Source organism: Streptomyces sp. PT12 (assembly GCF_003311645.1).
Classification (GTDB): domain Bacteria; phylum Actinomycetota; class Actinomycetes; order Streptomycetales; family Streptomycetaceae; genus Streptomyces.
In genome coordinates this window covers 286,252-343,079 of the sequence record NZ_QEST01000184.1, presented here as the reverse complement: position 1 = coordinate 343,079, position 56,828 = coordinate 286,252, and the positions used below count along the sequence as shown (strand labels likewise).

At 73.8% G+C, this 56,828-nt stretch carries 48 protein-coding genes and 1 tRNA gene (2 of these 49 only partly in view); 18 read left to right on the top strand and 31 right to left on the bottom strand.

Features of this window, described 5'->3' with window-relative positions; genetic code table 11:
• Nucleotides 1–338, top strand: partial view of a TetR/AcrR family transcriptional regulator gene (locus DEH69_RS21885; RefSeq protein WP_113688681.1) — the 3' portion only. The gene continues 136 nt to the left of window position 1, outside the view; only the last 338 of its 474 coding nucleotides appear in the window; its start codon lies off the left edge, out of view; the stop codon is at nt 336–338.
• A 25-nt stretch (nt 339–363) separates the two neighbouring features.
• On the opposite strand, the gene rsgA is transcribed toward DEH69_RS21885, so the two are convergent.
• The 3 genes from rsgA to DEH69_RS21870 are packed head-to-tail and all read right to left on the bottom strand — an operon-like array spanning nt 364 to nt 3,476.
• Nucleotides 364–1,365: a ribosome small subunit-dependent GTPase A gene (gene rsgA / locus DEH69_RS21880; RefSeq protein WP_113688680.1), complete on the bottom strand. Its 1,002-nt coding sequence runs from the start codon at nt 1,363–1,365 to the stop codon at nt 364–366.
• A gap of 13 nt (nt 1,366–1,378) precedes the next feature.
• Nucleotides 1,379–2,722, bottom strand: a complete 1,344-nt coding sequence (gene aroA, locus DEH69_RS21875) for a 3-phosphoshikimate 1-carboxyvinyltransferase (protein ID WP_113688679.1) — start codon at nt 2,720–2,722, stop codon at nt 1,379–1,381.
• Nucleotides 2,723–2,762: 40 nt separating this feature from the next.
• The gene (locus DEH69_RS21870) at nt 2,763–3,476 is read right to left on the bottom strand and encodes a M50 family metallopeptidase (RefSeq protein WP_113688678.1); all 714 of its coding nucleotides are present in this window, start codon (nt 3,474–3,476) and stop codon (nt 2,763–2,765) included.
• Between the two features lie 147 nt (nt 3,477–3,623).
• On the opposite strand from DEH69_RS21870, the gene DEH69_RS21865 reads away from it, so the two are divergent.
• A complete protein-coding gene (locus tag DEH69_RS21865; protein ID WP_258534856.1) occupies nt 3,624–4,235 on the top strand; it encodes a DUF2637 domain-containing protein in 612 nt (203 codons plus the stop codon).
• A gap of 68 nt (nt 4,236–4,303) precedes the next feature.
• Here the strand turns inward: DEH69_RS21865 and DEH69_RS21860 are convergent, their stop codons facing one another.
• Entirely contained in the window at nt 4,304–5,269 is a 966-nt protein-coding gene (locus DEH69_RS21860; protein ID WP_113688676.1) for a peptidoglycan recognition family protein, read from the bottom strand.
• Between the two features lie 298 nt (nt 5,270–5,567).
• On the opposite strand from DEH69_RS21860, the gene DEH69_RS21855 reads away from it, so the two are divergent.
• Nucleotides 5,568–6,152, top strand: coding sequence for a hypothetical protein (locus DEH69_RS21855; protein ID WP_113688675.1), 585 nt, complete (start codon nt 5,568–5,570; stop codon nt 6,150–6,152).
• Nucleotides 6,153–6,281: 129 nt separating this feature from the next.
• On the top strand, nt 6,282–6,632 hold the full coding sequence (locus tag DEH69_RS21850) for a hypothetical protein (RefSeq protein ID WP_113688674.1): 351 nt from the start codon (nt 6,282–6,284) through the stop codon (nt 6,630–6,632).
• A gap of 88 nt (nt 6,633–6,720) precedes the next feature.
• Here the strand turns inward: DEH69_RS21850 and DEH69_RS21845 are convergent.
• The 3 genes from DEH69_RS21845 to DEH69_RS21835 form a co-directional block, all read right to left on the bottom strand.
• Nucleotides 6,721–6,796 (bottom strand) — tRNA-His (locus DEH69_RS21845).
• A gap of 91 nt (nt 6,797–6,887) precedes the next feature.
• The gene (gene orn / locus DEH69_RS21840; protein ID WP_113688673.1) at nt 6,888–7,484 is read right to left on the bottom strand and encodes an oligoribonuclease; all 597 of its coding nucleotides are present in this window, start codon (nt 7,482–7,484) and stop codon (nt 6,888–6,890) included.
• 47 nt (nt 7,485–7,531) lie between these two features.
• Entirely contained in the window at nt 7,532–8,638 is a 1,107-nt protein-coding gene (locus DEH69_RS21835) for a GlxA family transcriptional regulator (protein ID WP_113688672.1), read from the bottom strand.
• A gap of 741 nt (nt 8,639–9,379) precedes the next feature.
• On the opposite strand from DEH69_RS21835, the gene DEH69_RS21830 reads away from it, so the two are divergent.
• A complete protein-coding gene (locus DEH69_RS21830) occupies nt 9,380–9,901 on the top strand; it encodes a universal stress protein (RefSeq protein ID WP_113688671.1) in 522 nt (173 codons plus the stop codon).
• 296 nt (nt 9,902–10,197) lie between these two features.
• Here the strand turns inward: DEH69_RS21830 and glmS are convergent, their stop codons facing one another.
• The 6 genes from glmS to DEH69_RS21800 all read right to left on the bottom strand — a co-directional run bounded on the left by glmS (nt 10,198) and on the right by DEH69_RS21800 (nt 18,321).
• On the bottom strand, nt 10,198–12,018 hold the full coding sequence (gene glmS, locus DEH69_RS21825) for a glutamine--fructose-6-phosphate transaminase (isomerizing) (protein ID WP_113688670.1): 1,821 nt from the start codon (nt 12,016–12,018) through the stop codon (nt 10,198–10,200).
• Nucleotides 12,019–12,088: 70 nt separating this feature from the next.
• Nucleotides 12,089–12,364, bottom strand: coding sequence for a hypothetical protein (locus DEH69_RS21820; RefSeq protein ID WP_113688669.1), 276 nt, complete (start codon nt 12,362–12,364; stop codon nt 12,089–12,091).
• 135 nt (nt 12,365–12,499) lie between these two features.
• Complete coding sequence (locus tag DEH69_RS21815) at nt 12,500–13,657, bottom strand: acyl-CoA dehydrogenase family protein (protein WP_113688668.1); 1,158 nt, start codon at nt 13,655–13,657, stop codon at nt 12,500–12,502.
• Between the two features lie 2 nt (nt 13,658–13,659).
• Nucleotides 13,660–14,586, bottom strand: a complete 927-nt coding sequence (locus DEH69_RS21810) for a hydroxymethylglutaryl-CoA lyase (protein ID WP_113688667.1) — start codon at nt 14,584–14,586, stop codon at nt 13,660–13,662.
• Nucleotides 14,583–16,694: a biotin carboxylase N-terminal domain-containing protein gene (locus DEH69_RS21805; RefSeq protein WP_113688666.1), complete on the bottom strand. Its 2,112-nt coding sequence runs from the start codon at nt 16,692–16,694 to the stop codon at nt 14,583–14,585. Before DEH69_RS21805 ends, DEH69_RS21810 begins: the two co-directional genes overlap by 4 nt.
• Nucleotides 16,695–16,704: 10 nt before the next feature.
• A complete protein-coding gene (locus DEH69_RS21800; protein ID WP_113688665.1) occupies nt 16,705–18,321 on the bottom strand; it encodes a carboxyl transferase domain-containing protein in 1,617 nt (538 codons plus the stop codon).
• Between the two features lie 48 nt (nt 18,322–18,369).
• Here DEH69_RS21800 and DEH69_RS21795 point away from each other — a divergent pair, with 48 nt between their 5' ends.
• Nucleotides 18,370–18,963 (top strand): TetR/AcrR family transcriptional regulator, encoded by a 594-nt coding sequence (locus DEH69_RS21795; RefSeq protein ID WP_113688664.1) that lies wholly within the window; start codon nt 18,370–18,372, stop codon nt 18,961–18,963.
• An 855-nt stretch (nt 18,964–19,818) separates the two neighbouring features.
• Here DEH69_RS21795 and DEH69_RS21790 read toward each other — a convergent pair.
• Nucleotides 19,819–21,438, bottom strand: coding sequence for a tetratricopeptide repeat protein (locus DEH69_RS21790; protein ID WP_113688663.1), 1,620 nt, complete (start codon nt 21,436–21,438; stop codon nt 19,819–19,821).
• Nucleotides 21,439–21,897: 459 nt separating this feature from the next.
• The gene (locus DEH69_RS21785; protein WP_113688662.1) at nt 21,898–24,849 is read right to left on the bottom strand and encodes a UPF0182 family protein; all 2,952 of its coding nucleotides are present in this window, start codon (nt 24,847–24,849) and stop codon (nt 21,898–21,900) included.
• Nucleotides 24,850–24,986: 137 nt separating this feature from the next.
• Here DEH69_RS21785 and DEH69_RS21780 point away from each other — a divergent pair, with 137 nt between their 5' ends.
• Entirely contained in the window at nt 24,987–25,544 is a 558-nt protein-coding gene (locus tag DEH69_RS21780; protein ID WP_113688661.1) for a PPA1309 family protein, read from the top strand.
• Between the two features lie 55 nt (nt 25,545–25,599).
• On the opposite strand, the gene DEH69_RS21775 is transcribed toward DEH69_RS21780, so the two are convergent.
• The 4 genes from DEH69_RS21775 to DEH69_RS21765 form a co-directional block, all read right to left on the bottom strand.
• On the bottom strand, nt 25,600–26,691 hold the full coding sequence (locus DEH69_RS21775) for a PDZ domain-containing protein (protein WP_113688660.1): 1,092 nt from the start codon (nt 26,689–26,691) through the stop codon (nt 25,600–25,602).
• Nucleotides 26,692–26,716: 25 nt separating this feature from the next.
• A complete protein-coding gene (locus tag DEH69_RS31695; protein WP_181727541.1) occupies nt 26,717–26,890 on the bottom strand; it encodes a hypothetical protein in 174 nt (57 codons plus the stop codon).
• Between the two features lie 121 nt (nt 26,891–27,011).
• Nucleotides 27,012–27,455: a molybdenum cofactor biosynthesis protein MoaE gene (locus DEH69_RS21770; RefSeq protein ID WP_113688659.1), complete on the bottom strand. Its 444-nt coding sequence runs from the start codon at nt 27,453–27,455 to the stop codon at nt 27,012–27,014.
• Nucleotides 27,456–27,470: 15 nt separating this feature from the next.
• Nucleotides 27,471–28,631 carry an SDR family oxidoreductase gene (locus DEH69_RS21765; RefSeq protein WP_113688658.1) on the bottom strand — a complete coding sequence of 387 codons (1,161 nt, stop codon included), beginning with the start codon at nt 28,629–28,631 and terminating at the stop codon, nt 27,471–27,473.
• A 134-nt stretch (nt 28,632–28,765) separates the two neighbouring features.
• Here DEH69_RS21765 and DEH69_RS21760 point away from each other — a divergent pair, with 134 nt between their 5' ends.
• Complete coding sequence (locus DEH69_RS21760; RefSeq protein WP_113688657.1) at nt 28,766–30,289, top strand: zinc-dependent metalloprotease; 1,524 nt, start codon at nt 28,766–28,768, stop codon at nt 30,287–30,289.
• Entirely contained in the window at nt 30,286–30,822 is a 537-nt protein-coding gene (locus DEH69_RS21755; RefSeq protein WP_113688656.1) for an NUDIX hydrolase, read from the top strand. Before DEH69_RS21760 ends, DEH69_RS21755 begins: the two co-directional genes overlap by 4 nt.
• Before the next feature lie 52 nt (nt 30,823–30,874).
• Here the strand turns inward: DEH69_RS21755 and DEH69_RS21750 are convergent, their stop codons facing one another.
• From DEH69_RS21750 to DEH69_RS21735, 4 genes are all read right to left on the bottom strand, one after another.
• On the bottom strand, nt 30,875–31,624 hold the full coding sequence (locus DEH69_RS21750) for an AIM24 family protein (RefSeq protein WP_113688655.1): 750 nt from the start codon (nt 31,622–31,624) through the stop codon (nt 30,875–30,877).
• Nucleotides 31,625–31,639: 15 nt separating this feature from the next.
• A complete protein-coding gene (locus DEH69_RS21745) occupies nt 31,640–32,329 on the bottom strand; it encodes an AIM24 family protein (protein WP_113688654.1) in 690 nt (229 codons plus the stop codon).
• Between the two features lie 12 nt (nt 32,330–32,341).
• Entirely contained in the window at nt 32,342–34,087 is a 1,746-nt protein-coding gene (locus DEH69_RS21740) for a TerD family protein (RefSeq protein WP_113688653.1), read from the bottom strand.
• 126 nt (nt 34,088–34,213) lie between these two features.
• Nucleotides 34,214–34,816, bottom strand: a complete 603-nt coding sequence (locus DEH69_RS21735) for a M48 family metallopeptidase (protein ID WP_113688652.1) — start codon at nt 34,814–34,816, stop codon at nt 34,214–34,216.
• A 186-nt stretch (nt 34,817–35,002) separates the two neighbouring features.
• Here DEH69_RS21735 and DEH69_RS21730 point away from each other — a divergent pair, with 186 nt between their 5' ends.
• Both DEH69_RS21730 and DEH69_RS21725 read left to right on the top strand, forming a co-directional pair.
• A complete protein-coding gene (locus DEH69_RS21730; protein ID WP_113688651.1) occupies nt 35,003–36,109 on the top strand; it encodes a ThiF family adenylyltransferase in 1,107 nt (368 codons plus the stop codon).
• Between the two features lie 76 nt (nt 36,110–36,185).
• Nucleotides 36,186–37,610: an AarF/ABC1/UbiB kinase family protein gene (locus DEH69_RS21725; RefSeq protein ID WP_113688650.1), complete on the top strand. Its 1,425-nt coding sequence runs from the start codon at nt 36,186–36,188 to the stop codon at nt 37,608–37,610.
• 40 nt (nt 37,611–37,650) lie between these two features.
• Here DEH69_RS21725 and DEH69_RS21720 read toward each other — a convergent pair whose 3' ends face one another.
• The 4 genes from DEH69_RS21720 to DEH69_RS21705 form a co-directional block, all read right to left on the bottom strand.
• Complete coding sequence (locus tag DEH69_RS21720) at nt 37,651–37,971, bottom strand: hypothetical protein (RefSeq protein WP_113688649.1); 321 nt, start codon at nt 37,969–37,971, stop codon at nt 37,651–37,653.
• On the bottom strand, nt 37,968–38,318 hold the full coding sequence (locus DEH69_RS21715) for a WhiB family transcriptional regulator (RefSeq protein WP_113688648.1): 351 nt from the start codon (nt 38,316–38,318) through the stop codon (nt 37,968–37,970). The genes DEH69_RS21720 and DEH69_RS21715 overlap by 4 nt, the downstream gene beginning before the upstream one ends.
• Before the next feature lie 126 nt (nt 38,319–38,444).
• Nucleotides 38,445–38,765, bottom strand: coding sequence for a hypothetical protein (locus DEH69_RS21710; protein WP_113688647.1), 321 nt, complete (start codon nt 38,763–38,765; stop codon nt 38,445–38,447).
• 159 nt (nt 38,766–38,924) lie between these two features.
• Complete coding sequence (locus DEH69_RS21705; RefSeq protein WP_309302888.1) at nt 38,925–41,159, bottom strand: ATP-dependent DNA helicase UvrD2; 2,235 nt, start codon at nt 41,157–41,159, stop codon at nt 38,925–38,927.
• 152 nt (nt 41,160–41,311) lie between these two features.
• Between DEH69_RS21705 and DEH69_RS21700 the strand changes: the two genes are divergently transcribed.
• The gene (locus tag DEH69_RS21700; protein ID WP_113688645.1) at nt 41,312–41,569 is read left to right on the top strand and encodes a glutaredoxin domain-containing protein; all 258 of its coding nucleotides are present in this window, start codon (nt 41,312–41,314) and stop codon (nt 41,567–41,569) included.
• Nucleotides 41,570–41,633: 64 nt separating this feature from the next.
• Here DEH69_RS21700 and nudC read toward each other — a convergent pair whose 3' ends face one another.
• The 4 genes from nudC to DEH69_RS21680 form a co-directional block, all read right to left on the bottom strand.
• On the bottom strand, nt 41,634–42,572 hold the full coding sequence (nudC, locus tag DEH69_RS21695; RefSeq protein WP_113688644.1) for an NAD(+) diphosphatase: 939 nt from the start codon (nt 42,570–42,572) through the stop codon (nt 41,634–41,636).
• A gap of 9 nt (nt 42,573–42,581) precedes the next feature.
• A complete protein-coding gene (locus tag DEH69_RS21690; RefSeq protein ID WP_113688643.1) occupies nt 42,582–45,950 on the bottom strand; it encodes an ATP-dependent DNA helicase in 3,369 nt (1,122 codons plus the stop codon).
• Between the two features lie 113 nt (nt 45,951–46,063).
• The gene (locus DEH69_RS21685; RefSeq protein ID WP_113688642.1) at nt 46,064–49,345 is read right to left on the bottom strand and encodes an ATP-dependent DNA helicase; all 3,282 of its coding nucleotides are present in this window, start codon (nt 49,343–49,345) and stop codon (nt 46,064–46,066) included.
• A 113-nt stretch (nt 49,346–49,458) separates the two neighbouring features.
• Complete coding sequence (locus tag DEH69_RS21680) at nt 49,459–49,896, bottom strand: MGMT family protein (RefSeq protein ID WP_113688641.1); 438 nt, start codon at nt 49,894–49,896, stop codon at nt 49,459–49,461.
• A gap of 155 nt (nt 49,897–50,051) precedes the next feature.
• Here DEH69_RS21680 and DEH69_RS21675 point away from each other — a divergent pair, with 155 nt between their 5' ends.
• From DEH69_RS21675 to DEH69_RS21650, 6 genes are all read left to right on the top strand, one after another.
• Nucleotides 50,052–52,712, top strand: a complete 2,661-nt coding sequence (locus tag DEH69_RS21675; protein ID WP_258534855.1) for a lysylphosphatidylglycerol synthase transmembrane domain-containing protein — start codon at nt 50,052–50,054, stop codon at nt 52,710–52,712.
• 80 nt (nt 52,713–52,792) lie between these two features.
• A complete protein-coding gene (locus tag DEH69_RS21670) occupies nt 52,793–53,200 on the top strand; it encodes a molybdopterin-binding protein (RefSeq protein ID WP_113688640.1) in 408 nt (135 codons plus the stop codon).
• 14 nt (nt 53,201–53,214) lie between these two features.
• Nucleotides 53,215–54,015: a molybdate ABC transporter substrate-binding protein gene (modA, locus tag DEH69_RS21665; protein WP_113688639.1), complete on the top strand. Its 801-nt coding sequence runs from the start codon at nt 53,215–53,217 to the stop codon at nt 54,013–54,015.
• 52 nt (nt 54,016–54,067) lie between these two features.
• Nucleotides 54,068–54,862, top strand: a complete 795-nt coding sequence (locus DEH69_RS21660) for an ABC transporter permease (RefSeq protein ID WP_113688638.1) — start codon at nt 54,068–54,070, stop codon at nt 54,860–54,862.
• Between the two features lie 83 nt (nt 54,863–54,945).
• Nucleotides 54,946–56,568, top strand: a complete 1,623-nt coding sequence (locus DEH69_RS21655) for an alpha/beta hydrolase (protein WP_258534854.1) — start codon at nt 54,946–54,948, stop codon at nt 56,566–56,568.
• Nucleotides 56,569–56,701: 133 nt separating this feature from the next.
• Nucleotides 56,702–56,828: the beginning of an alpha/beta hydrolase gene (locus tag DEH69_RS21650; protein ID WP_113688636.1), read on the top strand. 1,475 nt of this gene lie beyond the right edge of the window; 127 of the gene's 1,602 nt are visible here — the first part of the coding sequence; its start codon is at nt 56,702–56,704; the stop codon falls past the right edge of the window.

Sequence of the window (56,828 nt, the reverse complement as noted above, 5' to 3'; positions counted from 1 at the left end):
ACAAGGCCGGGCTCGGCGCGGCGCTCGCCGAGCGGCAGACGACCGCGTTCCTCGACGGCTTCGCGGCGTTCTGCGCCGAGCGACGCGAGCGCCCGCCCGACGAGGCGCTGGCCTTGGCCGGGGAGTGGATCGTGCGGGCGGCCGGGGGCGACCGCGTGGTGCGCGCCGCGCTGACCGGCTGCCGCTGCGGCGGCCCGCCCTCCGCGGTCATCGGCCCCGGCGACCTGGTGGCCCGGCTGACCGAACGCGCCAGGCGCGCCCTGCCATCGGCCGGGCCCGCCCGCTGCGAGACGGCGATCCGCGTGGCGATCTCCCACCTGGTGGCCCCGCCCGGCTGAACGCGACGCCCCGCCCTCGGGCGCCTCAGTCGCCCTCGTGCCGCTCCCGCGTCGCCAGCAGGCGGCGCAGCGAGTACAGGCGCGCCGGGTCGGCGTGCCCCCCGGCCACCCAGTCGTCGAGCGCGCAGTCCGGCTCGTCGTGCCCGCACGCCCGCGGGCACCCCTCGGTGCCGGGCTCCAGGTCGGGAAAGGCGTGGATGACGCGCGAGGGGTCGATGTGGTGCAGCCCGAACGACCTGACGCCCGGGGTGTCGATCACCCACCCCGGCGTCCCCGGCAGCGGCAGCGCGAGGGCCGAGACCGTGGTGTGCCGCCCGCGCCCCGTCACGGCGTTGACCTCGCCCGTGGCGCGCTGCCGCTCCGGCACCAGCGCGTTGACCAGCGTCGTCTTGCCGACGCCGCTGTGCCCGACGAACGCGGTGACCCGCTCCGACAGCAGCTCCCGCACCCCCGCCACGGTGTCCTCGTCGAACTGCTCGCGCGTGGTGACCACATGGCGGATCCCCAGCGGCAGATAGGTCTCGAGCAGCGGCCCCGCGGGCGCCAGATCGGACTTGGTGAGGATCAGCAACGGGTCGAGCCCCGCGTCATACGCCGCCACCAGGCAGCGGTCGATCAGCCGGGGCCTGGGCTCGGGGTCGGCGAGCGCCGTGACGATGGCCAGCTGGTCGGCGTTGGCCACCACCACGCGTTCGAACGGGTCGTCGTCATCGGCCGTGCGCCGCAGCGCCGACGACCGCTCCTCGACCCTGACGATCCGCGCGAGCGTGTCCTTCTTCCCCGACAGGTCCCCGACCACCGCGACCCGGTCGCCGACCACCACGCTCTTGCGGCCCAGCTCCCTCGCCTTCATCGCGGTGACCACCCGCTCCCCCACCAGGCACGTCACCCGCCCGCGGTCCACCGTGACGACAAAGCCCTCCTCGGCGTCCTCGTGCGCCGGACGCCGGTGGGTGCGGGGCCTGCTGCGCCCACGGGCCCTGGTGCGGACGTCGTCCTCGTCGGGGTTCTTGCCGTAGCGGCGCATCGCGGCCCGCGCCCTACTCTCTCTCCCCGGCGAGCATCCGGTGCCACAGGTCGGGGAAGTCGGGCATGGTCTTGCCGGTCGTCGCGATGTTCTCGACCTCGACGTCCTTGACCACCAGGCCGAGCAGCGCGCCCGCGGTGGCGAGCCTGTGGTCCTCGTACGTGTGGAACACCCCGCCGCGCAGCGGCCTCGGCCGAATCCGCAGCCCGTCGTCGGTCTCGGTGACGTCGCCGCCCAGGGCGTTGATCTCCTTGGCGAGCGCGGCGAGCCGGTCCGTCTCGTGCAGCCGCAGGTGCGCGACGCCGCGCAGCACCGACTCCGAGTCGGCCAGCGCCGCGACCGCCGCGATCCCGGGCGTCAGCTCGCCCACCTCGCCCAGGTCCGCGTCGATCCCGCGCACCCGCCCACCGCCGGTGAGCGTCAGGCCGCGGTCGTCGAGGACACAGGTGCCGCCCATGTCCGTGAAGATGCGGCGCAGCGCGTCGCCAGGCTGCGTGGTGTGCGCGGGCCAGTCGGGGATGGTGACCGTGCCGCCCGTGACCAGCGCGGCGGCCAGGAACGGCTGCGCGTTCGACAGGTCGGGCTCGACCACGATGTCGCGGCCGAGCAGCGCGCCCGATGTGACCCGCCACACGTCGGGCTCGCCGCCCGAGTCGGGGGAGTCCACCTGAGCGCCCGCCTTGCGCAGCATGTCCACGGTCATCCTGATGTGCGGCATGGACGGCAGCCGCCGCCCCACGTGCCGGACCTCGACGCCCTGGTTGAACCGGGGCGCGGACAGCAGCAGCGCGCTGATGAACTGCGACGACGTCGACGCGTCCACCTCGACATGGCCGCCGTCGAGCGAGCCGACGCCGCGCACGGTGATCGGCAGGGCGCCGCGCCCCTCGTCGTCGATCCTGGCGCCCAGCGTGCGCAGCGCGCCGATGAGCCCGTCCAACGGCCGCTCGCGGGCCCGCGGATCGCCGTCGAAGCGGACCGGGCCGTCGGCGAGCGTGGCCAGCGGAGGCAGAAAGCGCATCACCGTCCCCGCGTTCCCCACGTCCACACCCGTGCCGCCCTGTGGCGCCCCCGGGATCACGCGCCAGGACTCGCCCCTGCCCTGTGGCATCCCCGAGACGGCGGAGCTCGACGAGACGGTCTCCTCGATCCCGATGCCGAGCGACCGCAGCGCGTCGGCCATCAGCAGGGTGTCGCGCGAGCGGAGGGGGCGGCGCAGCCAGCCGGGGTCCGCCGCGAGGGCGGCCAGGATGAGCGCTCGGTTGGTGACCGACTTGGAACCGGGCACCGTGACGATGGCGTCCACCGCGCCCGAGGCATACGGCGCGGGCCAAAGACTCTCGCTGTGGTCGGTCATGTTCTCACTCTAGTGCGCGCGACATGGCCAGGGCCCGCCCTCACAGGCCGAGCAGCATGGTGCCCGCGGCGAAGAGGGAGGTGAGCGTGACGGCGTGGAAGAAGAACAGCCACATCCACGCGGGAAGGCCCGTGAGCCGGGCCAGCTGGTCGGCGTCGGAGTCGCGGGCCGCGCCCACGCGCCGCTTGGCCTGGAGCTCGAAGACCGGCCTGACGCCGCCGAGTACGAGGAACCACACGACCAGATACGCGAACGCCGCCTGCACCTCGGGCTCGGTCAGCCAGGAGACCAGCAGAAAAGCGGCGCATGTGAGGACGACGGTGAGCATCCCGTAGGCGTTGCGCACCATCACGAGGAGGGCGAGCAGCAGCGCGGTGGCGCCCCACAGCAGGGCCGTGATGCGCCCGTCGGCCAGCAGCGCGGCGCCGCCGAGGCCGAGCAGGGAGGGGGCGATATAGCCGGCGGCGGCCGTCAGGACCATGCCGAGTCCGGTCGGCTTGCCGCGTGAGACGGTCAGGCCCGAGGTGTCGGAGTGCAGGCGTATGCCCTCAAGGCTGCGGCCTGTCAGCAGCGCCACCAGGCCGTGGCCGCCCTCGTGGGCGATCGTGATGGTGTTCCGCGCCAGGCGCCACACTCCGTACGGCGCGACCGCCGCCAGGGCGACGACGGCCGCGGCCACTATGAGCCACAGCTCGGGATCGGGCTGGGTGCCGGTCACCCGGTCCCACAGCTCCTCGAAGTCAGCGATATCCATGGTCCGCCCGATCCTACGAGTCCGGCCCCCGGCGAAGGGACGGTGTGAAGAAACGCTTTGTCAAGGTGCCGTGCCGGTCGCCACCCGTGCGACACCCATTCACTCAAATGCCGCACATCCCGCTCCGTCGCCCCTCGTTGGCGGAGCGTGACGTCTCTCAACGAGCAGATGCTGTACGACCCGACGGCGGGCACGCCGTTGTTCATCCCGCCTGAGCTGGTGATCGACGACACGGCCAGGATCCCGCGGCTGAACGACCCCCCAGGTCGGCGGCACCGCAGGGAGCGGCGCCGGATGCGCTGGCCCGGCAGCCCGGGGCCCTCGCTGTGGCTGCGCTGCGCGAGCCTGCTGATCGCCGGGGCCGCCGCGGCCCTGGTCGCCATGCTCAGCGTGCTCGGCGGCCTGGTCTCGTACGAGCCGCTGCGCGAGGCGGCCTCGTCCGGCGTTCCCGACAACCTCATCCCCTGGTGGCCGCTGCTGATCTACGGCCCCTGGCTCGTGGCCTCCCTGTCGATCCTGCGCGCGGCCCTGCACCAGCGCCAGGCCCTGCACTCGTGGGTCGTGGTCGTGATGTTCTGCGGGCTCGCCGTCGGGCTGTGCGTGGGCGAGGCGCCCAAGTCCGCGACGGGCGTCGCCGTCGCGGGGCTGCCCCCCGTGTCGGCGCTCGTGGCGTTCCACCAGATCGTGAGGCAGATCACCCTGATCCACCCGCCCCGCCACGCGCTTCCGCGCCAGCGGACGCCGCGCACGCGCCGCTGAGGGGGGCGCGGGGATGGGGCCGGGGGCGCGGGGGCGCACGACAGGGCGGGGCGGTGCCGCCGGTGCGCTCAATCCCCGCCGCTTGCGCTGGCGATCGCGCGTTCGATGCGCGCGACCAGGTCGTCCGCGTCCACCGAGTCGCTCCCCGCGGCGACCGCACTCGCCAGCTCCGCCACCGCGGCCCGCAGGGCGACCACCTCGGCGTGGGTGCGGCTGAGATACCCCCACGCGTCACGCTCGGCGCCCTCGGGCCTGAACTGCCACGTCGTGTGCGGGCTCGCCGCGTCGTCCCACATCTGCCTCGCGTCGCGGCGGTCGAGCCGTTCGTCCTTGTAGAGCGCAACCTGGCGCGCCGCGGCCACGGCCACCTTCCTGATGTCCTCGTCGCTCAGGGGCATGTCGTCCTCCTCGGGGTCCCAGTCGGCGGGGTGCCGCAGCCGCTCGGCCACGCGCCGTCGCACGTCGCTCATCGAAACGCCGGGCCCTCGCGGGTCGATCTTGCCCGGCTGCCACTCCAGGTGGCCGATCACGGAGGTCGTACCCTCCTTGCCCCAGCCGTGCGCGCGGCAGATGGCCGCCGATGCGCGCACGATCGCGTTCACCTGCTCAGGGGGCCAAGGGTCTTTGTTGTCCCCCATGTTGATGCACTCGAAGCCGTAGAAGTGGCGATTCCCGTCGGTGTCCGTCTCGTTATCGGAGGGAAGCGAGCGCTCGGCGATCACCGCGGCCAGGACGTCGCCGTCGCCCGCCCCCGCGTGGTTCGCCCGGCCGTGGCCCACCATGTACACCGTGCCGTCCTTGGCGATCACGCCGTGGCACAGCGGGCCCGGCAGTGACGCGTGCCCGTTGTAGCACAGCTCGACGGATGAGTCGGTGCCCCGGGTGACGGTGTGATGGATCATCACCCCGTGCACGGGGCCCCAGGATCCGGCGTGGTTCCTGTTGTGCGTGCGCCAGGAGCGGTGCTCGACGACGCGTACGCCCTCGGCCTTCAGCGCGCGCAGCAGCCGGTCCGCGGAGAGTGGAGATGCCATACCGGTACCCCTTCCCGAGAGTCGAGAGGCCATGACCGTCATCTACCGTCACCAGCGTGCCACGTTCCGTGCCCCGGGGTAAGCGCGGAACGCCAACTCCCGCCCCACCGGGAGCGCGTGCCCCTCCCCCGCACGCCCGCGCACGCCAGTCGCCAGCGGCGGGGAAGGGGGCAACGGGCCGCCGCGCGTGGGGCGTTCGGCCGCCCGTGTGCGGGGTCGGTCGCACCGCTGTCACGGGAGGGCCACAGCGGGTCGCCTGGGGCTGACCCGCCCCCGACGGGCGTGGCACGCTGCGTCCATGGCACCGTCCACGGGATCACGCACCCGCGTCAACCGCGCCCTGGCCGCGCTGCTCGCGGCCACGTTCCTCACCGTCACCGCGGCCGCGTGCGGCGACGGCAACGGCCGCAGGTCGGGCCGCGACGGCGGCGGAGGCGGCCACTCGGACGACGACTACGACGACTTTGACGACGATGACTTCGACGACGATGACTTCGACGACGACCGCTTCAACGGCTCGTCGGGCGGGGGCACTTCGAGCGGCGGCACGGGCTCGACGCCGACGGCCGACCCGGCGCAGCGCGCCGCGCTCGAAGAGGCCGTGGCCGCCTACGTCGCGGCCTCCTTCGTCCCCGCCCCCGACGACGCGGCCGGACTGCTGAGCCAGCGCTGCCGCGACCTTCTCGATCTCCAGGCGTTCACCGTGGAGTTGCTCGGGGCCGTCGACGAGCACGGCGCGGGGCTCGCGGCCAGGGACATTAGGCCGGTCATCACCGGGCACACCGCGACGGTCTCGTACGGCGTCGCCGACATCCCCGCGCTCGCCGTCGAGGGCGAGCCCTGGATCCGCGAGAACGGCGAGTGGTTCAACGACGGCTGCTGAGCCGCCCGTCGCGCGCCGCAAGGGGACCGGGGGACGCGCGGGGCACGGGGCGCCTCGCGTTCCGGACACGCGCGACCCCGCTCGGGGAAGGGCCCGCTACGAGCCCTCGTCCGAGGGAAGGCTTCGGGTATGCCGGATCTGCCACGAGTATGGTCCCCCCCACGGCACGAGGACAAGGAACACGAGGACAAGGAACACGAGGACAGGGGAACGGAACGCGACCCGACGAACGCCCCACCGCGGCCCGTCGGGTCGCCGGGAAACTCACCGGGGCACCGGCTCGGACACTGGCTGCGCAACGGGGTGGCCGAGCTGGTCCTGGTCCTCGCGGCCATCGCGGCCCTGATCGCGTTCGACGCCGCGACCGACGCGGAGCACCACCGCCCGCCGCGCGACCCGCCGCTCGTCCCTGTGGCGGGGTACACCGACCCCGCGCCCCCGCCCGCGAACCCCTGGCAGCCCCCGATGACCGGCAACTGACCGGCGCCGACCGGCCCTTGACCGACGCCACAGGGCCGGGACGACACGAAGGCCCGACCCCGCGTCCGCGGGCCGGGCCTCGATCGATTGGGGTGAGCGACGGGACTTGAACCCGCGGCCACCTGGACCACAACCAGGTGCTCTACCAGCTGAGCTACGCCCACCATGGGCCGGTCGTACCGGCCGAGTAAGAGTGTACAGGGTCCCCGGAGCCCGTCGCGCCAGGGTTTCCGGGCGCGCGGGGCGGCCGTCGGCTCAGCGCAGGACGTGCTGGGCCGCGATGCGCTTGGCGGCGTCGGAGTCGGGCCCCGGCAGCGGCACGAAGATCGCCTCGCGGTAGTAGCGCAGCTCGGCGATGGACTCCCTGATGTCGGCGAGCGCGCGGTGATTCCCGCTCTTCTGGGGGCTGTTGAAGTACACCCTGGGGTACCAGCGGCGGACCAGCTCCTTGAGCGACGAGACGTCGATCACGCGGTAGTGGAGGTGCGACTCCAGGCTGGGCATGTCCCGGGCGAGAAAGCCGCGGTCGGTGCCGATCGAGTTCCCGCAGAGCGGGGTCTTGCCCGCCTCGGGGGCGTGCTCCCTGACGTAGTCGAGAACCAGCCGCTCGGCCTCGGCCAGCGTGGTGCCCCCAGCCAGCTCCTCCAGGAGACCGGAGGCGGTGTGCATGCTCCGCACCACCTCCGGCATCGACGCGAGCGCCGCGTCCGGGGGGCGGATCACGATGTCCACCCCCTCCCCGAGGACGTTCAGCTCGGAGTCGGTCACCAGCGCGGCGACCTCGATGAGCGCGTCGTCGGCCAGCGAGAGACCGGTCATCTCGCAGTCGATCCACACCATGCGATCGTTCATGCGAACAACCTTACGTCGCTCAGCGCGACGGCCATGCGCGCCGTCGCTCACTGCCCGGGGCGGCTCCGCTGGCCGGGAACGCGCGGCGTGAAGCCGTCCCCCGCCGGCTTCCCCCGGTCGGGAGCGTCCTGTTGCCTGGCCCGGTACGCGGCCCGGTAGGCGGCGGGCGACGCGCCCAGCTGCCGCCTGAAGTGACCACGCAGCGCCACGGGCGAGCGGAAGCCACAGCGCCCCGCGACCTCGTCCACCGAGTAGTCCGAGACCTCGAGCAGCCGCTGCGCCTGGAGGACGCGCTGGGTGATGAGCCACTGGAGGGGAGCGCTGCCCGTGAGCGCCCTGAAGCGGCGGTCGAACGTCCGCCGGCTCATGTAGGCGCGGGCCGCGAGGGTCTCCACGTCGAACTGCTCGTGCAGGTGCTCCAGCGCCCAGGCCACCACCTCGGCGAGCGGATCGGCCCCGATGTCCTCGGGTAAAGACCGGTCGAGGTGCCGGTGCTGCGCGGCGTCGGCCCCGTTCCCCCTGCGCGGGGGCAGCACCAGGCGGCGGGCCAGCGCCGCTGCCGCCTCGGGGCCGTGGTCCTGGCGGACGATGTGCAGGCACAGGTCGATCCCGGCCGCGGTGCCCGCCGAGGTCAGGATGTCGCCGTCGTCGACGAACAGCTCCCTGGGGTCCACATGGACCGATGGATACCGCTTGGCGAGCGTCGGCGCGTACATCCAGTGCGTCGTGGCGGGCCGCCCGTCGAGCAGCCCCGCGGCCCCCAGGGCGAACGCCCCGGTGCACAGGCCGACGATCCTGGCGCCCTCGCTGTGCGCGCGCCGCAGCGCGGCCAGCGCGGCGGCGGGCGGTGGCCCCGTGATCGACCGCCACGCGGGAACGATCACGGTGCCCGCGCGCGCCACGGCGCCCAGGCCGTAGGGCGCGCGCAACTCGAGGCCGCCCGTGGTGCGCAGCGGCCCGTCCTCCCCCGCGCAGGCGAGCAGTCGGTAACGCGGCGCCCCGGCATCCTGGCGATCCACGCCGAAGACGGACAGCGGGATGGAGCTCTCGAACATCGGACTGCCACTGAACAGCAGCACCGCGACGACTTCGCGGCGGCGTCGGGCAGCCAGCCTGACGGCGGGCTCGGGGCCGTGCGTTGGGTCCTGGCTCATGCTCCTCAGTTCCCTCGGTCGTCGCATCCTCTCGGTCCTGCACTGTCCCCCGACGTGATTGCCAAGATCGAATCTACTGCGTCGGGTGAGGTGGACGAGACCAGTTCCTCACCCGGCGCTATATCGACATGACAACGTGGCGTGAAGCAGTCGATCAGGAAGCGTTACACGTAGGAGCAGTTGGGGGAAGTACGCCTCGCCCCGCCGCTCGCCCGTCGCGCCCCCGAAGGGGAGCCGTGGCTCATCTTCCCGGTATACAGGAGGTGTTGGCGAGACGGATGAGCAACGCGGTTCTGCTGAGGTGAAGTTGGCCGAAAATAAGAGCCGTCGTCACGGCCGTGACGCCGAGCCGGGGGCGTGCGCCCCGGGCGCGCGGCCTTCCGCGCGCGGTGATGCGCCGCGCACGGCCAGCGATCACCCGCTGCTCGTCGGCCACAGCGGGCGGCGCCAAGAAGGAAACGGACGGCGCCCCGGCGCGCGGTCACTCAGCGCCAGCACCTGTGTCGCAATGTGTCCGAAAGCATTGCGCTGCCCGTTCCGGGTAGGGCATGCTGCACGGCCACGGCGCCAGCGGATGGTTTCAGGGGTTGTACACACCGTCTCTGGGAACCAGCCCCTTGACGCCGTACCCTGGAGGTGGAGCCAGGAGAAGCACGAGAAACCTCCCCTGCTCCTCCACGCGCCACCCCCATCTTCGACACACTCACGAGGTTTCCTCACTGACCCACCGCTGAGGCACCGATGGCTGGATACGAGCTCCCCGAACCAGCGGATCGCCGGCGCGTCGCCGATCCCTCGTCCACGCCCGACCCGGCGGATGACGCGCGCGCGTCGCGTGATCCGGCGTTCCAGCACGGAGTGGTGGTCGGCTTCGACGGCTCCACGTCGAGCGAGCGTGCCCTGGCGTATGCCGTCGGCATGGCCCGCCGCTCCGGCTCGGGACTGATCATCGTCCATGTGGCCAACCGCCTGCCGACCACCGTCTGGGCCGGTTGCGAGCCGCCCGCGCTGGTCGACATCCCCGACCACCGCACCGAGGTGCTTGGCCTTGAGCTGGCCTGCGCCGAGCACCTCACCGACGTCCCCTGGGTGCTCCTCGAACGCGGCGGCGACATCTGCCACGAGCTGGAGGAGGTCGGCAGGGAGTACGAGGCGGACGCCATCGTCGTCGGCACGACCCACGGCCTGCTCGGCCGCGTCTTCGGCTCCGTCTCGGGGCGCCTGGCCCGCCGCGCGCAGCGCCCCGTCGTCGTCATCCCCTGAGGCGGCCCCGCGGCGTTCCCCCGGGGCCCGATCCCCGTGTCCCTCACCGAGCATTCACCAAATTCGTCGCCGGGGAAGGGTGGATTGTGCGTTTGTGATGGGCATAAAGGGGACATCGACACAGGCCAGGGTCGTTCGTCGGGAGGTGACGGACTCGACGGCGGCTTCTCCCGCCGGCGTAATGGGCGACGCCGGCGCATATGGCTGCCCCCGGGCGTGCGTTTGGTGGCACGCACCCCCGGGGGCCGCCGTGCGCCTCCCGGCGCTTCCATGCCCTCTCGGCTACTCGGCCGCGCTCACTCGACCGTGACGGACTTCGCGAGGTTCCGCGGCTTGTCGATGTCCCGGCCGAGCGCCAGCGCCGTGTGGTACGCCAGCAGCTGGAGCGGGATCCCCATGAGCACCGGGTCGAGCTCGGGCTCGTTGCGCGGGACCACGATCGTGTCGTCCGCCTTGGGCTGCTCCTCGTGCGCCACCGCCAGGATCCGGCCGCTGCGGGCCTTGATCTCCTCGAGCGTGGCACGGTTCTTGTCGAGCAGCTCGTCCGTCGGGACGATCGCGACCGTCGGCACCGCGGGCTCGATGAGCGCGAGCGGGCCGTGCTTCAGCTCGGAGGCCGGATACGCCTCGGCGTGGATGTAGGAGACCTCCTTGAGCTTGAGTGACGCCTCCCTCGCCACGGGGAAGCCGCGCACCCTGCCCACGAACATCAGGCTCTTGGCCTCCGCGAACGCCTCGGCCACCTTGGCGATCCTGTCCTCGTCCCGCAGGATCTCGCCGATCTGCTCGGGCAGCTTGCGCAGCCCCTCGATGATCCGCCTGCCGTCGGCGACCGAGAGGTCCCTGATGCGGCCGAGGTGCAGCGCGAGCAGCGCGAACGCGACCGCGGTGTTGGTGAAGCACTTGGTGGACACGACGCACACCTCGGGCCCGGCGTGCACATAGATCCCGCCGTCGGTCTCGCGCGCGATGGCCGAGCCGACGACGTTGACGACGCCCAGGACCATGGCGCCCTTGCGCTTGAGCTCCTGCACGGCGGCCAGGGTGTCGTAGGTCTCGCCGGACTGGCTCGTGGCGATGTACAGCGTGTCGGGGTCCACCACGGCGTTGCGGTAGCGGAACTCGCTCGCCGGCTCCGCGTCCGCCGGGATGCGCGCCAGCTCCTCGATCATCTGGGCGCCGATCAGGCCCGCGTGGTACGCCGAGCCGCAGCCGAGGATCTTGACGCGGCGCACGCCGCGCGCGGCCCTGGCGTCCAGGTTGAGGCCGCCGAGGCGGACGGTGGCGAAACGGTCGTCGATCCGGCCGCGCAGCACCCGGTCCACCGCGTCGGGCTGCTCGGCGATCTCCTTGTGCATGTACGTGTCGTGGCCGCCCATGTCGTAGCTCTCGGCCTCCCAGTCCACGGTGGTGGGGGAGGCCGCGGTGCGGCTGCCGTCGGTGGTGTACGTGCGGTAGTCGTCGGCCTTGATGGTGGCCATCTCGCCGTCGTCCAGGGTGATCACCTGGCGCGTGTGGCTGATGAGGGCGGCCACATCGGAGGCGACGAACATCTCCTTCTCGCCGATCCCCAGCACCACGGGCGAGCCGTTGCGGGCGACGACGATGCGGTCGGGGAAGTCCGCGTGCAGGACGGCGATCCCATAGGTGCCCTCGATGTACCGCAGGGCCTCGCGCACCTTCTCCTCCAGCGTCTCGGGCTGGGCGCGCGCGATCAGGTGGGCCAGCACCTCGGTGTCGGTGTCCGAGGCCAGCTCGACGCCGTCCGCGGCGAGCTTGGCGCGGAGGTCGGCGGAGTTGTCGATGATGCCGTTGTGCACGACGGCGACGCGGCCGAGGGCGTCCAGATGGGGGTGCGCGTTGGTGTCGTTGGGCGCGCCGTGCGTGGCCCAGCGGGTGTGGGCGATACCGCCGGTCCCGGCGAAACGGGCGGGCACCTTGCCCTCGAGGTCGCGGACCCGCCCGGCGTTCTTCACCGTCTTGAGCCCGCCGCCCTTGCCACTGCTGTGGATGGCGATGCCCGCGGAGTCGTAGCCTCGGTACTCGAGGCGCTGAAGGCCCTCGAGCAGGAGGGGCGCCACATCCCGTTTGCCGATATATCCGACGATTCCACACATAGACGTTCCTCCTGCTGGTCTCACACTTGCCGGGTCAGCCGCATCGGCCGTTTCGGCTGCATCAGCCGCGTCAGCCGTAGACGATCCGCCGCAGCTGCCGCAGGGACAGCTCGGGCGGCGCCACCGCGCGATGCGGCAGCTCGTCCGCGATCCGCTGGAAGATCGTCGCGTTGACCAGCCCCTGGGAGCGCAGCTCCCGGTGGCGCCTGCGGACGAACTCCTCGGCGGTCTCGTCGAAATATGCCAGCACGTCCATAATCACCCGGGCCGCCTCGCCTCGCGCGAGAGGAGTGCTGCGCACCAGGTGGTCCACGAGGTCGTCATGGGGCGTACGGCGTTCGAGCACCCTCCGATACTGCGGAGCGCGGTCGACTTTCGCAACAATCCTGCCCGATATCGGGCACGGGCGTGTCGAATCATGGCGCCCTGGCACCCGGCAAGGGGTGTGCCACCTAAAGGCCCTGCCCGGGCGCGCGGGTCGTTACCCCACGCCCAACGCGCGGGCGATCAGCATCCGTTGCACCTCGCTCGTGCCCTCGCCGATCTCCAGGATCTTGGCGTCGCGCCACATGCGGGCCACGGGGTACTCGTTCATGAAGCCGTAGCCGCCGTGGATCTGGGTGGCCTCGCGGGCGTTGGTCACGGCCACGTCGGACGAGTGCAGCTTGGCGATGGAGGCGGCCTTCTTGAACGGCTCGCCCGCCTGGAGCCTGGACGCCGCGTCGCGCCACGCGACGCGCGCGGTGTGGGCGCGGGCCTCCATGTCGGCGAGCTTGAACTGGATCGCCTGGTTGGCGCCGATCGGGCGGCCGAACGCCTCGCGCGTGCGCGCGTAGGCGACCGACTCGTCGACGCAGCCCTGCGCGAGACCCGTGGCCAGCGCGGAGATGGCGATGCGGCCCTCGTCGAGGATGCGCAGGAACTGGGCGTAGCCGCGGCCCTCGTCGCCCAGGAGGTTCGCGGCGGGGACGCGGACGTCGGCGAACGACAGCTCGCGCGTGTCGGAGGCGTTCCAGCCGACCTTGGAGTAGGGCGGGGCCACGGTGAGGCCGGGGGTGCGGGCGGGCACGATGATCGTGGAGATCCGCGGCGCCCCGTCGTCCTCGCGCCCGGTGACCGCCGTGACGGTGACGAGCCCGGTGATGTCGGTGCCCGAGTTGGTGATGAAGCTCTTGGTGCCGTTGATGACCCAGCTGTCGCCGTCCCGCACGGCCGTGGTGCGGGTGCCGCCCGCGTCCGAGCCGCAGCCGGGCTCGGTGAGGCCGAACGCGCCCAGGATCTCGCCCGAGCAGAGCCGGGGCAGCCAGTGGCGCTTCTGCTCCTCGGTGCCGAAGCGGTGGATCGGCATCGCGCCCAGCGAGACGCCCGCCTCCAGGGTGATCGCCACGGACGAGTCGACGCGCGCCAGCTCCTCAAGGGCCAGGCACAGCGCGAGGTAGTCGCCGCCCATGCCGCCGTACTCCTCGGGGAACGGCAGCCCGAACAGGCCCATGCGACCCATCTCGCGGACGATCTCGTAGGGGAACTCGTGGCGTTCGTAGAACGCGCCGATCTTGGGCGCCACCACGTCGTGCGCGAACGCCTCGACGGTGCGGCGCAGCTCCTCGTGCTCGGGGGTGAGGCGGTGGTCGAGTGGCATCGTCAGGACTCCTTCGGTGAAAGGGCGGAGACGGTGCGGGAGGGGCTCGGCCTGCCGAGGTGGGCGGCGAGCCACAGGCTGGTCTCGGTGAGCCGGTCGAGGTCGACGCCGGTCTCGATGCCGAGCCCCTGGAGCATCCAGAGCAGGTCCTCGGTGGCGAGGTTCCCGGTGGCGCTCTTCGCGAACGGGCAGCCGCCGAGGCCGCCCGCGCTGGCGTCGACGGTGGTGACGCCGTGGCGGAGCGCGGTCAGGGTGTTGGCCAACGCCTGGCCATAGGTGTCGTGGAAATGGACGGCGAGCCGCTCGGTGGGAATGCCCGCGGCGTTGAGCGCGGTGAGCAGGGCGGTCACCTGGCCAGGGGTGGCGACGCCGATCGTGTCGCCGAGGGACAGCTCGGCGCAGCCGAGGTCGATGAGGCGGCGGGCCACGCGCACCACCCGGTCGACGGGCACCTCGCCCTCCCAGGGGTCGCCGAAGCACATCGACAGATAGCCGCGCACGGGCACCTCGGCGTCGAGCGCGCGGGCGATCACCGGCGTGAACATGGCAAGCGACTCGTCGACCGTCCGGTTGAGGTTCGCGCGGGCGAACGACTCGGTGACGCTGGCGAACACGGCGACCTCGCGGGCGCCGAGGGCCAGCGCGCGGTCGAGGCCGCGCTCGTTGGGCACCAGGACGGGGAGGCGGACGCCGCCGAGGTCGCGCAGCAGCGGGAACAGCCGCTCGGCGTCAGCGAGTTGGGGGACCCACCTGGGGTGGACAAAGCTGGTGGCCTCGATCGTGGTGAGCCCGGCGGCGGCGAGGCGGTGGATGAACTCGGCCTTCACGTCGACCGGGACGAGCGCCTTCTCGTTCTGGAGGCCGTCGCGCGGGCCGACCTCGTGGACACGGACGCGGGCGGGCAGCCCCGGCTCGGGCGTGGGGCTCATGACGGCTCCCTCGGCGCCTCGGCGACGGGGGTGGCCCGCGTGATGGCGACCGTGGCCGGGGTGACCACGGCGAGGACCTGGTCCATGGCGACGGTGGCGCCGACCGACACGCCGAGCTCGGTGACGGTGCCGTCGTGCGGGGCCGCGATGACGTGCTCCATCTTCATGGCTTCCACCACGAGCAGGCTCTGGCCCGCCGTGACGGCGTCGCCCGCGGCGGCCTTGACGACGGTGACGGTGCCGGGCATGGGCGCGGTGAGGGCTTCGGCGCCCGGCGCCGCGGCGCCACCCGCGGCCGCGACCGGGTCGTACGCCTGGACATGCCACGCGTCGCCTTCGCGGCCCAGCCAGTGGGCGCCGGATGCCGGGGCGTTGGACGCGTTGGACGCGTTGGGCGTCAGGGGGTGGGCCGCCAGGGGGTGGGGCGCGTGCGCGAAGCGGTGCGCGACCCCGGCGTACTCGATCCGCAGCGCGCCGCCCCCGGGCCCTTCGAGCAGCCGCGCGGGCACGGGCCCGCCCTCATCGCCCACCCACGCCTCGCCTGGCCGCACCCTGACGGTCACGGGGTCGTGCCCGGGGACGCGCAGGCGGTGAACGGTCCACGCGGGCTCACCGCCCAGGCGCCACCCCGAGGGGACCGAGAACGGGTCGGTCCACTCCCCCGGCGCGGGCGCCGGGGCGAGCGCCGCCTGGCGCGCCAGCGCGACGGCGGCGTACACCTCGTCGGGCACACCGACGGGCAGCAGCCCGGGGGCCGCGCCGTCCACGAGACCCGTGTCCAACTCCCCCGAGACCACGGCGGGATGGGCCAGCAGGCGGCGCAGGAACCCGGTGTTGGTGTCGACGCCGAGCACGGTCGTGCGGGCCAGCGCGGCGCGCAGGCGCAGCAGCGCGGTCGCGCGGTCGGGGCCGTGGGCGACGACCTTGGCCAGCAGGGGGTCGTAGTCGGGCGAGACCTCGGTGCCCTCGGCGAGGCCCGAGTCGGTGCGCACGCCGTCGCCCTCGGGCTCGGCCAGCAGCAGCACGGTGCCCGCCGACGGCAGGAAGTCGACGCCCGCGCCGTCGGCCGCCCGCCTGGCCGTCTCGGCACACACGCGGGCCTCGACGGCGTGCCCCACCGTCGCGACGGCGTCCTGGCCGAACGGCAGCCGCTCGCCGCGCGCCACCCGCACCTGCCACTCCACCAGATCGAGCCCGGTGACCAGCTCGGTGACGGGGTGCTCGACCTGGAGGCGGGTGTTCATCTCCATGAAGTAGTGCGTGGCCTGGTCGTCGCCCGGCACGATGAACTCGACGGTTCCCGCGCCCACATACCCGCACGCGCGGGCCGCGCGCACCGCGGCCTCGCCCATCGCGGCGCGCGCGGCGGCGTCGAGGAACGGGCTTGGCGCCTCCTCGACGATCTTCTGGTGGCGGCGCTGGAGCGAGCACTCGCGCTCGCCGAGGTGGAGCACGGTGCCATGGCCGTCGGCGAGGATCTGGATCTCGATGTGCCGGGGGCGTTCGACCCAGCGCTCGGCCAGCAGCGTGCCGTCGCCGAACGCCGCGAGCGCCCCCCGCCGCGCCGCCTCGATCTCGTCGGCGAGCAGGGCGGCGTCGCGCACCAGGCGCATGCCCTTGCCGCCGCCGCCCGCCGATGGCTTGAGCAGCACCGGCAGGCCGAGCGCGCGGGCGGCGTCGGCCAGCTCGCCGTCGCCGTCCGCGTGCGCCCCCGGCACCACGGGAACGCCAGCGGCGGCGACCGTCTCCTTGGCGCGGATCTTGTCGCCCATGGCCTCGATGGCGTCGGCGGGCGGCCCGATGAACGTCAGGCCCGCGCCCGCGATCGCGCGCGCGAACCCGGCGTTCTCCGCGAGGAATCCATAGCCGGGGTGCACGGCGCCCGCGCCGGCGCGCGCGGCGGCGTCGAGCAACCGCTCGGCCGAGAGATAGCTCTTCGCGGCCTGCGCGGGGCCGAGGCGGACCGCCGCGTCGGCCTCGGCCACATGGCGCGCGCCCGCGTCCGCGTCGCTGTAGACGGCGACGGAGCGCAGGCCGAGGCGGCGCAGGGTGCGGATCACGCGAACGGCGATCTCGCCCCGGTTGGCGACCAGCACGGTGTCGAACATCGAGCCCCCCTCACATCCGGAAGACGCCATAGGCGGTGTCGGGCAGCGGCGCGTTGGCGCACGCGGTCAGCGCGAGACCCAGGACCGTGCGCGTCTGGAGCGGGTCGATCACGCCGTCGTCCCACAGCCGCGCGGTCGCGTAGTACGCGCTGCCCTGCGCCTCGTACCGCGCGCGGATGGGCGCCCTGAACGCCTCCTCCTCCGCCGCGCCCCACTCCTCGCCCGCGGCGGCCAGCTGGTCGCGCTTGACGGTGGCCAGCACGGCCGCGGCCTGCTCGCCGCCCATCACGGAGATCTTGGCGTTGGGCCACATCCACAGGAAGCGCGGCGAGTACGCGCGGCCGCACATCGAGTAGTTCCCGGCGCCGTAGGAGCCGCCGATGACCACGGTCAGCTTGGGAACGCGGGCGCAGGCCACGGCCGTCACCATCTTGGCGCCGTGCTTGGCGATGCCGCCCGCCTCGTAGTCGCGGCCGACCATGAAGCCCGAGACATTCTGGAGGAAGAGCAGCGGGATGCCGCGCTGGTCGCACAGCTCGACGAAGTGGGCGCCCTTCTGGGCGGACTCGGAGAACAGGATGCCGTTGTTGGCGACGATGCCCACCGGGTGGCCATGGATCCGCGCGAAGCCCGTGACCAGGGTCGCGCCGAACTCCGCCTTGAACTCCTGGAACCGCGACCCGTCCACCACCCGCGCGATCACCTCGCGCACGTCGTACGCCGTCCGCGAGTCCACCGGCACCACGCCGTAGAGCCCGCCCGGGTCGACGGCGGGCTCCTCGGGCGCCTCGACCGACCAGGGCAGCGGGCCGCGTTCGGGCAGGGTCGCCACGATGGACCGCACGATGCGCAGCGCGTGCGCGTCGTCGTCGGCGAGGTGGTCGGTGACCCCGGAGACCCGCGCGTGCACCTCGCCGCCGCCCAGCTCCTCGGCGGTCACCACCTCGCCCGTGGCGGCCTTCACCAGCGGCGGCCCGCCGAGGAAGATCGTGCCCTGGCCGCGCACGATGACCGCCTCGTCGCTCATCGCGGGGACATACGCGCCCCCCGCCGTGCACGAGCCGAGGACGGCGGCGATCTGGGGGATGCGGGCGGCGGAGAGCCTGGCCTGGTTGTAGAAGATTCGGCCGAAGTGGTCGCGGTCGGGGAAGACCTCGTCCTGCATCGGCAGGAACGCGCCCCCCGAGTCCACCAGGTAGAGGCAGGGCAGGCGGTTCTCCAGGGCGACTTCCTGGGCGCGCAGGTGCTTCTTGACGGTCATGGGGTAGTACGTGCCGCCCTTGACCGTCGCGTCGTTCGCCACGATGACGGCCTCCCGGCCGCTGACCCTGCCGATCCCGGCGATCACGCCCGCGGCCGGGGCGTCCCCGCCGTACAGGCCCTCGGCGGCCAGGGGCGCCAGCTCAAGGAACGGCGAGCCGGGGTCGAGCAGGGTGTCCACCCGGTCGCGCGGCAGCAGCTTGCCACGCGCGGTGTGCCGCGCGCGGGCGCGCTCGCCGCCGCCCACGCGGGCGGCGGCCAGCCGCTCGCGCAGCTCGGCGGCCAGCTCGCGGTGCGCCGCCTCGTTCGCCCGGTACGCGTCGGATGCCGGATCGGCGGTGCTGGTCAGCGTCGGTGCGTGGCCCATGACGGCAGGTTAACGCTCGCTAACCTCCGTTGTCTACAATGGGTTCTCATGACCACGCATGCCACGCCCCGCACCCGCCGCGAGCAGATCCTGCGCGAAGCGTCGCGGCTCTTCGCCGAGCGCGGCTTCCACGGGGTGGGCGTCGACGAGATAGGCGCCGCGGTGGGCATCAGCGGGCCCGCGCTGTACCGGCACTTCGCGGGGAAGGACGCGATGCTGACGGAGCTGCTCGTGGGGATCAGCAGCAGGCTGCGGGACGGGGGGCGTCGGCGCGTGGCGGAGGCGCGGGCGGCGGGGCGCGCGCCGTCGGAGGCGCTCGAGTCGTTGATCGCCGGGCACATCGACTTCGCCCTCGACGACCGGGCGCTCATCACCCTGCACGACCGGGAGCTCGACCGGCTGCCCGAGGCGGACCGCAAGCGGGTGCGGCAGTTGCAGCGGCAGTATGTGGAGCTGTGGGTCGAGGTGGTGCGCGAGACATACCCCCGGCTCCCGGAGGACGAGGCGAGGGCGGCGGTGCACGCGGTGTTCGGCCTGCTGAACTCGACGCCCCACCTCTCCCGCCCGAGCGCCCTCCCCGACCGCGCGACAACGGCGGCCCTGCTCCACCGCCAGGCGGTCGCGGCACTGGCCGCGGCGTGACGCTGGGCGCTGTGCCTGACCCGTTGTGGTACCGGTGGGCTGCCATGGCGCGGCACGGCACGCGGCTCCCGCCGAGGGCGCCGCTCCGCGGCGGGGCCGCGCCGGAGTACCGGCCCCCGTGTGGTGCGGCGCACCGGGACACGGCTCCCGCCAAAGGCACGGCTGCGCGGCGGGGCCGCGTCCGGGCACCGCGAGACGGCACCCCCGAACCCGGCCCCCGCCAAGGGGCGCCGCCGCGCGGCAAGGCCGCGCCGGAGCGCGGGGCCATGGCAGGACGCGGCGAAACGCTCCACACCACAACGCCGCCGAGCCGCACCGCACGCAGGACCCGGGCTCCCGCCAAGGGGCGCCGCCGCGCGGCGGTGAGCCCGACGTCTTGCACGGCCCCCTCCGCCGCAGGCACGCCCCCCGGGAGGTGATCCCTGAAGGGCCGGGCCCCTGCGCCATGGGCGCGCCCCGCGCAGAAAGGGGCCCCTGCGCCGAGACTGATCCTCTCCCGGGGACGGGCAACCACGCCCGGGGCGGCGGTCTTCCGCCACGGACACATCCCCCCGTCAACGGCGAGCACCGCAGGCAGGGCGCGACCCCGGGGCGCGTTCCCCCGACGGAGGTGCGACCCCACGCTGAAGCAGGCCCCGCGCCGGAGGCGCACACCAGCCGGAGGCAGGCCCCGCGCCGGAGGCGCGCGGCGGGGCACCGCCAAGGTGCGTACTCCCGGGGCGCGTTCACCCACCGAAGGCGCAACCCCCCGCCGACGCGCGCCCCGCGCCGGGAGGCGCAGACCGCGCCGGGAGGCGGGCTGCCGCTGGGGGGCGCGGTCCGTCGGGGGCTGGTGTCCCACAGCGGGAGCGTCCCTCAGGCCGTCAGCTCCTGCCGCAGCGCGTCGCGCAGACGGGCCGCCCGCGCCGTGACCTCCGGAGGACCAAGCTCCATCGCCCGCGTGCACCACGTGCCGCCGCCCGCCAGGTCGCCCCGGCGGGACGCGAGCAGGGCGAGGCGCAGCGCCGCCCTGCCGTGGCCCGCCTCGGCCGCGCGCGTCCACCACAGCGCCGCCTCGGGCTCGCTGCCCTCGCGGGCCAGGAGCAGGCCGAGGTTGAACGCGCCGTTCCTGCTGCCCGCCTCGGCCGCCGTGCGGTACCAGTGCGCCGCCTCGACCACGTCGCCGCGCCCCGCCGCCCGCGTGCCCAGGCGGACCTGCGCCCGCAGGTGCCCCTGCTCGGCCGCGCGCGTGAACCACTCCTCGGCCTCCGCCGCCTCGCCGCGCCGCTCGACCAGCACCGCGAGCCGGAAGGCGCCCTCGACGCTGCCGCCGTCGGCCGCCTGCCGCAGCTGCCCCTCGGCGCGGCCCTCGTCGCCCGAGCGCAGCAGCTCAACGGCGATCTGGAGCGCCGCCTCCGCGTGCCCCGCGGCCGCGGCCTGCTCGTACCAGCGCCTGGCCTGGGCCATTTCGCCGCGGCTCGCGTGCAGGATGCCGAGGTTGAACGCCGCGTCCACGCTGCCCGACTCGGCCGCCTTGGAGAACCACGGCTCGGCGCCGTCCGCGTCGCCGCGCTGCAACAGCAGCACGGCCAGCGCGTTCGCCGCGTCGCGGTGACCGGCGTAGGCCGCGCGGCGGTACCACTGCTCGGCCTCGGCCGTGCGGCCCTGACCCGTGCACAGCAGCGCGAGGTTGAACGCGCCGTTGATGTCCCCGGCCTCCAGGGCCGCGCGATACCAGCGCTGCGCCTCCTGCCGCTCGCCGCGCTCGGCGTGCAGGGCGCCAAGGGCGTTCGCCGCGGGCCCGTCGCCGTCCCTGGCCGCGCGCCGCCACCAGCGCTCGGCCGCGGGCCCGTCGCCCGCGTCGCGCAGCAGGAAGCCGAGCGCGCTCGCCGCGCGCGGCTCGCCCGCCTCGGCCGCCACCAGGTACCAGCGGCCCGCTTCCCGCGCCTCGCCGCGCCGCTCAAGCAGCGCGCCGAGGCCCAGCGCCGCGCGCCGGTGGCCGCGCGCCGCGGCCTGCCGGAACCACGGCTCGGCCGCCTCGTCGCCCTCGGCCGCAACCAGGCACGCGTACCGGTACGACGCCTCGCGGTGGCCGCGCTCGGCCGCCGTGCGGAACCACTCGTCCGCGCCCGGCGCGCCCCTGTGGTCGAGCAGGTCGGCCAGGGCGAAGGCGCCCGAGGCGTGGCCCGACTCGGCCGCCTGGCGCAGCCAGTACTCCGCCCCGGCCTCGTCCCCGCGCTCACGGCAGAAACGGCCAAGGGCGTGCGCCGCGGGCGCGGAACCTGCCACGGCCGCGATCCGCCACCACTCGGCGGCCTCGGCCCCCCGGCCCGACTGGTGCAGCAGGACCCCCAGATTGTTCGCCGCGGACCTCTCACCCTCGGCGGCGGCCGCCCGCAGCGGCGCCTCCGCCCGGTGCAGGTCACCGGCGCGCAGCAGTCGCGCGCCCTCCTCCGCGGCCGCGCGGCTCGTCTCGAACCTCGCTTTGTCCCCCATAAGGTCCATAGTCGCACCACCTGAAACCTGCGTACACCTGGTATACCGCAGCCAGTGAAGTCACTTCAGCGGTTTGTCGACTTCCCGATATGGATACACCCAAACACGTTGCGGCGGAGGGACTTTCCCCGATCCGACACGCAGTATGACGCCGCCCACGTCTCAGCAGGTCAGCGGGGCGCGCCGTCGGCCGCCGAACAACTGCCCAGGGCTAGCGGGCGGCGATCGATGTTTACGAGACCGTGACCTGCCCAACTCCCCCGCGCGCAGGGCACCGAGGGGTGCGGAGGGGCGCCGGGCGACCTCGGCGGGGCGACCTCGGCGAGGCACCCGCGAGACACCCGGCGCCGAACGCGAGGGGCCCGCGGGTCGGATCGTTCTCGACTCGCGGGCCCCTCGCCCGGGTGACACGGTGACGCCGGTGACGCCGGTGACGCGCCGCTTACCGCGCGGCGCGCGCTACGCGCCCGGGTCCTCCTGCCCCTGGTCGGGCGGCGTCTCCTCCTGCTCGTTGCGGCCTTCCTCCAGCTCGGCCAGCCGGTCGAGCGCCTCTTCGAGGCGGGCCTGGGCCTCGCCATAGGCGGTCCAGTCGCCCTCGGCCAGCGCGTCCTGCCCGGCCTCCCAGGCGTCCTGCGCCTCCTGGACGGCCTCCTCGGCGGTCGCCTCCTCGCCATCGGGTGGCGGCTCCTCGCCGCTGTCCGGCGGCGGTGGCGTCTCCTCGCCCGGGTCCTCGCCCTCTTCGGTGACCCCGAAGACCACGTCGAGGGCTCTGTCGAGCGACTCCTCGAAGACGATCTCCTCGCCGTACGCCACCAACACCCGTTGCAGCAGTGGGTAGTTCTGACCCGCGCCGCGGACGTACACCGGCTCGACGTAGAGCAGGCCGCCTTCGAGGGGCACGGTCAGGAGGTTGCCGTACTCCACCTCGGAGTCACCGCGTCTGAGGAGGTTGATCCGCTCGGCGATGTCCGGATCGGAGTTGAACCGGCTCTGCACCTGCTGTGGGCCCCAGACCGTGGTCGTGGACGGCAGCGTGAGGATTCTCATCGTGCCGTAGTCCTCGCTTCTGGCGTCCGCCTCGACCGCCATGTAGGCGGCGAGCGTATCCCTGTTCAACGGCGTGAACGTCGTCGTCAGCGAGAAGACCTGCTCGTCCTGGTCGGGCATCTTCATGCTGAGGTAGTACGGCGGGACGACCTCGTTCTCGTGCGTCGGGTCGTCCGGCACCTCCCAGCGCTCCGAACCCGAGTAGAACTGCCCGGCGTTCTGCACGTGGTAGCGCTGGAGCAGGTCGCGCTGGACCTTGAACAGGTCCTGCGGGTACCTGAGGTGGTCCATCAGCTCTTCGCTGATCTCGTCCCGGTCGGCGACGACGCCGGGGAACGCCTTGCGCCATGTCTCGAGCACCGGGTCGTTCTCGTCCCACTCGTACAGCTCGACCTCGCCGCTGTACGCGTCGACGGTCGCCTTCACGGAGTTGCGGATGTAGTTGACCCGGTTCTCCTGGGCGATGACCTCGCCCTGGTTCTCCGTGAGGGACGTCTCGGTCACATCGCCGAGCGTGGTGCGCGCCGAGTACGGATAGCCGCTGCTCGTGGTGTACGCGTCCACGATCCACTGGATCCTGCCGTCCACCACCGCCGGATACGGGTCGCCGTCGATCGTCAGCCACGGGGCGACGGCCTCGACGCGCTCCTTGGGCGTGCGATTGTACAGGATCTGGGAGTTCCCGTCGATCGCGCCCGAGTACAAGATCTGCGGCTCGCCCATGGTCAGGGCGTAGGCGGCGCGTTTGAACCAGTTGTCGAGCCCGACGCCCGCGTCGCCCGTGTAGCTGTACTCGACCTCGCCGTCCTCGCCCGCGTAGTCGATCTCCTGCTGGGGGCCGCCGACGATCGAGTACTGCGTGGTGTACTCGCCGAAGTAGATCCGCGGCTCGTAGTCGGGCAGCTCGCCCTCGGGCGGGAGGTTCTCCTCCGTGAACGCGGGCTCCCCGTCGTCGGTGACGCCCGTGCCGCTTGCCGCGACGATGCCGAAGCCGTGCGTGTAACGGAAGTGCTCGTTGATCCAGTTCCGCTCGGGGATCTCGTTGACGTTCATCTCGCGGAGGCCGATGACCGTGTCCTGGTCGCCGTTCTCCGTGGGGTAGCGGTCCACGTCGAGCGTCGCGGGGAACTGGTAGTACCCGCGGACCTGCTGGATCTGCTGGAACGCCGGGGAGACCACGCTCGGGTCGAGCAGCCGGATCGACGCGGTGTCGCCCACGGCGTTCCGCAGGGTCTCCGGCTCTGCCTCGCTCGTGCCCGGATAATCCTCGATCTGCGCATCCGCGATGCCATAGGCGTCCTTCGTGGACTCCATGTGCCGCTGGATGTACTCGGCCTCCCTGGCCTGCTCGTTGGGCCGCACCTGGAACTGCTGGACCAGCGCGGGGTAGACGCCACCGATCAGCACGGCGGAGAGCACCATCAGGCCGAGGCCGATCACCGGCAGCTGCCAGCCGCGCCGCCACAGCGTCGCGAAGAACAGCACGGCGCAGATCGCGGCGATGATCGTCAGGATCGTCTTGGCGGGGAGGTACGCGTTGGCGTCCACATAGCGAAGGCCCGTCCAGCCGTCGGCGTTCCTGAAGTCGCCGCTCTTGAGCGCGAGTCCGTAGCGGTCGAGCCAGTACGCCACGGCCTTGAGCGCGACGAAGAGGCCAAGCAGCACGGACAGGTGGCCGGTGGCGGCCGGGGTGATGCGGCTGCCGGGCGTGGTCAGCCTGACGCCGCCGTAGAGGTAGTGCGTCAGCGCGGCGGCCAGCGTCGAGAGCACCACGACGGCGAAGCCGAAGCCCAGCAGGAAGCGGTAGAACGGGTAGTCGAACGCGTAGAACCCCACGTCCATGCCGAACTGCGGGTCCGTCTCGCCGAACGACGTGCCGTTGACCCACTGGAGCCAGGTGCGCCACTGGCCCGAGGCCGAACCGCCCGCGATCAGGCCGATCACCACGGAGACGCCGAGCAGCACCCACCGCTTGTAGGGGGCGATCGACATCCGGTAACGATCGAGGTTCTGCTGCTCCATCGACATCGCGCTCAACGGCGGGCGCAGGCGGTGCGCGAGCCACACGTTGAACCCGACGGCGAGCGCCATCACCAGGCCGAAGACGGCGAACATGGTGACCCGGGTCAGCAACTGGGTCCGGTACACGCTCGTATAGTCAACCGAGCTGTACCAGAGCCAATCCGTCCAAAACCCGGCGAACATGGCGAAGAGGATGCCAAGTCCGGCCAGAATGGCCGCCGTGATCAACAGCGTCCTGGCCCCCCGCGACGGGCGGCCGACACTGAATCGTGGTCCGCCCGGACCTCGGGGACCTCTGGGCCCGTTCGGACCGTTGGGGCCACGCGAGCCCCGGTCCGGCATTTGGAAAGCCAACGCGCGCACCTCGACGATTCGCAGGGTTCGGAGCCAGGCCCTCCATGACAGAGGCCCCACAGGACTAACTTACTCAAGCTTTACTCGGTTCCCGTTTCCGGGGTGGAAGACGGCACGATAGGCCCATGGACAACACTCCGCCCCCCGGCCCCTCCTCCACCCGCCCCTCTGTGACGCCACTCACCTCGGCCGTCCTGGAGATCGACGCCTATGTGGCGGGGCTCGGCTGGGACCGGCCCGCCCAGCTGTTCGCGCTGGTCGACACCGAGCGGCTGCGCGCCGAAGAGCCCGAGCTCGCCGAGCGGCTCGACATCGACGCGGGCAGCGGGCTGACCCCGGTGGAACAGGACGAACTGCCCGCGGGGCAGGCCCTCGACGAGTTCCTGGCGACGATCGCCTGGCCCGAGGCGGTCGCGGGCTGCGCGCTCACGATCGAGCGGCTGATGCTGCCGCCTTCGGCCGAGGACTCGGTGCCCGATGGGCTGCCCGGCGCCGAGCTGACGCGCTGGGTGGCCGAGCACCCCGAGCGCCAGGAGGTGCGCATGACGGTGGCGGTGCTGAGGGACGGGGCGCGCGAGTCGGCGATCAGGCTGCGCGAGAAGGACGCGGAGACGGAGGTGCTGACCGGGCCCGACCTGGTGCCTGGGCTCGCCGACGCGCTGGCGGCGACGTTCGCGGAGTGAGGCCCCAGGCGCACCCCGCGTGCCCCGCGGTGCCAGGGCCCGCCGGGGGCGGCCCTCAGGGGGCCTCGCAGGCGGGGAGGTCGTCGGTGTCGCCCGCCCTGATGTCGGCCAGCGCGTCCAGGGCGTCGTCGAGCGTGCCGACCCTGACCAGGGTGAGCCCGCCCGGCACGTCCTCGGCGGCCACCGAGCAGTTCTCCTCGGGGGTCAGGAAGAACTCGGCGCCCGCGTCCCGCGCGGCGATGGTCTTCTGCGAGACGCCGCCGATCGGGCCCACGGTCCCCTCGGTGTCGATCGTGCCGGTGCCCGCGACGAACGCCCCGCCGGTCAGGTCGTCCTCGGTGAGCCGGTCGATGAGGCCGAGCGCGAACATCAGCCCCGCGCTCGGCCCGCCGACGTCGGCCAGCTCGATCTCTATCTCGAACGGGAAGCTGTGGCTGACGCCCGCCGTGATCCCGACGATGGCCCGCTGGTCGTCGGGCGCGGCCACGGTGGACACCGTGACCTCCTCGGTCTCCGCGGGCAGCTCGTCCCCCGCTTCGATGGCGGCCTGCGCCCGCTCGGCGGGCACCACGGTGAAGACCACGTCATCGCCCGCCTCGCGCCGGGTGACCAGGTCGGCCACCTCGCCCGGCTCGCCGATCTCCTCGCCGTCCACCGCCACGATCGCGTCCCCCGCGTGCAGCTCCCCCTGGGCCGGGCTGTCCTCGGCGACCGCGGCCACGATCGTCTGGGACCCCACGTCGTAGCCCAGCTCCTCGAGGGCCGCGACCTTGGCGCTCTCCTGGGAGGCGGTGAACTCCTCGGCGTTCTGCTCCTGGACCTGGTCGGCGGACAGGTCCTCGGGGTAGATCGACTCATACGGCACCACGGCGCTGTCGTCGGAGAGCCAGCCGCTGACCGCCTCCAGGAGGTTCATCCGGTAGTTGACACCGGTGACGCGGACCGTCGTCATGTTCAGGTGGCCGGAGGACTCGAACGTCTCCTCGCCGCTGATGTTCAGCACGGGCTCGCCGTCGTGCTCGCCCAGGGTGTTCACCGTGGGGCCCGGGGACATCTCCGCGTAGGGCACCCTGACCAGCACGGCGGCGCAGAGCAGACCTATGAGCAGCAGGGTCGACGTCAGCAGCGTCGCGGTGCGGCGTGGCATGCCTTGACAGTACGTGACGGGACTGTCAGCCGTCGGCCGGGGCCCGCTCCATCGCGGCCCTGAACGCCTCGTACCCCCGCACCCCCGCGGCGTCCTTGACCCCGCCCACCCCACTGCGGCGCCGCGTGGCCCACGTGCTCCACAGCCCGGCCACCACTGCCCCGGCGACGGGGATCAGCAGCCATACGAGGACCGCCATGACCTACCTCCCACCTCGGCGACGTAACACCAACGCTCTGACCTGGGAACGGGTTACGCAACCGGGGTGGTGCCCGCCACCGGATAACGATTGAGACAGCGCCCCGACTGCGGTGGCCGGGCTAGGTACCCGCTCCCACCCACTCGTTGGTGCCGTCCGTGAACGTTTGGTGTTTCCAGATGGGGACCTCGTGCTTCAGGTCGTCGATCAGGCGGCGGGAGGCGGCGAACGCCTCGCCTCGGTGGGCGCACGCGACCGCGACCACCACGGCCAGGTCGCCGATGGCGAGGTCGCCGACGCGGTGCACCGCGGCCAGCGCGCGGACGGGGAAGTCGGCGGCGACCCGCTCGGCGACGCGGCGCAGCTGGGCCTCGGCGGTGGGATGGGCGGAGTAGGCCAGTGAGGTGACGGCCGCCCCCTCGGCGTGCCCGTCGTGGTCGCGGACTGTCCCGGCGAACAGGGCGGTGCCGCCCGCCGCGTCGTCTCCGATCGCGGCGAAGACCTCGTCGACGGACAGCGGCGTCTCCCTGATGGCGATGAGCCGGATGGGGTCACGTTCGTTCATGGGCCCCATCCTCCGTCACCGGCGCCTGGCCCTGCGCGCCCGGCGTACCAGTGCGGCCGTGCCGACCAGCGCGACCGTGGCGCCCGCGGCCCCCAGCGTGGTCGCGGCGTCCTTGCGGCCCAGCCTGCGCCCCGCGACGGTGTGCCGCCCCGCGACCTCGGTCAGCAGCTCGGCCAGCACCTCCTCGTTGCTCCAGGAAGGCCGCCAGCCCGCCTCGTAGAGCTTGCTGCCGCTGACGACCCAGGGGTACATCGTGTACGCGAGGTCACCGGCGGGGGACGGGGTCAGGCCGAGGCGGTGCAGGCGGGCGGCGGCGCCGAGGGCGACCGAGGGCGGCAGCTCCATGCGGCGGATGCCGGTGAGCTCCTCGACCTCCTCCTGTTCGAGCCAGCCGTCGCAGCCGACCGCGAGCTCGCCGTCGACGCGCTCGCGCGCGGCGAACTCCAGGGCGCTGACCAGGTCGTCGACGTGGCAGAACTGCCAGCGCGGCCTGGAGCCAGCGACCACGAGCAGCCGGGGCGACTCGAAGTAGCGCGTGAGGGCCGTGTCCGTGCCGCCGACGAGGATGGCGGGGCGCAGCACGGTGACGTTGAGCCCTGGGTGGGCGCGCGGGGCGCGCCGCGCGAGCCGTTCGATCTCCAGAAGGTCGCCCACGCACGTGGCGTCGGCGGTGGCGCGCAGCTCGGCGTCCTCGGCGAGGGGGACGTCGTTGTCGGGCAGGGCGCCGTAGACCATCGCGGACGTGCAGAGCACGACCCGGCGCACTCCGGCGGCCGCGGCGGCGGTCAGCACGGTCTGCGCGCCCCTGACGTTGAACGCCGTGCGGGCGGCCGGGTCGGCCTCCAGGTCGAGGTCGAGGGCGAGGTGGACGACCACGTCGACGGGCCCCTCGTGGTCGCGGTCGCGCTCGGAGTGGGCCGAGGCGTCGCGGGAGGCGCCCGACGTGCGCAGCAGGTCGGCGATGGCGGGGTCGCGGATGTCGAGCGTGTGCCACTCGGCGCCCTTGGCGTCGCCGACGCGCTCGTCGAGGGCGAGCACCCGCTTGACGTCGGCGGCGGCAAGCAGCCGCTCGGTGAGCAGTGCGCCGACCCCTGTCGCCGCGCCGGTGACCGCGACGGTCAGCGGGGTGGCGGGGCCGTTTCGCGCTGCGCGAACGGCTGGCTCCGGGGAACTCACAGGACCTCTCCAGCGGTTGTTTCGGTACGACGTGCGCACGCCCATCCTGCCTGAGTGGTGTCTAGGCTGGAGGCACAGACCAGCGAATCACAGGCACGTTGGTTCCGTCCGACGACACAGACCCGAGGATTCCCGTGAGTGACATTCCATTCGGATTCGGTCTCCCGGAGGAGCCGGACGACGGCGAATCCGGCAATAAGAAGAAGAGGGGCGACGGCGGGCAGGGACCGGCCGACAATCCGCTGGCTGCCATGTTCGGCTTCGGCGCGGGCGGCGGCCCGGGCGGCGGCCCGGGCGGCGGCCCGGGCGGCGGGATGAACCCCCAGGACCTGGGGGCGGCGTTCCAGCAGCTCGGGCAGATGCTGTCGTACGAGGGCGGCCCGGTGAACTGGGACCTGGCCAAGAGCGTCGCCCGGCAGACCGTGGCGCAGGGCGGCCCCGACGAGTCGAAGGACCGCAGCGTCGGCGCGCACGACAGGGGCCAGGTCGAGGAGGCCCTGCGCCTTGCGGACCTGTGGCTCGACGACGTCACGGCCCTGCCGTCAGGCGCGGCCACGACCGCGGCGTGGAGCAGGGCGGAGTGGGTCGAGGCGACGCTGCCGGTGTGGCGCGAGCTGGTCGACCCCGTGGCGGAACGGGTCGGCGCGGCCATGGGGAACGTCCTGCCCGAGGAGATGCAGGCCATGGCGGGCCCGCTGCTGGGGATGATGCGCTCGATGGGCGGCGCCATGTTCGGCACGCAGATCGGGCAGGCCGTGGGCGTGCTCGCCGGTGAGGTGGTGGGCTCGACCGACATCGGGCTGCCGCTCGGCCCCGCGGGCAAGGCCGCGCTCCTCCCGCAGAACGTCCTGGCGTTCGGCGAGGGCCTCGGCATCCCCGCGGACGAGGTGCGGCTCTACCTCGCGCTGCGTGAGGCGGCGCACCAGCGGCTGTTCAGCCATGTGCCGTGGCTGCGCTCGCACCTGTTCGGCGCGGTCGACGGGTATGCGCGGGGCATCCAGGTGGACACGGCCAAGCTGGAGGACCTGGTCGGGCAGCTGGACCCGACGCGGCCCGAGGAGCTTCAGGAGAAGCTTCAGCAGGGGCTGTTCCAGCCGGAGGACACGCCGCAGCAGAAGGCGGCGCTCGCCCGGCTCGAGACGGCGCTCGCGCTGGTCGAGGGCTGGGTGGACGCGGTGGTGCACGCGGCGGCGGCGCCGCACCTGCCGTCGGCTGGCGCGCTGCGCGAGACGCTGCGGCGGCGCCGGGCGTCGGGCGGGCCCGCTGAGCAGACGTTCGCGACGCTGATCGGCCTTGAGCTGCGGCCCAGGCGGCTGCGGGACGCGGCGCGCCTGTGGGCTTCGCTGACGCACGCCAAGGGCGGGCAGGCGCGTGACGCGCTGTGGTCGCACCCCGACATGCTGCCGACCGCGGAGGACCTGGACGACCCCGACGGCTTTGTGCATCGCGAGCAGCTTGACTTCTCGGAGCTCGACGCGATGCTCGGCGACGCCGCCGGGGGCGGCGAGGGCGGCGGCCCGTCGGGGCCGCGGCTCGACAAGCCGGGCGACGGCGGGGGCGGCAAGGGCGGCGACGAAGGCAAGGACGGCGAAGGCAAGGGCGACGAAGGCAAGGGCGGCGAAGGCAAGGGCGGCGGCGCGGGAGAGGGCCGGGCGTGAGCCTGCACGAGGACGCGGCCAGGGTGCTCGACGCCTGGTCGCCGCCCGACGCGGCGCAGGAAGGGCTGCGCAAGGAGTACGCCGCGCACCTGGCGGCGCACGCCGACGGCGTGTGGAAGGCGTGCGCCGCTGGCCATGTGACGGCGAGCGCGCTGGTCGTGGACCCCGTGGGCGGGCGGGCGTTGCTCACGCTGCACCGGAAGCTGGGCATGTGGCTCCAGACCGGCGGGCACTGCGAGCCAGGCGATGCCACGCTGGCGGGCGCGGCGCTGCGCGAGGCGACGGAGGAGTCGGGCATCGAGGGGCTGCGGCTGCTGCCAGCGCCCGTGGCGCTCGACCGCCACCGCACGCCGTGCGCGGTGCACCTGGATGTGCAGTACGTGGCCGTGGCACCGGCCGGGGCCACGGAGCGGCGGAGCGAGGAGTCGCTGGACCTGCGCTGGTTCGCCTACGACGAGGTCGCCGACGTCGCCGACGCGTCGGTGGCGCGCCTGCTTGAGCGCGGCGCCGCGCGGCTCGCGGTCGACGGCTGACGGCTGACGGCTGACGGCTGACGGGCAACGTTTCAGGCTGACGGTCAACGTTTCAGCGGGGGCCCCAGGCGCCTCCCTGGCCGAGGCCCGGGCCCTGGCCCTGGCCGAACGGCAGCTGCTCGCCGTGCGACGTGTGCTGCGGCGGCAGCAGCTCGCTCGGCTGGACGACCACATGTCCCTCGCCCATGAAGCTCAGCTCCCAGCCCTCCCCTGTGTTCCCCCTGCGGCGCCAGATCGGCCTGCTGCTGGTCTGGGCCTGCATCTGCACCCGCAGCGACGACGACCACGCCACCACGGCGTCCGCGTCGGCGCTGCAATAGCGGTCCGGGGTGACGCGCATGGCCAGGGGCTGGCCCGAGGTGGTGATGGCGACCTTGCCCTGGCCCGAGATCATGAGGTTGTACGCGCCGACGCCCGGGATGCCGTACTGGCTCTCCACCGAGACGACGTCCCAGTGCAGATGGGCGTCCAGGGCCAGGACATACGAGCTGTCGACGGTCAGGCCCTCGTGGTCGACGTCGAGGACGTGGACGTGCTGCGCCAGGTTCGCGAAGTACACCTGGCCCTGGCCCGAGCAGCGCATCAGGGGCAGCACCTCACCGGCGAACTGCTGCATGTGCTGCTGCCCAGGCGACTGGTACTCCCCGTCGAACTCGACCATGCCCTCGAACGCGACCATGCTGCCCGCGCGGGCCACCACACCCTCGCCGTGGCCGAGGGTGACCTTGAGCATCTGGGAGCCCTGGAGGGCGAACCGCTCCTGGGACTGGGTCACGGTGTGGTTGAAGATCGGGCTCTGCATCGCGAGACTCCCCCGTCAGTTGTGCTGCTGTGCGTTGAGCCGGTCGGTGCTGTCCTCGCTGGGCTGGACGACGACGAAGCCCTGGCCCGAGAAGGCCAGCTGGAACGCCTCGCCGCTGCCCCTGCCGAGGAGCGAGGACGCCTTGAAGCTGCGCTTCCCCTTCATCTCCAGGCCACTTGACCAGGCGACGAGGGCGTCGGGGTCCACACACGTCTCGCCCGACAGGCCGCAGTCCACCACCACGGGGATGCCGCGGCTGGTGATCGCGACCCAACCGGTGCCGGAGATGCCCAGGTTGAACAGGCCCTGCCCCGCGAACTTGGCGATGCCCTTCACCCGCTGCACGCCCCACTCCAGGTGGGCGTCGAACGCGAGGACGTTGGTGGCGTTGACCGACAGGCTCTCGTTCTGGAGGGGGACGCACACGACCTCGGCGCCGTAGTCCGCGAGGTAGAGCAGCCCGTCGCCCGTGCACTTCATCAGGGGCACGCTCTCGCCCGTGAGCCGCCCGGCGAACGCCTGGCGCAGGGCCGTGGGGTTCGACTCGTACTGGATGAACCCCTCGTACGCCACCATCGAGCCGGTCCTGGCGAACAGGTCGTTCCCCGACTGCATGGCGATCCTGGCCATCGTGGAGCCATGGTTCTCCATGCGGGCGGTCGGGGTGGCGGTGGGCGCGAAGCCCGCAATCATCCGCTGATCCATCACGGGCTCCCGTCAGATCTCGTAGGGCTGGACAATGGCGAAGTTCCCTGGGGCTCCCCTGAACTGGAGCTGTGTGGTCTCCCCGCTGTGCCCGGGGAACGCCTGGCGGCGCACCCGCACCTGGTTGGCCACCAGAACCTGCGCGGCGGCGGACCAGGCGATCACGGAGTTGGCGTCGGCGAACGTCATCGGGGTGACGGGCAGGACCAGCGGCTCGCCCTGCGTCTTGACCACCAGCGTGCCGTGCCCCGAGAACTGGAGGGCGAAGAGCGAGCCACCCGGCAGCCCGTGCCCGTCGATGCGGCGCACCTCGTACTCGAGGGACTCGTCGAACGCGAGCACGTGCTGGGAGGCCACGCAGATCGCGTCACCCTGCAACTCGACGGGGTGCAGGCGGCTGGCCTCCTCGGCGAGATACACCTGGCCCTCACCGGTGCAGCGCATCATCGAGGGAAGGCCCTCGCCCGTGGCCCACGTGGTGACGCGGCGCATGAGGCCGCCGCCCTTGAAGCCGAAGTCGACGTCGCCCTGGTACAGCACCATGCTGCCCTGCCGTGCCATCACCGGCTGGCCGTCGATGCCCAGGTCGGCGCGGACGAGCTGGGGGTTCTGGAGGGTCCAGCGGCGCCGTTCGGTGCTGCCCCGGTACTTGTCGAGCGCGGCCATGACGCCGCCCGCGGCACCGGCGCCCGTCGGGACGCCCATGGCGGGCATGGGCATGGTCGGGCCCGCGCCTTGGCCGCCGCCCTGGCCCGGGGGCGGGAACCCGCCCTGGCCCGGGGGGAATCCGGGCTGGCCCGGGGGGAATCCGGGCTGGCCCGGGGGGTAGCCGCCCTGGCCTGGCGGGGGGAACGCGCCGGGCGGGCCCGGGTGCGGCGGGCCGGGGGTCACGGGCGGGGCGCCGAAGCCCTGGCCGGGGTGCACGGGGTAGCCACCGCCGCCACCCGGTGGGACGGGCGCGCCGGGCGGGGGCGCGTATCCGCCGCCGGGCGCGGAGGGCGCGGGCGCGCCGGGCGGCGGCGTGAAGGAGGGCGCGGGCTGGGGCATCGGTGCGGGCGGGGGCGCGGGCTGAGAAACGGGCGCCGGGGCGGGCGCGCCCTGCGGCGGAACCGCCCCACCGGGCGGCGCCGCTCCGCCCGGTGGCGGGGCGAAGCCGGGCGCCACGGGCTGGCCGCCGCCTGGCGGCGCGAATCCCGGGGCGGCCGCGGGGGCGGGCGCGGGCGGCTCCTCCTCGGTGACCTCGCCACCGAAGTGCCGCAGCAGCGCGGCGAGTCCGCCGTCGAAGCCCTGGCCGACGGCGGCGAAGCGCCAGCCGTCCTTGCGGTAGAAGTCGCCCAGCATCACGGCCCGCTCGGTGGTGAACTCCGAGCCGTCGAAGGCGTAACGGGCCACCTCGTCGCCACCCGCCACGATCCGCAGATAGCCGGGGCCGACCTGGGACATCGTGCCGTCGCCGTCGATGCTGGCGGTGAAGGTCAGCCGGTCGATGCTCGCGGGCACGGAGTCGAGGGTCACGCGGAACGACTCGGTGTCACCGGCCTGTGCGCCGAGGAGCTGAAGGGACTCCTCGGGCGACTTGGGCTGGTTGTAGAAGATGAAGTACCGGTCGTCCGACAGCTGTTCGGCCTGGTCAAGCCCGAAGCAGCTGATGTCGAAGACCAGTCCGGGACCCGCTATCTGCACCCCCACGTACAGATCGGTACCGAGCGTCAGGTCGCTGAGGCGGGCCTTCCGGCCGCGCTGGAAGTGCGTCACCATACGTAACGACCGTCCCCCATCCGATAAGACATACATTCGGTGGTGGCCAGACTAGCCGCTCCCGCGGACAGCGCGGAGGGTGACGGGGGACGAGGGGGCGCGAAGGGGCGCGGGCGCGGCCCGCGGTCACTCCGCGCGGAGCCAGGGGACGTAGGGCAGGCGCTCGGCGGCCACCACGCCCTCGAGGAAACCCCGGGCCCGCTCGGTGCGCGGATAGCGCTCGAGCAATTCCCAGAATCCGGGGCCATGGCCGGGAACCAGCAGGTGGGCCAGCTCGTGGAGCAGCACGTAGTCGATGACGTACTCGGGCATGCCCTGGAGGCGGTGGGAGAGGCGGATGCTGCCAAGGGCGGGCGTGCAGGAGCCCCAACGGGCGTTCTGGTTCGTGACCCAGCGCACGCTGTCGGGTCGCGCGCGCCCCTGGAGATAACGCTCCGAGAGCTCGGCGGCGCGGTGGGCGAGGGCGTCGTCCCCGATGATCCGCCTGTCCTCCTGGGCGGCGAGCTTGTCCAGCATCACCGAGACCCAGCGCCGCTCCTCGTCCGCGGTCATGCGGGCTGGGATGAGCACGATGGTGCGATCGCCCTCGCGATAGGCGGAAACGGTGCGCCTGCGGCGGGCGCTGCGGCGCACCTCGACGCGCTCATCCCGCTCCCCGTCCAGCACCGGTCGGCCCGCCGGGTGAATGCGCTGCGGCGGGCCGGCGCTGTTCAGCGGATCGGCGGGCACACCTCGACGTTACCCGCTGTGAGCCTGATATGTCCCGCCCGCCGAACGCCGGTGGGCGGGAGAGGGCGGTGCGGAGCGAGGTGCGGGCGCACAACATCCGCGCACAACGCCCTATTTGTAGGATTATCTCGGCTTCCTGTGGAAAACATCACACGCGTCGCCTCTGTCCGGCCCCATGATGACTCCATGCATCCGATGATCAAGCCCTCGCTGCGCCGGGGTTGGCGCGACCGGCAGACCGTGCGGTTCGGCGTGACGCCCGCGCACTCCGTGCTGCTCGGCCCGGTGGACAGCGCCACCCAGAGCTTTCTCGCCCTGCTCGACGGGACCCGCGCGCTGTCCGCGCTGCGGGACGCCGCCACGTCCCTCGGCCTGGGACGCGGGGCGGCCGACCGGCTGGCCGAGCGGCTCGCCGCGGCCGGGGTGCTCGACGACGCCACGGCCGACCGGGAGGCCGCGGCCCAGGTCACCGACGGGCTCAGACCCGATCTGGCCTCGCTCTCCCTGCTCCATCCACGGCCCGGCGCGGGGCTCGCCGCGCTCGTCGCCCGCCGCGGGATGCGGGTGCAGGTGCGCGGCGCGGGCCGGGTCGGCACTGCGGTCGCGACGGCGCTGTCCCAGGCGGGCGTCGGGACGGTCGATGTCGTGGACGGCGGCCGGGTCGAGCCCGAGGACACCGCCCCTGGCGGGCTGCGCGCCGAGCACATCGGCCGACGGCGGGCCGCCGCCGCGAGGAGCCTGGTCAGGACGGTGGTGCCCTGGCGGCGCGAGGGCGAAGGCAAGGGCGGGAACGCGGGCAAGGGCGGGGACGCGGGCGAGGCGGCGAAGGGCGGCGGCACCCGGCTGGTGATCCTGGCGCCCAGGGACGGCCTGGCCGCCTATGTCCCCGACCCGGCGGCGGCCGAGGAGTTGATCACGGCGGGGATGCCCCATCTGTACACGGGGGTGGTGGAGGCGACGGGCTTTGTCGGGCCGCTCGTGCTGCCGGGGGCGAGCGCGTGCGCGGGCTGCCTGCTGCGGCGGAGGGCCGCGCGCGAGCCGTGCTGGCCGCTGCTCGTGGCCCAGTGGCGGAACGCCCGATGGCCCGGCGTCCCCGCGTGCGACGGGCCGCTCGCCACCGCGGTGGCCGGGCTCGCGGCCTGCACCGCGCTCGGCTTCCTCGACGGCACGGTCCCGCCGTCGGCCAGCACCCGCACCGAGCTGGCGCTGCCCCGGCTCTCGGCCACCACGGAGACGATCGAGCCCCACCAGGAGTGTTCCTGTGGAGCGGCCACGACCACCCGGCCTCCGTAGCGTGCCCCGGGGTCCACAATGAACGGGTAGGGACGAACGGGCAGGGACGCGCTGTAGGGGAGTTGGAGGGGACGCCATGTCTGATCTACCCCGCAAGGCGGTGACCAGGACGGCCAAGCTGGCGACATTGCCGCTGAGCTTCGCGGGCCGGGCCACCTGGGGCCTGGGCAAGCGCATCGGTGGACGCTCCGCCGAGCTGGTGGGCAACGAGTTGCAGGAGCGCACCGCCGAGCAGCTGTTCTCGGTGTTCGGGGAGCTCAAGGGCGGCGCGATGAAGGTGGGGCAGGCGCTCTCGGTGTTCGAATCCGCGCTGCCCGAGGCGGTGGCCGGGCCCTACCGTGCGGCGCTGACCAAGCTCCAGGACGCGGCGCCCCCGCTGCCCACCGCGTCGGTGCGGGCCGCGCTGGCCGAGCGGATCGGGGAGGACTGGCCCGATCTCTTCACCGAGTTCGACGAGAAGCCCGCCGCAGCCGCCTCGATCGGCCAGGTGCACCGGGCGGTGTGGCACGACGGCCGCGAGGTCGCCGTCAAGATCCAGTACCCGGGCGCGGGCGAGGCGCTGCTCTCCGACCTGACCCAGCTGGGCCGGTTCGCGCGGCTGCTCGGCCCGTTGATACCCGGGATGGACATCAAGCCGCTCATCGAGGAGCTGCGGGAGCGGGTCTCCGAGGAGCTGGACTACGCCCTGGAGGCCGAGGCCCAGCGGGCGTACGCCGCGGCCTTCGCCGGGGACCCCGACGTGGTGGTGCCCGATGTCGTGCGCCAGAGCGACCAGGTGCTGATCACCGAGTGGCTCGACGGGGTGCCGCTGTCCCGGATCATCGGCGACGGCACGCGGGAGGAGCGGGATCGGGCGGGGCAGCTGCTGGCCAGGTTCCTGTTCTCCGGCACCGCGCGGACCGGGCTGCTGCACGCCGACGCCCACCCGGGGAACTTCAGGCTGGTGCCCGTCGAGAGCCGTCCCATGGCCGAGTGGCGCCTGGGCGTCATGGACTTCGGCGCGGTGAGCCGCCTGCCCGAGGGCCTGCCACCGGTCATCGGCAGGGCGCTGCGGACGACGCTCGACGGACGCGCCGACGAGGTGTACGCGCACCTGTGCGCCGAGGGCTTCGTGCGGCCCGACATCGATCTCGACCCGGTGGCCGTCATGGACTATCTGCGGCCGATCATCGAGCCGGCGGCGGTGGAGGAGTTCGCCTTCAGCAGGGAGTGGCTGCGGGAGCAGGCGGGCAGGATCGCCGATCCCCGGTCGGCGGCCCACCAGTTGGGGCGCCAGCTGAACCTTCCGCCGTCCTATCTGCTGATCCACCGCGTCACCCTGAGCACCATCGGGGTGCTGTGCCAGCTCGGCGCGACGGTGCGGATGCGGGACGAGCTGGAGGCGGGGCTCCCCGGCTTCGCCGACGAGGGGCCGTTCGACGAGAGGCCGCTGGAGGACGAGCCGCTGGAGGACGAGCCACGGGACGAGGACGCGCCGGGGAACGAAGCCGGGCGGGCCTGAGGGCCGAGGGTCTCGGCGCTCAAGCCCGCCCGGGCGGGACTCAGCGGATGACCGCCTGCGCCAGGGCGCGGCGGGCACGCCGTGAAGCGCGCTCCGCCCGCTCCTGGAGCCGACGGGACCTGCGCTGGAGCCGTGCGGCCCGGGCGATGTGCCAGGCCGCGCGTTGGGATTCGGCCTCCCTGACGCGCTCCGCCATATGGGAGCGCGCCAGGGCTTCTGGGATGAGTTGCAACTTCCTGGTCCTGTTCAGCTTCTGACGCGGCCGCCGGGCCGCCGTCGGTTCGTTCATGGTGGGTGCCGTGTCGAGATCGCGCACCGGCCCGTGGGGCGCGGGGCGGCCGATGGTGCCTGTGGTGTTCATGCCGTGACCGGGTTCTTGCGGGGACGGCCACGCGGCCTCTTCCGCGGGACCACCACGCCCTGGACGAACAGCTCGCCGCCCCAGACGCCCCACGGCTCACGGCGGTCCTTCGCACCGGCGAGGCAGGCGGCGCGCAGCGGGCAGGTGCCGCACAGCGACTTGGCGTACTCGACGTCCTCGGGGGTCTCGGCGAAGAACACCTCGGGGTCGTACGAACGGCAGGGCACGCCGTCGTCGAGCCTCTCGATGGCCTCGTCCAGCTCGTTGAGGGTGTACAGCGGGGTCACAGAAGTCTCCGGATCGGGGGGTGAGTTCAGGTCGGGTCGGGCGTACGGCGCGAGTGGCATGGTCTGGTCCTCGTGTCGTTGAGTCGTCGGTCTGCCCGGCTGGTGGCCGGGAGGGGGAAAACAGAAGGGCCGCGGATCCCGGTGTGGGTTCCGCGGCCCTGGAAGGTGCCGACCTGATCTCGCCGATCAGGCTGGATCACTCCAGGGATCGAGCCCGCGGAGGGCCCACATCGTGTGAAGCTGGGTCTTCTGCTGTCCGAAGATCTGGTGCCGGGCGCCGGAGACATCGGCGGTCGTCGCATAGGCACCGACACGTGCCTCTGCCGCGACTACCGCTGCCGCGGGCGCCGGAATCGGTCGCTCGCTCAGCGCGGCGCGCGAGCCGGCTGCCGCCGCACGCACGGCCGCGGCACCGGACACACCGGTGCCGGACAGGCGAGAACCACCAGGCACGCACAGGCGGACAGAGTCGAGGCCCACCAGCGTTTTGATGATCGGATTGGCCATGGGACTCGCCTCCTTTGCGGCGTCTCGGTGGGCCGGGCGTGGATGCCCGATGAACTCAACTGCCCAGATGAACTCAGTACAGCATGGCTCCGGGGGAAGGGGAACCCTCCCCCGGCGTCATGCAGAGCACGCTATGCGGATGTCTCCGGCGCGCGCAAACTATTTTTCGGCGGATTCCTCAGAAGTTTCCTCGGAGGCCGACGGCAGGGGCTCGCCGGCGCACAGCGCCAGCACATCGGGCCCGAACTGCCGCAGCTTGTGGGCCCCCACGCCCGAGATCCGGGACAGCTCACCCTCGCCACCAGGCACGGTCTCGGCGATCGCCATGAGCGTGACATCGGTGAAGACGGCGTACGCCGGCCTGCCCAACTCCCGCGCCCGGTCCACCCGCCACTCGCGCAGCCGCTCGTACAGCTCCTCGTCCATCGACGAGGGGCAGTCCTCGCAGCGCCGCAGCTTGACCTCGGTCGCCTCCGTCAACGTCTTGTCGCACACCCGGCACTTGACCGGCCCGCGTGGCTTCCTCCCGCGCGACCCGGGGCCCCGCTCCACGCCCCCGGCGCCGCCCTGGCCCCCCCGCGCGCCCCCCGCGCCCGACCCGGGCCGCAGCCCGTCGAGGAAACGCGTGGGCCGCCGCGTCGCCCGCCCTCCTGGCGAGCGCGCCACCGCCCAGGACAGCGTGAGCCGCAGCCGCGCCCGCGTGACCCCCACATACAGCAGCCGCCGCTCCTCCTCGACCTGCTCGGGCGTCTTGGCGTGGGTGATCGGCATCATCCCGTCGGTCAGCCCGACCAGGAACACCGCGTCCCACTCCAGGCCCTTGGCTGCGTGCAGCGACGCCAGCGTCACGCCCTCCACGGTGGGCGCGTGCTGCGCCGCGGCCCGCTCGTCCAGCTCGGCCACGAACGCACGCAGCCCCGCGTCGGGCCTGGCCCGCCCGAAGTCCTCGGCGAGCGTCACCAGCGAGCGCAGCGACTCCCAGCGGTCCCGCACGGCACCCGAGCCCGCCGGTGGCTCGGGCGTCCAGCCGGTGCTCGCCAGCACCGCGCCCACCTGCCCGGCGAGCCCTTCGACGTCGTCGAACGCCCCGTCGTTCCCCCCCGCGCGCGCAGCACCGCGCAGCGCCAGGCCCGCGGCGCGGATCTCGGGCCGGTCGAAGAACCGCTCGGCGCCCCGAAGCTGGTAGGGGACCCCCGCGTCGGCCAGCGCCTGCTCGTAGATCTCGGACTGGGCGTTCACCCGGAACAGCACGGCGACCTCGCTGGCCGGGATGCCCGCGCCGCCCTCGCCGACCGGCGCGATCAGCTCCCTGATCCGCTTCGCCGTGGCCTCCGCCTCCGCTGGCTCGTCGGGGTGCTCGGCGAAGACCGGCTCGGGCCCCGGCTGCCGCTGCGAGATCAGCTCAAGGCGGTGCTCGGCGGCGCGGCCGCGGGCCTGCCCGAGCAGTCCGTTCGCCAGGTGGACCACCTGGGGCGTGGAGCGGTAGTCCCGCACGAGCTTGACCATCGTCGCGTGCGGATGGCGCGTCCTGAAGTCCAGCAGGTGGTCGGGGGTGGCGCCGGTGAAGGAGTAGATCGTCTGGCTGGCGTCGCCCACGACGCACAGGCTGTCCCGCTCCCCGAGCCACTGCTGGAGCAGCCGCTGCTGGAGCGGGCTGACGTCCTGGTACTCGTCGACGGTGAAGTGCTGGTACTGGCCGCGGACCACCTCGGCGATGTCGGGCCGGTCGGCGAGGATGCCGACCGTCAGCAGCAGCACGTCCTCGAAGTCGATCGCGCCCCTGTCCCGCTTCAGCTGCTCATAGGTGGCGTAGATCCTGGCCGTCTCGGCGGGGTCGCGCGGCGGCTCACGGTCGGACTTGGCCACGGCCGCCGGATAGTCCTCCGGCACGGTCTGCGTGACCTTGGCCCACTCGATCTCGGAGATCACATCCCGCAGCTCGGCCCGCTCGAGGCGCAGCCTGCCGCGCGCCGCCGCCTCGGCGACCAGCGCGACCTTGCGCTCCATCAGCCGCGGCGGCTCCCCGCCGACCGCCTTGGGCCAGAAGTACTGGAGCTGCCGAAGCGCCGCCGAGTGGAACGTCCGCGTCTGCACCCCGCCCGCGCCCAACTGCCGCAGCCGCCCCCGCATCTCGCCCGCGGCCCGGGCGGTGAACGTCACGGCGAGCACCGTCGACGGCTGGAACACCCCGGCCCGCACGCCGTAGGCGATCCGGTGGGTGATCGCCCGCGTCTTGCCAGTGCCCGCCCCCGCGAGCACGCACACCGGTCCCTGGAGCGTGGTCGCCACGGCGCGCTGCTCGGGGTCGAGCCCTTCGAGCACGGCGTCGGCCGAGTCCGGCACCCGGGGAAACGGATCCTGGGGGAAAGGGGAGGCGTGCGTTGCTGATGTCACCCGGCCATGCTGCCAGGTTCGGCTGAGGGCGTGGGCTGGTTGTCCACAGCCCCCTGGAATTACTCATACCGCGGAATGACTCATACCGCCGCGTGTGTTCTCCTTGCGCGAGCGACAACCGCCGCCGCAACCCACCGAAGGAGCGGGAGACGATGTCCGGCACCGTGACGATGTACAGCACCACGTGGTGCGGCTACTGCCGTCGGCTCAAGAGCCAGCTGGAGCGCGAGGGCATCGCGTTCACCGAGATCAACATCGAGGAGGACCCGGACGCGGTCGCCCTGGTCGAGAAGGCCAACAACGGCAACCGCACCGTTCCGACCCTCGTCGTCGTCCCCGGTAGCGGCGGCCCCGAGGTGACCATGACCAACCCGTCCCTCGCCGAGGTCAAGCAGGCCCTCGCCGCCTGATCCCCGGCGCCCGGGCTGCCTGCCCCCCGGCGCCCGCGCCGAAGGATCCCCGAAGGAACGGCGTTCACCAGGGCGCGGACACCAGCGGCTTGCCGTACCACCGCGCCACCAGCCGCGCGGCGATGGAGACCCCCGAAGGGGCCAGCACCTCGCCGGACTCCATCGCCGCCCGCAGCTCCTCACGCGAGAACCAGCGCGCCTGTTCGATCTCGTCGCCGTCCACGACCGGCTCGGACGAGGCCGCGTGCGCCACGAACCCCAGCATCAGGCTCGAGGGGAACGGCCACGGCTGGGAGGCGATGTACTCGACCTCCTCCACCACGACGCCGACCTCCTCGGCCACCTCGCGGACCACGGCCTGCTCTATCGACTCCCCCGGCTCCACGAAGCCCGCGAGCGTCGAGAAGCGCCCCTTGGGCCAGTGCATCTGCCGTCCGAGCAGCGCCCTGTCCTCCTCGTCGACCACCAGCATGATCACGGCCGGGTCGGTCCGCGGATAGTGCTCGGCGCCGCACGCCGGGCAGCGCCTGATGTGCCCCGCGGCGGCGATCACCGTCCGCTCTCCGCAGCGGGAGCAGAAGCGGTGGAGGCGCTGCCAGTTCTCCAGGGCGACGGCGTGCACCAGCAGCTCGTTGTCCCGCTCGGACAGCAGCGGCGCCGCCTCCCGCAGCCCCGCGGGCCTGGCCGCCTCGTCCATGCGCCCCGGCAGGGCGTCCTTCTGGAGGGCGAAGTACCGCACGCCTTCGGCGTCCGAGCCGAGGAAGTACCGGTGGGCCTCGGTGAGCGGCGCGTCGAACGACGGCATCATCACCAGCTCGGTCCTGCCGTCGGCCGTCTCCTCGATCAGCGCCTGGCCGCCGGACACCACGAACACCCGGGTGGAAGGATGGCTCCAGGCCGCGCCCAGCCATGCCTCGTCGAGACGGTACCCGGCGCAGCGGTCGATGCCACCGGTGCCGGTGAGAGGAATCGGCTGGACCGCGTCGTCCGGGGTGGTGCGCATACCAAAAGCCTAACCGGGGTCGTTGGGCTCCCAGGACTCCTCCCCCATGAGCAGCCGCTCGAGCCCGCGCCGCCCCGGCAGCACGGTCGGCCGCACCAGCTCGCCGCTGCGGACGTAGAGGAACGCGGCCGACACGGCGGACAGCGGCAGCTCGTGCCGCTCGGCCCACGCCAGCCGGTAGATCGCCAGCTGGAGCGGGTCGGCGTCCTGGCGGCGCGCCGTCTTCCAGTCGATGATCTCGAAGCCCCCGCGCGCCGTCCGGTAGACCGCGTCGATGCGCCCGCGGATGACGCGCCCCGCCAGCTGGATCTGGAACGGCGCCTCGATGCGGTACGGCCTGCGCGCGGCGTAGGGCGTGCGGGAGAACGCCTCCTTCAACGCCGCGAGCTCCCGCTCGTCGCGGATCTCGGCCTCCTCGTCGGGATCGCCGCCCGGGAGCTCGTCAGGGCCGAGCATCGGCAGCGCCAGCGTCTCGAACCTGGACTCCACCCACGCGTGGAACCTCGTCCCGCGCCGCGCCGCGGGCTGCGGCGGGCGCGGCATCGGCCGGGCCAGGTCGCGCGCGAACCCCTCGGGGTCGGCCGCGAGCCGCTGCACCTGCGAAGCGGACAGCGAGAGCGGCAGCTCGACGTCGCGCACCACGGCCCGCGACCGCCGCAACTCCCCGGCAAGCGCGGCCAGATCCCGGTCCCATGACTCCACGGTCCGCCGCTCCTCGGGAGTCAGCCCCGCGGAATCCCCCGAGCCACCCGAGCCACCCGAGCCACCCGCGTCACCCGAGCCACCCGCATCGTTCGCATCGTTCGAAACGCCGGAGGCGCCGTCCCCCCGCGGCCCCGGCACCCCCGCGCGCAGCCGCGCCAGCACCGCGTCGGCCGCCGCGCGCCGCCGGGCCAGCGCCGCCGGGTCGAGCGGCAGCGGCCACGCCTCCTCGCGCGCGGACCCGGCGAGCGCGGGGTTCTCCACGTCCTCGGGCGGGGGGTCGGCCCACTGCTCCACCTCGCCGTGCGCCGGATCGCGCTCGCAGTGGGCGCGCAGCGCCGCCAGAAACGCCGAGGGCCCGCGCCGTCTCTTCTGGCTCGGCCCCCACCAGTGCCCCGAGCCGAGCAGCAGCGACCGCGGCCTGGTGAACGTGACATAGCCGAGCCGCAGCTCCTCGAGCTCCAGGTGCTCGGCCGTCGCCGCCGCGTACTCCTTGTGGCCCGCGGCCGTCCACTCGGGCGGCTCGGGCAGCGTTCCGGCGTCGCCGCGCAGCGGGTGCGGCAGCGCGCGGGGGTGCCGCAGCCACGAATCGCGCGACGGCTTGGCGGGAAACGCCCCCGCGACCAGCCCCGGCACCACGACGACGTCCCACTCCAGGCCCTTGGCCTTGTGCGCGGTGAGCACCTTCACGGTGTCGTCCGCGCCGGGCAGCGAGCTGTCGAGGCCCTTGTCGTACTGCGCGGCGGCCCGCAGGAAGGCGAGGAACGCGGGCAGCGTCGCCTCCCCGTCCACCGCCGTGCCGCTGCGCCCCGCCGCGAACGCCGCGGCCACGTCGAGGAACGCGCCCAGCGTCTCCCTGCGCCGCGCCGCCAGCGCGCGCGGGGACGCGGACAGCTCGACCTCGAGGCCCGTCGCGGACAGCACGCGGTGCAGCACATCCATCAGCGGATCGCCCAGCGAACGCCGCAACTCCCGGATCTCGGCGGCCAGATGGGCGAACCGCACCCGCGCCTCCGGCGAGAACGGCAGCCCGTCGGCGGGCTCCCCCGCGCCCTCGACGAACGTGTCGAGCGCGTCCGCGAGCGACGTGACCTCCGCGGGGTCGGTGCCCTCGACCGCCGCCGCGAGCCGCGCGTCCTCGCCGCCGTCCGAGCCGCCGTCCGTGCCGCCGTCCGAGCCGCCGTCCGTGCCTGCGCCCCCGGCCCGCCGCACCAGCACCCTGGCGCGCCGCCCGAGCAGCGCCAGGTCGCGCGGGCCGATCCGCCAGCGAGGGCCCGTGAGCAGCCGGACGAGGGCGGCGTTGGCCGTGGGATCGACCAGCACCTCGCACACCGCGACGAGGTCGGCGACCTCGGGCAGGTGCACAAGCCCTGAGAGCCCGACCACCTCGACGGGCACGTCGCGGGCCACCAGCGCGCCCTGGATCGCCGCGAAGTCGCCCGCCGTGCGGCACAGCACCGCGATCTCACGCGGCGGCGTCCCGGTCCGCGTCAGGTGCGCGATCGAGTCGGCGAGCCAGGCCAGCTCATCGGCGTGCGTGGGCAGCAGCGCGCAGCGCACGCGCCCGGCCAGCTCGGCGCCGTCGGCGGGCCGCAGCGGAACGACCGCGGGGTGGCGCGCGCGCAGCGGCGCGGCCAGGTCGTTGGCCAGCGAGAGCAGCCGCCCGCCGCTGCGGCGGTTCTCGCTGAGGCTGTCGCGGCGCGCGGGGGTGCCGTCGCGGTGCGGGAAGTGGTCGGGGAAGTCGTCGAGGTTGGCCACGGACGCGCCGCGCCAGCCGTAGATCGCCTGGCACGGGTCGCCGACCGCGGTGACGGCGTGTCCCGTGCCGCCGCCGAACAGCCCGGCGAGCAGGATCCGTTGGGCCACGGACGTGTCCTGATACTCGTCGAGGAGCACGACGGAGAACGCCTCCCGCATCGCCCTGCCCACCTCCGGCACGTCGCGGGCGAGGGCCGCGGCGAGCGCGATCTGGTCGCCGAAGTCGAGCAGGTCGCGGGCGCGCTTGCGCCTGCGGTACTCCTCGACCATGTCGAGCAGCCGCCCGCGCCCCGCGGCGGCCTCGGGGACGCGGCGCAGCTCCGCGTTGGTCAGCTCGGCCCCTGCCAGCTCGGCGAGCAGCCCCGCGTCGAACGCGCGCAGCGCCGCAGGGGTCACCAGATGCTCCGACAGCTCGGCGTCGAGCGCGACGAGATCGGTGACCAGCGCGGTGAACGTCGCGGCCGGGGGGTCGAACTCGGCGGGCGCCGACCGCAGCACCTCGGCGGCCAGCTGGAACCGCCCGGCGTCGGCCAGCAGCCGCGAGGCGGGCTCGACGCCGAGCCGCAGCCCGTGCTCGGCAAGCAGCCGCCCCGCGAACGCGTGATAGGTGGACACCTGGGGCTCGCCGTCCTCCGCCGTCTCGACGCCCGCGCCCGCGAGGGCGGCGCGGATCCGCTCGGCCAGCTCGCCCGCCGCCTTGTTGGTGAAGGTGAGGCCGAGCACCTGCCCCGGGGAGACCTGGCCCGTGGCGGTGAGCCACACGACGCGCGCGGCCATCACCGTCGTCTTGCCCGAGCCCGCCCCCGCGACGATGGCCTGGGGCGCGGGGGGCGCGGTGACACAGGCCAGCTGCTCCGCGGTGAACGGGATCCCCAGCAGCTCCCTGAGCTGTTCGGGGCGGCTGAGTCGGACGGGCACCCGAGTGAGCCTAACCCCCGCCTCCGACAGTCCCGTTCCGCCGCGGGTGACTCGCGGCTCGGTCGCGGCTCGGTCGCGGCTCGGTCGCGGCTCGGTCGCGGGTCAGTCGCGGGTCAGTCGACGACGTGGCGGCCCTCGGGGCGCGCGCTGCACGCGCCGCGGAACGAGCACGAGCCGCAGTGCTGGCCCGAGTGCGGCGTGAAGCGCTCGTCGAGGACGCGGCCCGCGGCGTTGGCCAGCAGGTCACCGACCCAGTCGCCGTTCACGTCACCGTTCGCGTCGCCGCTCCCCTCCCGGCCCAGCGGCTCCTGGCGCTGCACCGCGGGGAGCGCGTCGCCGCCCTCGCGCGCCGGGGCGCCCTGCCGCAGATGCACCAGCGCGGCGCCCGCCGGGTCCCCCGCGCCCGGGACCTCGCCGTGCCGCAGCGCGAGCTGGTAGACGGCGAGCTGCGGGTGGCGTTCCACCTCGCGGCGGGTGGGGCGCGTGCGGCCCGTCTTGAAGTCGACGACATACGCGCGGCCTTCGGCGTCCCGCTCGACCCGGTCGAGCACGCCGCGGATCCGGACGCTGTGCGGCCCCGCCTGAAGGGTGACGTCGAACTCGGCCTCGCTGGCGACGGGTTGGCACCCGTCGGCGCGTTGGAGCACATGCCAGCGCAGAAAGCGCTCCAGGGCCGCGCGGGCCTCGGCCTGCTCCCTGCGCGACTGCCAGGGCGCCTCGAACGCGAGCGAGTCCCACACGGTGTCGAGGCGTTCCATCAGCACGGACAGGTCGGCCGGTGTGGTGCCCGATGCGACCTCGTCGGCGAGGACGTGCAGGACGTTGCCGAAGCCCTGCGCGGTGGTGGCGGGCGCGTCGGCGTGCACCTCGCGGCCCAGGAACCACTGGAGCGCGCACGTGTTGACCAGCTGGTCGAGCGCGCTGCCCGACAGCGCGACGGGCGCGGCGGGGTCGCGCACGGGCGCGGCGGAACGGGTCGGCTCGCGCAGCCCCCACCAGCGCTCGGGGTGGGCGGCGGGCGCCAGGGCGTGGCCCTCGTCGTCGGTGAGCGCGGCCAGCTCGGCCAGGCGCTCGGCGGCGGCGCGGCGCAGCGCGGGTGAGGCGTCGGGGTCCACGGTGGTGGCGCGCAGCTCGGCGATGAGCGCGGCGAGCGCGAGCGGGCGGCGCGGGCGGCCGCTCACCTCCTCGGGCTCGACGCCGAGTTCGCGCAGGAAACGCGACGGCTGGTCGCCGTCGTCCGCGCCGCGCACGGCCGTGACGACCAGGCGGTCCCTCGCGCGCGTGGCGGCCACGTAGAACAGCCGCCGCTCCTCGGCGAGCAGCGCGGCCTGGCTCAGCGGCTCGGCGAGCCCGTCGCGGCCGATCCGGTCGGCCTCGAGGAGCGAGCCACGGCGCCGCAGGTCGGGCCAGAGCCCCTCCTGCACCCCGGCGACCACGACGAGAGACCACTCCAGGCCCTTGGCGCGATGGGCCGTCATGAGCCGCACCGCCTCGGGGCGCACGGCGCGCGGCGCGAGCGTGTCGGCGGCGATGTCGTGCGCCTCCAGCTCGGCAAGGAAGTTGCGCGCCCCTCGCCCTCCGGTGCGCTCCTCGGCGCGCGCCGCCGCGTCGAACAGCGCGCACATCGCGTCGAGGTCGCGGTCGGCGTTGCGCCCCGCGGCTCCCCCGCGCCTGGCGGCCCGTTCGAGCCGCCCAGGCCAGGGCGTGCCCTCCCACAGCATCCACAGCGCCTCCTCGGCGCTGCCGCCGCCCGCGAGCAGCTCGCGGGCCTTGCGCAGCAGCAGCCCAAGGCGCTGCGCGCCCCCCGCGTACGCCGGGTCGTGGGTGACCAGCCGCTCGGGCTCGGCCAGCGCCCTGGCGATCAGCTCGTCGGAGGGGCGCGGGGTGGCGACGCCCGCGGCGCGCTCCTCGTTGCGCAGGGCGCGGCCGAGGCGGCGCAGCTCTGCGGCGTCCATGCCGCCGAGCGGCGAGGCCAGCAGCGCGAGCGCGTCGTCGGGCGCGAGCGCGGCGCCCTCGCCGGGGCCGGGCCCCGCGACCGCGCGCAGCGCCATCAGCAGCGGGGCGACCGCGGGCTCCTGACGCAGGGGCAGGTCGTCGCCGTCCACCTCGAGGGGCACGCCCGCCGCCGTCAGCGCCCGGCGCACGACCGGGATGGACCGCGCGCCGGCGCGCACCAGGACGGCCATCTCGCCCCAGGGCACGCCCTCCTCCAGGTGGGCTCGGCGCAGCAGATCCGCGATGTTGTCCAGCTCGGCGCCCGGCGTGGGATAGGTGCGCACCTCGACGCGGCCGCCGTCCCGCTCGGCCGTCAGCGCCCGGTGCCCGCGCACCGCCTCGGCGGGCAGCCTGGACAGCGGCATGCGCTGGGTGAGCAGGCGCGTGGCGGCGAGCAGCGCGGCCCCGCTGCGCCTGCCGGTGCGCAGCACCGCGACGGGCGCCGGGGCGCCCGCGCGGGTGCGGAACGCGTCGGGGAAGCCGAGGATCCCGTTCACGTCGCCGCCCCTGAAGGCGTAGATGGCCTGGTCGGGGTCGCCGAACACCACCAGGTCGCGCCCGCCCCCGGCCAGCGCCCGCAGGAGCGCGACCTGGGCGGGGTCGGTGTCCTGGTACTCGTCGACGAACACCGCGTCGTACCGCGCCCTGACCGCGGCGGCGACGCCCGGGTCATCGGCGAGCCGCGCCGCGCCGCGCACCAGCTCGGTGTAGTCGAGCACGCCCTGGGCCTCGGTGACGTCCAGGTACTCGGCGAGGAAGTGGGCCGCCGCCTCCCAGTCGGGCCGCCCGGTGCGGCGGGCGAACCCGGCCAGCGTGTCGGGCGCCAGGCCGATCTCGCGGCTGCGCGCGAGCACCGCGCGCAGCTCGTCGGCGAAGCCCCTGGTGGTCAGGCAGGCGCGCAGCTCGTCCGGCCAGTCGACGCCGGAGCCCGCGCCCCCGGGGTCGCGGTGGCCCGCGAGCAGCTCGCGCAGGTAGAGGTCCTGCTCGGGCCCCGAGAGCAGCCGCAGCGGCTCGGCGAACAGGTCGCGGTCCTGATGCGCCCGTACGAACGCGTAAGCGAAGGAGTGAAACGTGGTCGCCTGCGGGGAGGCTCCTCCCAGGCGCGCGGTCAGCCGGTCCCTCAGCTCGGCGGCCGCCTTCCTGCTGAACGTCAGCACCAGGACGCGTTCGGGATCCGCGCCGTCCGCCACGCGGCGGGCCACGGCCTCCACCAGCGTGGTGGTCTTCCCCGTGCCGGGACCCGCGAGCACCAGCAGCGGCCCGCCCGGGTGGTCAACCACCCGACGCTGGCTGGCGTCCACAGCTACAACCCGTGCGTCGCCGACCGGGGCGCGCACCAGTCGGTACGCTCCCGGGGCGGGCGGCCGGTCAGTGAAGGGGACGGAGAGGCTCACGTGCATCGCGCATTCTCGGGGACGTTGGAGGAGACGGTACGCCAGACGGCTCCCGGGGCGCAGCGTTTCGCATCCGTCCCCCGGACGGACGGCGCACGCTGGTGAGCGTGAGCCGAAGCTCAGCCGCGCCCGGGCGCCGGCGCTCCCGAGCCGTCCGCGCCCCCGTCCCACACCGCGCGCCGGAGGTCGAGCCGTGGCGTCGCGCCGGGGTCCGCGCCGGCGCGCAGGGGGGTGCCCTCGATGCGGTAGTGCTCCAACGCGCGCCGCTCGTGCCCGGGGAGGAGCCGCCCGTCCGCGCGCACCACGCGCCACCACGGCACCGCGCCGCCGTACCGCGCCATCACCCTGCCGACCTGCCGCGGCCCGCCGCCGCCGAGGCGCCGCGCGATGTCCCCGTATGTCAGCACCCGCCCTGGCGGGATGCGTTCGACCTCGGTGAGGACCCGGTCGGCGTACTCGGGCAGCCGGTGCGCGCCACCGCGGCCGGTCGCCCCTTCCGCGCCTTCCGCGCCTTCCTCGTCGTCGGTGGGGTCAGCGGGGTCAGCGGGGTCAGCCATGGCGTTCATGGTGCCGTATCTCACGGACGGCCCACCCGCGGCCGTCTCTCGTGTCACTATCGTCCCAGCACGGGGGAGGGCTGGTCGGCAGTTCCAGCACGAGGAGAATCCTGGGGAAGCGACCAGTGATACGGGGCGAAGAAGAGGCACAGCGCGTGGACGGGCGCACGGCGCGCCGACGGGACGAGCCGGACGGCGCCGACGAGCCGCTCGACGCGCTGCTGCGCGCGGACCCGACGCGCGCGGACCACCTGGAGGTGGACGAGCCGATCCTGGCCGCCCGCGTCCACCGGCCGAGTGATCTGCTGCGCGTGCTCCTCGGGGTGCTCGGCATCGCCCTCGTGGTGGCGCTCGCGACATTCGCGATCGGCACCACCCAGGGCATCGAGGACGACGTCGACAAGGGCGCGGACCAGGCGCCCTCGCTCCTGATCAACTTCGCGGGCTTCGCGTCGAGCGTGGCCGTGCTGGTGATCCCGGTGGCGTTCGCGATCGAGCGACTGGTGAAACGGGACGGGCTGCGCATCGCCGACGGCGTCCTCGCCGCGGTGCTCGCGCACGGGGTGTCGCTGTCGTTCAGCCTGTGGGTGGCCAGGCTCTCGCCCGACTCGGTGCAGGACGCGCTGACCCGCATCGCGCCGAGCGGCGCGGTGACCGAGCCGGTGCACGGCTATCTGGCCCCTGTCATCGCCTATGCCACGGCCGTCGGCATGAACCACCGCCCGCGCTGGCGGCTCGCCATGTGGGCCGTGCTGCTGCTCGACGCGCTCTCGATGCTCGTGGCGGGCTACACCACGCCGTTCTCCATCGTCGTCACGGTCCTGATCGGCTGGACCATCGCCTACGGCACGCTCTACGCCGTCGGCTCGCCCAACGTCCGCGCCACCGGCCAGCAGTTGCTCGCCGGGCTGCGGAACGTCGGCTTCCGCCCGGTCAGCGCGCTGCGCGCCGAGCACCTGGGCGAGCGGGACGGCGGCAAGGACACAGGGGACCGCCAGCAGCGCACGCGCCGCTACCTGGTCACCCTGGAGACCGGGCCGCCGCTCGACGTCACCGTGGTGGACAGGGCGCAGCAGGCGCAGGGCTTCTTCTACCGGCTCTGGCGGCGGCTCGCGCTGCGCGGCATCACCCAGCGCCGCAGCCTGCCGTCGCTGCGCCAGACGCTCGAACAGGAGGCGCTGCTGGCCTACGCCGCGGGAGCCGCGGGCGCGCGCGCCCCCAAGCTGATCGCCACCTCCGAGCTGGGCCCCGACGCGGTGATGCTGGTCTACGAGCACATCGGCGGCCGCGACCTGGACGCGCTGCCCGACGACGAGGTCACCGACGCGCTGATGGAGGCGGCCTGGCGGCAGCTCGCCATCCTCCAGGCGCGCCGCATCGCGCACCGCAGGCTGGACGGCGGCTCGCTCCTGGTCGACCGGGAAGGCGAGGTGTACCTGACCGAGCTGCGCGGCGGCGAGATCGCGGCGGGCGACCTGCTGCTGCGGATGGATGTGGCGCAGCTGCTCACGACGTTCGGGCTGCGGGTGGGCGCCGAGCGCGCCGTCTCGGCCGCCGTCGCCGTGCTCGGCCCCGACGCGGTGGCGGCCAGCCTGCCGATGCTCCAGCCGATCGCGCTCAGCCGCACCACGAGGACCGCGCTGCGGCAGCTGTCGCGCGAACGGTCGCAGCGCGAGCGGCAGATCGTCCTCGACGCGGCCCGCGCGTACCGCGAGGCGCGCGGCAGCCTGCCCGAGGACGCCGACCGCAGGACGGTCAAGGCGGCCAAGCAGGCGGAGAAGCGCGCGATGGAGGAGGCCCTTGACAACGCCAGGGAGCCCGACCTGCTCTCCAAGATCCGCCAGCAGGTGCTGCTCGTCCGCCCCCAGGCGCCGATAGAGCCCGCGCGCATCGAACGAATCAGGCCGCGCACGCTGGTCACCATCATCGCCGCCGCGTTCGCCGCGTACTTCCTGCTGTCGCAGCTGATCCAGCCGGAGTTCCAGCGGGTGTGGGAGAACGCCAACTGGGGCTGGGTCCTGGTCGCCGCGGGCTTCTCCGCGCTGACGTACTTCGCCGCGGCGCTGAGCCTCCTGGGGTTCGTGCCCGAGAAGGTGTCCTACAAGCGCACGGTGACGGCGCAGGTCGCGGGCTCGTTCGTCAAGCTGGTCGCCCCCGCGGCGATCGGCGGCGCGGCGCTCAACGCCCGCTTCCTGCAACGCCAGGGCCTGCGCCCCGGGCACGCGGTGGCCAGCGTGGGCGCGTCGCAGCTGTTCGGCGCCACCTCGCACATCGGGCTGCTGCTCCTCTTCGGCTATCTCACGGGGACCGAGCGCACCCCGACGTTCTCGGCGTCGAGAACGGTCATCGCGGGCCTGCTCACGGTGGCCGTGATCGTGCTGATCATCACGGCGGTGCCCAGCCTGAGGAAGGCGATCCTCGACCGGGTCCGCAGCCTGTTCGCCGGGGTGGTGCCGCGCATGCTCGACGTCGTGCAGCGGCCGAGGAAGCTGCTCGCGGGCGTCGGCGGGATGCTGCTGATGACGACGGCGTTCGTCCTGTGCCTCGACGCGTCGCTGCGGGCGTTCGGCGAGGACGTGCACTACCCCACGCTCGCGGTGGTCTTCCTCGCGGGCAACGCCCTGGGCTCCGCCGCCCCCACCCCCGGGGGCATCGGCGCGATCGAGATCACGCTGACCGGCGCGCTCGTGGCGTTCGGCGTGCCGGACAGCTCGGCGCTCGGCGCGGTGGTGCTGTTCCGGATGATGACGTTCTGGCTGCCGGTGCTCCCTGGGTGGCTCGCGTTCACCCAGCTCACCCGCAAGGAAGCGATCTAGGGTCCCCTGCCCCGCAGTTGCGAGCCCAGGATCCGGAGTCCCCTTGTGTCTGCGGGTCCGAAACGCCTAGGGTCCCGCACATGCGGTCCTACAGCATGGGGCGGGCGGCGCGGCTGCTCGGGGTGAGCCCCGACACGGTGCGGCGCTGGGCGGACGCCGGGCGGCTGCCCACCCGGCGCGACGAGGCGGGGCGGCGGCTGATAGACGGCCCCGACCTCGCGACGTTCGCCGTCGCGCTCGCGGGCGAGGCGCCGAGCGGCAGGGGTGCCGAAGGGGACGAGCCCTACACCACAGCGCGCAACGCCTTCCCCGGCATCATCACCGCCGTCACGCTCGGCGACGTCGCCGCGCAGGTCGAGATCCAGGCCGGTCCCCACCGGCTGGTCTCGCTGCTGACGCGCGAGGCCGTCGAGGAGCTGGGCCTTGCCGTCGGCATGGAGGCCGTGGCCCGCGTCAAGGCCACGAGCGTGCACATCGACAGGGCCTGAGAAGGCCGGAGGGGATCAGTCACGTGTCCACGCGCATCCCGCGGCGCCTGGCCGCCGCACTGCTGCTCGTGCCGCTCGCGCTGCCGCTCGCGGCCTGCGGCTCCGACGACGCGGACGACGACGAGGGCGAGGGAGGCGGCGCGGGCGGCGAGACGACGCTGACCGTGCTGGCCGCGGCCTCGCTGACCGACGTGTTCGAGGTGGCGGGCGCGCTCTACGAGGAGGCCAGCCCCGGCGTCACCGTGCGCTTCTCCTTCGCGGGCTCCCAGGAGCTCGCGGCCCAGGTCACCCAGGGCGTGCCCGCCGATGTGCTGGTCACCGCCGACACCGAGACCATGGCGGGCGTCGAGGGCGAGACCGGCGAGCCCACCGTGATCGCCCGCAACGAGCTGACGATCGTCACCCCGCCCGGCAACCCCGCGGGCATCGACGCCATCGACGACCTCGCCGACCCCGCCATCAACCTGGTGCTCGCCGCCCCCGAGGTCCCCGCGGGCCGCTACGGGCGCGAGATCCTCGACCGCGCGGGCGTCGACGCGCGGCCCGACTCCGAGGAGCCCAACGTCAGGGCCGTGCTCGGCAAGGTCCAGCTGGGCGAGGCGGACGCGGGCCTCGTCTATGTCACCGACGCCGCATCGGCGGGGGACGACGTGCTCACCGTGCCGATCCCCGAGGAGCAGAACACCGTCGCCGAGTACCCCGCCGCCACCCTCGACGGCGCGGACAGCCCCGACGAGGCGGCCGCGTTCGTGGAATGGCTCAACGGCGCCGAGGCCCAGGCCCTGCTGAACGACGCGGGCTTCCTCGCCCCGTGAGCCGCCACGAGCCACCCGTGAGCCCTTGCGTGAGCCCCCGCGTGAGCCCCCCGTGAGGCGCAGCCCACCCCTCACCCTGGCCGTCCCCGCGCTGCTCGGGGTGGCGTTCCTGCTGACGCCGCTGCTCGGCATCGTGGCCGACGCGCCCTGGTCGGGCCTTCGCGAACGGCTCACCGACCCCGCGGTGACCGAGGCGCTGCGCCTGTCGCTGCTGGTGTCGGGGTGGGCGCTGGTGATCTCGCTGGCGTTCGGCGTGCCGCTCGCCTGGCTGCTGGCCCGGGCCGAGTTTCGCGGCAAGACGCTCGTGCGCTCCCTGGTGCTGCTGCCGATGGTGCTGCCGCCGACGGTCGCCGGGGTCGCGCTGCTCCAGGGCCTGGGGCGGCGCGGGCTGCTCGGCGGGCCGCTCGAATCGCTCGGCGTGCGGCTGCCGTTCTCGACCGCGGGGGCGGTGGTCGCGGCCGTCTTCGTGTCCATGCCGTTCCTGGTGATCAGCCTGGAGGGCGCGCTCTCCGGGCTCGAGCCGCACTACGAGGAGGCCGCCGCCACCATGGGCGCCGGTCCGCTGACCACGCTGCGCCTGGTCACCCTGCCCATGGTCGGCCCGGCGCTCGCCGCGGGCGCGGCGCTGTGCTGGGCGCGCGCGCTGGGCGAGTTCGGGGCGACGATCACCTTCGCGGGGAACCTGCCTGGCGCCACCCAGACGCTGCCCCTCAAGGTGTACCTGCTGCTCCAGGACGACCCCGCGGGCGCCACCGCCGTCTCGCTCGTGCTGCTCGCGGTGGCGGCCGCGGTGCTGATCGCGCTGCGCGGGCGCTGGCTCGCGCCGGGGCGCACATCACCCGGTTGACGCCGCCCGCGTGCGAACGCGCCGGGCGCGCGCCGACGATGTGGCTGAAGGACCTGTCGGCGCGAAGGATGGGAGCCCGCCTCATGATCCGAGCCCGACTGGCCCTCCCCTGCGCCGCCCTGGCGACCGCCTGCGCGCTGCTGGCCGTTCCCGCGTGCTCGGGGATCGAACGCGGCGGGCGCGGACTCGGCTCGGCGCCCGCGGCCAGGTCGGAGCCCGCCGACACCTCGGACCTGCCCGACTCCCTCACGGGGCAGTCCCTCGACTGGTCGCGCTGCGAGGCGCCCGACGCGTCCCAGGGCGACGAGCAGATGTCGCCCAGCCCGCTGCCCGACGGCACCGAGTGGGAGTGCGCCACGATGCGGGCGCCCGTGGACTACCGCTCCCCCGAGGGCGACACCCTCGACATCGCGCTGATCAGGTCGAAGGCCCACGAGCGCGGCGACGAACGGATCGGCTCCCTGATCTTCAACTTCGGCGGGCCCGGGGGCTCCGGCGTTCTCACGCTGCCCGCGTTCGGCCAGGACTACCGCGATCTGCACCGGCGTTACGACCTCGTCAGCTTCGACCCGCGCGGCGTCGGCGACAGCGAGGGCGTCAACTGCCTCGACCCCAAGGGCCTCGACCGCTACTTCGCGGCCGACCCCGTGCCCGAGAACGCCAATCAGCGGCGCCAGCTCAACGACCGGCTCAGGGAGTTCGCCCAGGGCTGCGAGGAGTCGGCGGGCGACCTGCTGCCGCACCTCACCACCGAGGCCACCGCGCGCGACATGGACCTGCTGCGCCGGGTGCTCGGCGACCGCAGGCTGCACTACTTCGGCGTCAGTTACGGCACCGAGCTCGGCGCCGTCTACGCGCACCTCTTCCCGCGCCGCGTCGGCCGCGCCGTCTTCGACGCCGTCGTCGACCCCACAGGCACGGCCGAACAGGGCGCGCTGGCCCAGACGAAGGGCTTCCAGCTGGCCCTCGACACCTACATCGACCGCTGCGCCGAGAGCGAGAACTGCCCCCTGGGCGACGACCGCGACGAGGCCGAGGACCGGCTGAGCGACCTGCTGCACCGGCTGCGCGAACGCCCCATGCGCACCCAGGACCCCGACGACAGGCGGCTGACCGAGTCGCTGGCCTGGGGCGGCATCGCGCAGTCGCTCTACTCCGAGGACTTCTGGCCCTATCTCACCCAGGGCCTCGACGACGCGCTGTCCGAGGAGCGGCCCGACGGCACCGTGCTGCTTGCCCTCGGCGACGCGATGAACGGCCGCAACCCCGACGGCACCTACAGCACCCTCCAGTCCTCCCTCACCGCGATCAACTGCGCCGACTCCAGCGAGCGCTACACGGACGCCGATGTCAGGCGCGTGCGCGACGCGTTCGACGACGCGTCGGCCGTCTTCGGCCCCCCGATGGCCTGGTCGCTGCTCAACTGCACGCACTGGCCGGTCAGGGGCGACCGCCCGCACCCGGCGGTCAAGGCCGAGGGCGCGCGCACGATGCTGCTGATCGGCACGACGGGCGACCCCGCGACCCCGTTCCAGGGCACCGAGCACATGCAGAAGGCGCTGGGCGGCGAGGACGTCGCCGTCGCCCTCACGTTCGACGGCGAGGGCCATGGCGCGTACACGAGCGGCAACGACTGCGTCGTCGACAAGACCAACGCCTACCTCCTGCGCGGCGACCTCCCCGACAACGGCGACACGTGTGACTGACACGTGTGACTGACAGGTGTGACTGACCCCTCCGGCGCGGGCGAACGCGCCCCGCGCCCCTGACCGTTCGCGACCGCGACGCGCCGGTGCGGGTAGCCTCGCAGGGGAACGTGGCGTGCGAGGGGGTTGGCGAATGCGCCGGGGTGGGACACGGGCGGCGGCCCTGGCCGTGGCCATGGCGGTCGCGGTGGGGGCGTGCAGCGGAGGGGGCGAGCCCCCCGCGGCGCTCGGGATACCCGAGGCGGACGCGACGCCCGGGC

Bases quoted from the DNA above. Each gene is read 5' to 3' on its own strand.
- DEH69_RS21815 (WP_113688668.1), bottom strand. From the start codon at position 13,657: ATGCCACTCGACCACCGCCTCACCCCCGAGCACGAGGAGCTGCGCCGC.
- DEH69_RS21700 (WP_113688645.1), top strand. From the start codon at position 41,312: ATGTCCGGCACCGTGACGATGTACAGCACCACGTGGTGCGGCTACTGC.
- DEH69_RS21710 (WP_113688647.1), bottom strand. From the start codon at position 38,765: ATGGCCAATCCGATCATCAAAACGCTGGTGGGCCTCGACTCTGTCCGC.
- DEH69_RS21830 (WP_113688671.1), top strand. From the start codon at position 9,380: ATGGCTGGATACGAGCTCCCCGAACCAGCGGATCGCCGGCGCGTCGCC.
- DEH69_RS21685 (WP_113688642.1), bottom strand. From the start codon at position 49,345: ATGCACGTGAGCCTCTCCGTCCCCTTCACTGACCGGCCGCCCGCCCCG.
- DEH69_RS21785 (WP_113688662.1), bottom strand. From the start codon at position 24,849: ATGCCGGACCGGGGCTCGCGTGGCCCCAACGGTCCGAACGGGCCCAGA.
- DEH69_RS21730 (WP_113688651.1), top strand. From the start codon at position 35,003: ATGCATCCGATGATCAAGCCCTCGCTGCGCCGGGGTTGGCGCGACCGG.
- DEH69_RS21860 (WP_113688676.1), bottom strand. From the start codon at position 5,269: ATGGCATCTCCACTCTCCGCGGACCGGCTGCTGCGCGCGCTGAAGGCC.
- DEH69_RS21655 (WP_258534854.1), top strand. From the start codon at position 54,946: ATGATCCGAGCCCGACTGGCCCTCCCCTGCGCCGCCCTGGCGACCGCC.
- DEH69_RS21835 (WP_113688672.1), bottom strand. From the start codon at position 8,638: ATGAGCCAGGACCCAACGCACGGCCCCGAGCCCGCCGTCAGGCTGGCT.
- DEH69_RS21805 (WP_113688666.1), bottom strand. From the start codon at position 16,694: ATGTTCGACACCGTGCTGGTCGCCAACCGGGGCGAGATCGCCGTTCGC.
- DEH69_RS21670 (WP_113688640.1), top strand. From the start codon at position 52,793: ATGCGGTCCTACAGCATGGGGCGGGCGGCGCGGCTGCTCGGGGTGAGC.
- DEH69_RS21850 (WP_113688674.1), top strand. From the start codon at position 6,282: ATGCCGGATCTGCCACGAGTATGGTCCCCCCCACGGCACGAGGACAAG.
- DEH69_RS21800 (WP_113688665.1), bottom strand. From the start codon at position 18,321: ATGGGCCACGCACCGACGCTGACCAGCACCGCCGATCCGGCATCCGAC.
- DEH69_RS31695 (WP_181727541.1), bottom strand. From the start codon at position 26,890: ATGGCGGTCCTCGTATGGCTGCTGATCCCCGTCGCCGGGGCAGTGGTG.
- DEH69_RS21715 (WP_113688648.1), bottom strand. From the start codon at position 38,318: ATGCCACTCGCGCCGTACGCCCGACCCGACCTGAACTCACCCCCCGAT.
- DEH69_RS21775 (WP_113688660.1), bottom strand. From the start codon at position 26,691: ATGCCACGCCGCACCGCGACGCTGCTGACGTCGACCCTGCTGCTCATA.
- DEH69_RS21740 (WP_113688653.1), bottom strand. From the start codon at position 34,087: ATGGTGACGCACTTCCAGCGCGGCCGGAAGGCCCGCCTCAGCGACCTG.
- DEH69_RS21795 (WP_113688664.1), top strand. From the start codon at position 18,370: ATGACCACGCATGCCACGCCCCGCACCCGCCGCGAGCAGATCCTGCGC.
- glmS (WP_113688670.1), bottom strand. From the start codon at position 12,018: ATGTGTGGAATCGTCGGATATATCGGCAAACGGGATGTGGCGCCCCTC.
- DEH69_RS21870 (WP_113688678.1), bottom strand. From the start codon at position 3,476: ATGGATATCGCTGACTTCGAGGAGCTGTGGGACCGGGTGACCGGCACC.
- DEH69_RS21770 (WP_113688659.1), bottom strand. From the start codon at position 27,455: ATGAACGAACGTGACCCCATCCGGCTCATCGCCATCAGGGAGACGCCG.
- DEH69_RS21680 (WP_113688641.1), bottom strand. From the start codon at position 49,896: ATGGCTGACCCCGCTGACCCCGCTGACCCCACCGACGACGAGGAAGGC.
- DEH69_RS21790 (WP_113688663.1), bottom strand. From the start codon at position 21,438: ATGGGGGACAAAGCGAGGTTCGAGACGAGCCGCGCGGCCGCGGAGGAG.
- DEH69_RS21750 (WP_113688655.1), bottom strand. From the start codon at position 31,624: ATGCAGAGCCCGATCTTCAACCACACCGTGACCCAGTCCCAGGAGCGG.
- DEH69_RS21780 (WP_113688661.1), top strand. From the start codon at position 24,987: ATGGACAACACTCCGCCCCCCGGCCCCTCCTCCACCCGCCCCTCTGTG.
- rsgA (WP_113688680.1), bottom strand. From the start codon at position 1,365: ATGCGCCGCTACGGCAAGAACCCCGACGAGGACGACGTCCGCACCAGG.
- DEH69_RS21810 (WP_113688667.1), bottom strand. From the start codon at position 14,586: ATGAGCCCCACGCCCGAGCCGGGGCTGCCCGCCCGCGTCCGTGTCCAC.
- nudC (WP_113688644.1), bottom strand. From the start codon at position 42,572: ATGCGCACCACCCCGGACGACGCGGTCCAGCCGATTCCTCTCACCGGC.
- DEH69_RS21855 (WP_113688675.1), top strand. From the start codon at position 5,568: ATGGCACCGTCCACGGGATCACGCACCCGCGTCAACCGCGCCCTGGCC.
- orn (WP_113688673.1), bottom strand. From the start codon at position 7,484: ATGAACGATCGCATGGTGTGGATCGACTGCGAGATGACCGGTCTCTCG.
- DEH69_RS21745 (WP_113688654.1), bottom strand. From the start codon at position 32,329: ATGGATCAGCGGATGATTGCGGGCTTCGCGCCCACCGCCACCCCGACC.
- aroA (WP_113688679.1), bottom strand. From the start codon at position 2,722: ATGACCGACCACAGCGAGAGTCTTTGGCCCGCGCCGTATGCCTCGGGC.
- DEH69_RS21725 (WP_113688650.1), top strand. From the start codon at position 36,186: ATGTCTGATCTACCCCGCAAGGCGGTGACCAGGACGGCCAAGCTGGCG.
- DEH69_RS21720 (WP_113688649.1), bottom strand. From the start codon at position 37,971: ATGAACACCACAGGCACCATCGGCCGCCCCGCGCCCCACGGGCCGGTG.